This window comes from Kitasatospora sp. GAS204B (genome assembly GCF_029892155.1).
Lineage (GTDB): Bacteria > Actinomycetota > Actinomycetes > Streptomycetales > Streptomycetaceae > Kitasatospora.
The window spans coordinates 115,344-170,891 of sequence record NZ_JARZAG010000005.1 but is presented as its reverse complement, the minus strand read 5'-3'; the positions used below and the strand labels follow the sequence as shown (position 1 = coordinate 170,891).

51 protein-coding genes and 2 pseudogenes (2 of these 53 running past the window's edge) are annotated in these 55,548 nt (G+C 72.5%); 21 read left to right on the top strand and 32 right to left on the bottom strand.

Going from position 1 to position 55,548, the window contains the following annotated elements; translation table 11 throughout:
* Positions 1–736: the 3' portion of an ABC transporter permease gene (locus P3T41_RS09135; RefSeq protein ID WP_280689131.1), read on the top strand. Its footprint begins 134 nt before the window's first position; only the last 736 of its 870 coding nucleotides appear in the window; the start codon falls outside the window, past its left edge; the stop codon is at positions 734–736.
* A gap of 27 nt (positions 737–763) precedes the next feature.
* On the opposite strand, the gene metG is transcribed toward P3T41_RS09135, so the two are convergent.
* From metG to lysA, 3 genes are all read right to left on the bottom strand, one after another.
* On the bottom strand, positions 764–2,473 hold the full coding sequence (metG, locus tag P3T41_RS09130; RefSeq protein ID WP_280689130.1) for a methionine--tRNA ligase: 1,710 nt from the start codon (positions 2,471–2,473) through the stop codon (positions 764–766).
* A 109-nt stretch (positions 2,474–2,582) separates the two neighbouring features.
* Positions 2,583–4,523 carry an LCP family protein gene (locus P3T41_RS09125; protein ID WP_280689129.1) on the bottom strand — a complete coding sequence of 647 codons (1,941 nt, stop codon included), beginning with the start codon at positions 4,521–4,523 and terminating at the stop codon, positions 2,583–2,585.
* A gap of 165 nt (positions 4,524–4,688) precedes the next feature.
* Positions 4,689–5,942, bottom strand: coding sequence for a diaminopimelate decarboxylase (gene lysA, locus P3T41_RS09120; protein WP_280689128.1), 1,254 nt, complete (start codon positions 5,940–5,942; stop codon positions 4,689–4,691).
* Between the two features lie 419 nt (positions 5,943–6,361).
* On the opposite strand from lysA, the gene P3T41_RS09115 reads away from it, so the two are divergent.
* On the top strand, positions 6,362–7,372 hold the full coding sequence (locus tag P3T41_RS09115; RefSeq protein WP_280689127.1) for a glycosyltransferase: 1,011 nt from the start codon (positions 6,362–6,364) through the stop codon (positions 7,370–7,372).
* 58 nt (positions 7,373–7,430) lie between these two features.
* Here P3T41_RS09115 and P3T41_RS09110 read toward each other — a convergent pair whose 3' ends face one another.
* Complete coding sequence (locus P3T41_RS09110) at positions 7,431–7,958, bottom strand: pyridoxamine 5'-phosphate oxidase family protein (protein ID WP_280689126.1); 528 nt, start codon at positions 7,956–7,958, stop codon at positions 7,431–7,433.
* A gap of 11 nt (positions 7,959–7,969) precedes the next feature.
* Positions 7,970–8,440: a VOC family protein gene (locus P3T41_RS09105; RefSeq protein ID WP_280689125.1), complete on the bottom strand. Its 471-nt coding sequence runs from the start codon at positions 8,438–8,440 to the stop codon at positions 7,970–7,972.
* 229 nt (positions 8,441–8,669) lie between these two features.
* Here P3T41_RS09105 and P3T41_RS09100 point away from each other — a divergent pair, with 229 nt between their 5' ends.
* The 7 genes and pseudogenes from P3T41_RS09100 to P3T41_RS09070 all read left to right on the top strand — a co-directional run.
* Positions 8,670–8,894 carry a hypothetical protein gene (locus P3T41_RS09100; RefSeq protein WP_280689124.1) on the top strand — a complete coding sequence of 75 codons (225 nt, stop codon included), beginning with the start codon at positions 8,670–8,672 and terminating at the stop codon, positions 8,892–8,894.
* A 29-nt stretch (positions 8,895–8,923) separates the two neighbouring features.
* Positions 8,924–10,228, top strand: coding sequence for a flotillin family protein (locus P3T41_RS09095; RefSeq protein ID WP_280689123.1), 1,305 nt, complete (start codon positions 8,924–8,926; stop codon positions 10,226–10,228).
* A gap of 104 nt (positions 10,229–10,332) precedes the next feature.
* Positions 10,333–10,611, top strand: coding sequence for a dsRBD fold-containing protein (locus tag P3T41_RS09090; RefSeq protein WP_280689122.1), 279 nt, complete (start codon positions 10,333–10,335; stop codon positions 10,609–10,611).
* 30 nt (positions 10,612–10,641) lie between these two features.
* The gene (gene lnt / locus P3T41_RS09085; RefSeq protein ID WP_280689121.1) at positions 10,642–13,407 is read left to right on the top strand and encodes an apolipoprotein N-acyltransferase; all 2,766 of its coding nucleotides are present in this window, start codon (positions 10,642–10,644) and stop codon (positions 13,405–13,407) included.
* 64 nt (positions 13,408–13,471) lie between these two features.
* On the top strand, positions 13,472–14,416 hold the full coding sequence (locus P3T41_RS09080) for a LysR family transcriptional regulator (RefSeq protein ID WP_280689120.1): 945 nt from the start codon (positions 13,472–13,474) through the stop codon (positions 14,414–14,416).
* A gap of 176 nt (positions 14,417–14,592) precedes the next feature.
* Positions 14,593–17,139, top strand: a complete 2,547-nt coding sequence (locus P3T41_RS09075; protein ID WP_280689119.1) for a collagenase — start codon at positions 14,593–14,595, stop codon at positions 17,137–17,139.
* 427 nt (positions 17,140–17,566) lie between these two features.
* Positions 17,567–17,764, top strand: a pseudogene (locus P3T41_RS09070) (hypothetical protein); the annotation flags it as partial.
* Positions 17,765–18,050: 286 nt separating this feature from the next.
* Here the strand turns inward: P3T41_RS09070 and meaB are convergent.
* The 4 genes from meaB to P3T41_RS09050 form a co-directional block, all read right to left on the bottom strand.
* On the bottom strand, positions 18,051–19,037 hold the full coding sequence (gene meaB, locus P3T41_RS09065) for a methylmalonyl Co-A mutase-associated GTPase MeaB (RefSeq protein ID WP_280689118.1): 987 nt from the start codon (positions 19,035–19,037) through the stop codon (positions 18,051–18,053).
* 12 nt (positions 19,038–19,049) lie between these two features.
* Positions 19,050–21,257, bottom strand: coding sequence for a methylmalonyl-CoA mutase (scpA, locus tag P3T41_RS09060; RefSeq protein WP_280689117.1), 2,208 nt, complete (start codon positions 21,255–21,257; stop codon positions 19,050–19,052).
* Positions 21,254–23,143 (bottom strand): methylmalonyl-CoA mutase subunit beta, encoded by a 1,890-nt coding sequence (locus P3T41_RS09055; protein ID WP_280689116.1) that lies wholly within the window; start codon positions 23,141–23,143, stop codon positions 21,254–21,256. Before P3T41_RS09055 ends, scpA begins: the two co-directional genes overlap by 4 nt.
* A 170-nt stretch (positions 23,144–23,313) precedes the next feature.
* Positions 23,314–23,880: a redoxin family protein gene (locus tag P3T41_RS09050; RefSeq protein WP_280689115.1), complete on the bottom strand. Its 567-nt coding sequence runs from the start codon at positions 23,878–23,880 to the stop codon at positions 23,314–23,316.
* 472 nt (positions 23,881–24,352) lie between these two features.
* Here P3T41_RS09050 and P3T41_RS09045 point away from each other — a divergent pair, with 472 nt between their 5' ends.
* Positions 24,353–25,954 carry a glycosyltransferase 87 family protein gene (locus P3T41_RS09045; RefSeq protein WP_280689114.1) on the top strand — a complete coding sequence of 534 codons (1,602 nt, stop codon included), beginning with the start codon at positions 24,353–24,355 and terminating at the stop codon, positions 25,952–25,954.
* 7 nt (positions 25,955–25,961) lie between these two features.
* Here P3T41_RS09045 and P3T41_RS09040 read toward each other — a convergent pair whose 3' ends face one another.
* From P3T41_RS09040 to P3T41_RS09005, 8 genes are all read right to left on the bottom strand, one after another.
* On the bottom strand, positions 25,962–26,228 hold the full coding sequence (locus P3T41_RS09040; RefSeq protein ID WP_280689113.1) for a DUF6295 family protein: 267 nt from the start codon (positions 26,226–26,228) through the stop codon (positions 25,962–25,964).
* A gap of 2 nt (positions 26,229–26,230) precedes the next feature.
* Entirely contained in the window at positions 26,231–26,974 is a 744-nt protein-coding gene (locus tag P3T41_RS09035; RefSeq protein WP_280689112.1) for a dienelactone hydrolase family protein, read from the bottom strand.
* A gap of 82 nt (positions 26,975–27,056) precedes the next feature.
* A complete protein-coding gene (locus P3T41_RS09030; protein WP_280689111.1) occupies positions 27,057–29,909 on the bottom strand; it encodes an RNA repair domain-containing protein in 2,853 nt (950 codons plus the stop codon).
* Positions 29,909–31,738, bottom strand: a complete 1,830-nt coding sequence (locus P3T41_RS09025) for an RNA ligase family protein (RefSeq protein ID WP_280689110.1) — start codon at positions 31,736–31,738, stop codon at positions 29,909–29,911. Before P3T41_RS09025 ends, P3T41_RS09030 begins: the two co-directional genes overlap by 1 nt.
* A 76-nt stretch (positions 31,739–31,814) precedes the next feature.
* Positions 31,815–33,308: a cytosine permease gene (locus P3T41_RS09020; protein ID WP_280689109.1), complete on the bottom strand. Its 1,494-nt coding sequence runs from the start codon at positions 33,306–33,308 to the stop codon at positions 31,815–31,817.
* A 197-nt stretch (positions 33,309–33,505) separates the two neighbouring features.
* Complete coding sequence (locus P3T41_RS09015) at positions 33,506–33,862, bottom strand: hypothetical protein (RefSeq protein ID WP_280689108.1); 357 nt, start codon at positions 33,860–33,862, stop codon at positions 33,506–33,508.
* 52 nt (positions 33,863–33,914) lie between these two features.
* Positions 33,915–34,427: an NUDIX hydrolase gene (locus P3T41_RS09010; protein WP_280689107.1), complete on the bottom strand. Its 513-nt coding sequence runs from the start codon at positions 34,425–34,427 to the stop codon at positions 33,915–33,917.
* Positions 34,424–35,683, bottom strand: coding sequence for an XRE family transcriptional regulator (locus tag P3T41_RS09005; protein ID WP_280689106.1), 1,260 nt, complete (start codon positions 35,681–35,683; stop codon positions 34,424–34,426). The genes P3T41_RS09010 and P3T41_RS09005 overlap by 4 nt, the downstream gene beginning before the upstream one ends.
* Positions 35,684–35,845: 162 nt before the next feature.
* Between P3T41_RS09005 and P3T41_RS09000 the strand changes: the two genes are divergently transcribed.
* Genes P3T41_RS09000 through P3T41_RS08990 form a run of 3 tightly spaced genes read left to right on the top strand, consistent with a single transcriptional unit; the run spans position 35,846 to position 36,665 of the window.
* On the top strand, positions 35,846–36,097 hold the full coding sequence (locus P3T41_RS09000) for a hypothetical protein (RefSeq protein WP_280689105.1): 252 nt from the start codon (positions 35,846–35,848) through the stop codon (positions 36,095–36,097).
* Positions 36,094–36,510, top strand: a complete 417-nt coding sequence (locus P3T41_RS08995) for an ATP-binding protein (RefSeq protein WP_280689104.1) — start codon at positions 36,094–36,096, stop codon at positions 36,508–36,510. The genes P3T41_RS09000 and P3T41_RS08995 overlap by 4 nt, the downstream gene beginning before the upstream one ends.
* Positions 36,507–36,665 (top strand): hypothetical protein, encoded by a 159-nt coding sequence (locus P3T41_RS08990; RefSeq protein ID WP_280689103.1) that lies wholly within the window; start codon positions 36,507–36,509, stop codon positions 36,663–36,665. Before P3T41_RS08995 ends, P3T41_RS08990 begins: the two co-directional genes overlap by 4 nt.
* Before the next feature lie 6 nt (positions 36,666–36,671).
* Here P3T41_RS08990 and P3T41_RS08985 read toward each other — a convergent pair whose 3' ends face one another.
* A complete protein-coding gene (locus P3T41_RS08985; protein ID WP_280689102.1) occupies positions 36,672–37,142 on the bottom strand; it encodes an anthrone oxygenase family protein in 471 nt (156 codons plus the stop codon).
* Between the two features lie 86 nt (positions 37,143–37,228).
* On the opposite strand from P3T41_RS08985, the gene P3T41_RS08980 reads away from it, so the two are divergent.
* Positions 37,229–37,927: a TetR family transcriptional regulator gene (locus P3T41_RS08980; protein ID WP_280689101.1), complete on the top strand. Its 699-nt coding sequence runs from the start codon at positions 37,229–37,231 to the stop codon at positions 37,925–37,927.
* Between the two features lie 224 nt (positions 37,928–38,151).
* On the opposite strand, the gene P3T41_RS08975 is transcribed toward P3T41_RS08980, so the two are convergent.
* Positions 38,152–38,730: a TetR/AcrR family transcriptional regulator gene (locus P3T41_RS08975; protein WP_280689100.1), complete on the bottom strand. Its 579-nt coding sequence runs from the start codon at positions 38,728–38,730 to the stop codon at positions 38,152–38,154.
* A gap of 90 nt (positions 38,731–38,820) precedes the next feature.
* Here P3T41_RS08975 and P3T41_RS08970 point away from each other — a divergent pair, with 90 nt between their 5' ends.
* Together P3T41_RS08970 and P3T41_RS08965 are read left to right on the top strand one after the other, a co-directional pair.
* Positions 38,821–39,267 carry a DUF1772 domain-containing protein gene (locus P3T41_RS08970; RefSeq protein ID WP_280689099.1) on the top strand — a complete coding sequence of 149 codons (447 nt, stop codon included), beginning with the start codon at positions 38,821–38,823 and terminating at the stop codon, positions 39,265–39,267.
* A 374-nt stretch (positions 39,268–39,641) separates the two neighbouring features.
* A pseudogene (locus P3T41_RS08965) lies at positions 39,642–39,911 on the top strand (GNAT family N-acetyltransferase); the annotation flags it as partial.
* Here the strand turns inward: P3T41_RS08965 and P3T41_RS08960 are convergent.
* The 4 genes from P3T41_RS08960 to P3T41_RS08945 all read right to left on the bottom strand — a co-directional run bounded on the left by P3T41_RS08960 (position 39,850) and on the right by P3T41_RS08945 (position 43,690).
* The gene (locus P3T41_RS08960) at positions 39,850–40,422 is read right to left on the bottom strand and encodes an HAD domain-containing protein (protein ID WP_280689097.1); all 573 of its coding nucleotides are present in this window, start codon (positions 40,420–40,422) and stop codon (positions 39,850–39,852) included. The pseudogene P3T41_RS08965 and the gene P3T41_RS08960 overlap by 62 nt on opposite strands.
* A gap of 109 nt (positions 40,423–40,531) precedes the next feature.
* Positions 40,532–42,277 (bottom strand): DUF6297 family protein, encoded by a 1,746-nt coding sequence (locus P3T41_RS08955; RefSeq protein ID WP_280689096.1) that lies wholly within the window; start codon positions 42,275–42,277, stop codon positions 40,532–40,534.
* On the bottom strand, positions 42,274–43,014 hold the full coding sequence (locus P3T41_RS08950; RefSeq protein ID WP_280689095.1) for an ABC transporter ATP-binding protein: 741 nt from the start codon (positions 43,012–43,014) through the stop codon (positions 42,274–42,276). The genes P3T41_RS08955 and P3T41_RS08950 overlap by 4 nt, the downstream gene beginning before the upstream one ends.
* Before the next feature lie 187 nt (positions 43,015–43,201).
* Entirely contained in the window at positions 43,202–43,690 is a 489-nt protein-coding gene (locus P3T41_RS08945; RefSeq protein ID WP_280689094.1) for a glutathione peroxidase, read from the bottom strand.
* Positions 43,691–43,957: 267 nt separating this feature from the next.
* Here P3T41_RS08945 and P3T41_RS08940 point away from each other — a divergent pair, with 267 nt between their 5' ends.
* Positions 43,958–44,263, top strand: a complete 306-nt coding sequence (locus P3T41_RS08940; protein WP_280689093.1) for a hypothetical protein — start codon at positions 43,958–43,960, stop codon at positions 44,261–44,263.
* Between the two features lie 563 nt (positions 44,264–44,826).
* On the opposite strand, the gene P3T41_RS08935 is transcribed toward P3T41_RS08940, so the two are convergent.
* From P3T41_RS08935 to P3T41_RS08925, 3 genes are all read right to left on the bottom strand, one after another.
* Complete coding sequence (locus tag P3T41_RS08935; protein ID WP_280689092.1) at positions 44,827–45,636, bottom strand: NAD(P)-dependent oxidoreductase; 810 nt, start codon at positions 45,634–45,636, stop codon at positions 44,827–44,829.
* Positions 45,633–46,289 (bottom strand): ScbR family autoregulator-binding transcription factor, encoded by a 657-nt coding sequence (locus tag P3T41_RS08930; RefSeq protein ID WP_280689091.1) that lies wholly within the window; start codon positions 46,287–46,289, stop codon positions 45,633–45,635. The genes P3T41_RS08935 and P3T41_RS08930 overlap by 4 nt, the downstream gene beginning before the upstream one ends.
* 274 nt (positions 46,290–46,563) lie before the next feature.
* Positions 46,564–47,415 (bottom strand): ADP-ribosylglycohydrolase family protein, encoded by an 852-nt coding sequence (locus tag P3T41_RS08925; RefSeq protein WP_280689090.1) that lies wholly within the window; start codon positions 47,413–47,415, stop codon positions 46,564–46,566.
* A gap of 260 nt (positions 47,416–47,675) precedes the next feature.
* Here P3T41_RS08925 and P3T41_RS08920 point away from each other — a divergent pair, with 260 nt between their 5' ends.
* The 3 genes from P3T41_RS08920 (at position 47,676) to P3T41_RS08910 (ending at position 49,345) form a co-directional block, all read left to right on the top strand.
* Positions 47,676–48,278, top strand: a complete 603-nt coding sequence (locus P3T41_RS08920; protein WP_280689263.1) for a superoxide dismutase — start codon at positions 47,676–47,678, stop codon at positions 48,276–48,278.
* Positions 48,279–48,341: 63 nt separating this feature from the next.
* Entirely contained in the window at positions 48,342–48,620 is a 279-nt protein-coding gene (locus P3T41_RS08915) for a hypothetical protein (protein WP_280689089.1), read from the top strand.
* Between the two features lie 44 nt (positions 48,621–48,664).
* A complete protein-coding gene (locus P3T41_RS08910; RefSeq protein WP_280689088.1) occupies positions 48,665–49,345 on the top strand; it encodes a DUF6629 family protein in 681 nt (226 codons plus the stop codon).
* A gap of 305 nt (positions 49,346–49,650) precedes the next feature.
* On the opposite strand, the gene P3T41_RS08905 is transcribed toward P3T41_RS08910, so the two are convergent.
* From P3T41_RS08905 to P3T41_RS08885, 5 genes are all read right to left on the bottom strand, one after another.
* Positions 49,651–49,896: a hypothetical protein gene (locus P3T41_RS08905; protein WP_280689087.1), complete on the bottom strand. Its 246-nt coding sequence runs from the start codon at positions 49,894–49,896 to the stop codon at positions 49,651–49,653.
* A gap of 63 nt (positions 49,897–49,959) precedes the next feature.
* Positions 49,960–51,171: an MFS transporter gene (locus P3T41_RS08900; protein ID WP_280689086.1), complete on the bottom strand. Its 1,212-nt coding sequence runs from the start codon at positions 51,169–51,171 to the stop codon at positions 49,960–49,962.
* Positions 51,172–51,268: 97 nt separating this feature from the next.
* Positions 51,269–51,820, bottom strand: coding sequence for a hypothetical protein (locus P3T41_RS08895; protein ID WP_280689085.1), 552 nt, complete (start codon positions 51,818–51,820; stop codon positions 51,269–51,271).
* Between the two features lie 140 nt (positions 51,821–51,960).
* Positions 51,961–52,353: a transglycosylase family protein gene (locus P3T41_RS08890; RefSeq protein ID WP_280689084.1), complete on the bottom strand. Its 393-nt coding sequence runs from the start codon at positions 52,351–52,353 to the stop codon at positions 51,961–51,963.
* Positions 52,354–52,737: 384 nt separating this feature from the next.
* A complete protein-coding gene (locus P3T41_RS08885; protein WP_280689083.1) occupies positions 52,738–53,718 on the bottom strand; it encodes a magnesium transporter CorA family protein in 981 nt (326 codons plus the stop codon).
* Positions 53,719–53,821: 103 nt separating this feature from the next.
* On the opposite strand from P3T41_RS08885, the gene P3T41_RS08880 reads away from it, so the two are divergent.
* Positions 53,822–54,634 carry an arylamine N-acetyltransferase gene (locus P3T41_RS08880; protein ID WP_280689082.1) on the top strand — a complete coding sequence of 271 codons (813 nt, stop codon included), beginning with the start codon at positions 53,822–53,824 and terminating at the stop codon, positions 54,632–54,634.
* A 44-nt stretch (positions 54,635–54,678) separates the two neighbouring features.
* On the opposite strand, the gene P3T41_RS08875 is transcribed toward P3T41_RS08880, so the two are convergent.
* Positions 54,679–55,548, bottom strand: partial view of a prolyl oligopeptidase family serine peptidase gene (locus P3T41_RS08875; RefSeq protein WP_280689081.1) — the end only. The gene runs 1,242 nt beyond the window's last position; the window shows 870 of its 2,112 coding nt (coding positions 1,243–2,112); its start codon lies beyond the right edge, outside the window; it ends in the stop codon at positions 54,679–54,681.

Here is a 55,548-nt window from a genome sequence, read left to right as displayed (position 1 = left end):
GCGGACCATCATGCAGCCGCTGCTGCTGGTCTTCGTCTTCCTCTACGTCTTCCCGAGCATCGGCCAGGGGGTGGGCTCGGGCGGCGGCACGGCGGGGGAGTCCGAGTTCGCGACGGTGCTGGTGCCCGGGGTGGTCGCGGTGACCATCATGTTCCAGGGCATCCAGTCGGTGGCGATCCAGCTCTCCCAGGAGTTCGGCTACACCCGGGAGATCGAGGACCGGGTGCAGGCGCCCTGCCCGCTCTGGCTGGTGGCGGTCTCCCGGGTGCTCTCGGGGGCCACCCAGGGGATGATCTCGGCGATCATGGTCTTCCCGATCGCCGCCGTGGTGCACGCACCCGGCGTGCACGCGCACCTGTCGGTGCACTGGTGGATCGTGGTCACCCTGATCCCGCTGGCCTGCCTGGCGATGACCTCGCTGGGCCTGGTGCTCGGCACCACCTTCGAGCCGCGCAACATCGGGCTGATGTTCGGCTTCGTGGTGCTGCCGCTGGTCTTCCTCGGCGGGACGTACTACCAGTGGACCAGGCTCGCCGCCGTCAAGGTCGGCGGGTTCCCCTGGTTGCAGACGCTGGTGCTGATCAACCCGCTGATCTACATCGCCGAGGGCATGCGCGCCGGGCTCACCGAGGCCTCGCACATGCACCTGTACATCGTCTACCCGGTGCTGATCGGCTTCTGCGTGCTCTTCCTCAGCCTCGGGCTGCGCAACTTCCGCCGCCGGGTGCTGTCGTAGCATCCGGCGGCGGAAGGCTCGCGGTGCCTACGAGGCGCCGAAGCGCTCGCGCCAGGCCGCCAGGTCCTCGTCGGTGATCTTGGCGAAGAGCACCGGCGGGATGGTGAACTGCGTGCCGGGGGCGACGAACTCCAGCGCGGCGGCCTGCTCGGCGCTGACCCACTGCGGCTCGGCGCCGTCCGCGGAAGCGAAGACCGCGCGCATCGCGGCGCTGGTGCTCGGGATGAACGGCGCCGAGATCACCCCGTAGAGGTGGATCAGGTTCATCGCGGTGCGCAGCGTCAGCGCGGCGCCGGCCTCGTTGGTCTTGATCTCCAGCCAGGGGGCCTTGGTCTCCAGGTAGGAGTTGCCCGCGCTCCACAGCGCCCGCAGCGCCTGGGCGGCCTTGCGGAACTGCAGCGTGTCCAGGTGGCCCTGGTACTCGGCGAGCAGGCCCGCGACCTCGGCGCCCAGCGCCCGCTCGGCCTCGCCCGGCGCGTCGCCGGCCGGGACGGTGTCGCCGAAGCGCTTGAGCGAGAAGGAGAGCACCCGGTTGACGAAGTTGCCCAGGGTGTCGGCCAGGTCCTTGTTGACCGTGGCGGCGAAGATCTCCCAGCTGAAGCTGGTGTCGTCGGACTCCGGCGCGTTGGCCATCAGGAAGTAGCGCCAGTAGTCGGCCGGCAGCAGTTCCAGCGCGGCGTTGGTGAAGATGCCGTGCTGCTGGCTGGTGGAGAACTTGCCGCCGTAGTAGTTCAGCCAGTTGAAGGCCTTGACGTAGTCGACCTTCTTCCACGGCGCCCGGGTGCCGATGATGGTCGCCGGGAACATCACGGTGTGGAACGGGACGTTGTCCTTGGCCATGAACTCGGTGTAGCGCACGTCCTCGGCCTGGTACCACCAGGACTTCCAGTCCCGGTTGGCCGGGTCGGCGTCCGACCACTCCTTGGTCGCGCCGATGTACTCGATCGGGGCGTCGAACCAGACGTAGAAGACCTTGCCCTCGGCCGCCAGCTGCGGCCAGACGTCGGCCGGGACCGGCACGCCCCAGTCCAGGTCGCGGGTGATCGCCCGGTCGTTCAGGCCTTCGGTCAGCCACTTGCGGGCGATCGAGGAGGCCAGCGTCGGCCAGTCCTTGCCGTGGACGTCGATCCACTCCTCGACCTCGTCGGCCAGCTTGGACTGCAGCAGGAAGAGGTGGGTGGTCTCGCGGACCTCCAGCTCGGTCGAACCGCTGACCGCCGAGCGCGGGTTGATCAGGTCGGTCGGGTCCAGCAGCCGGGTGCAGTTCTCGCACTGGTCGCCGCGGGCCTTGTCGTAGCCGCAGTGCGGGCAGGTCCCCTCGATGTAGCGGTCCGGCAGGAACCGGCCGTCGGCGACCGAGTAGACCTGGCGGATCGCCCGCTCCTCGATGAAGCCGTTGGCCTGCAGCTCGCGGGCGAACTCCTGGGTGATCTCGCGGTTCTGCTGCGAGGAACTGCGCCCGAAGTAGTCGAAGGAGAGCTGGAAGCCGTCGTAGATCGCCTTCTGCGCGTCGTGCTGCTCGGCGCAGAAGTCCGCCACCGACTGGCCGGCGGCCTTGGCGGCCAGTTCGGCCGGGGTGCCGTGCTCGTCGGTCGCGCAGATGTAGAGCACGTCGTGGCCGCGCTGGCGCAGGTACCGGGAGTAGACGTCCGCCGGGAGCATGGACCCGACCATGTTCCCCAGGTGCTTGATCCCGTTGATATAGGGAAGCGCGCTGGTGATCAGGTGTCGAGCCATCCTGGGATGCTCCTCGTGTCGTGGTGACGGACTGTGGCGCCAGTCTATCGGCCCGGCGAAAGCCGCCCGAACCGTTATTACGGGCGGCTCGGCCGCGGACGTCGGCGGTTCAGGGCTGCGGCACGTTCGGCGTGTTCGGGCCCGTCCAGCTGTAGATGTAGTGGTTCTGGCCGTCCTTGAACGAGCTGTACGGGGCCGGGTTGACGTCCATGCACTGGTTGGCGTCGTCCTGCGCGTTCTGCGACTGCGCGGTGGTGGGCAGCGCGGTGGGCACCGGAGCGGCAGCCTGGCTCGCCGCGCCGGCGGCGGTGCCGCCCGGGAAGCTGGTGCCGGTGGTCCAGTCGGTGCCCACCACCAGGGTGAGGTGGGTCGCTGAGACGGTGGACTCGCTCAGCGCGCTGTCGGGCAGGCCGAGCGAGGCGGCCACCGCCTTCGCCTGCGCCTGCTGGGCGGCCGGATAGAGCAGCTTGGTCGGGGACTTGGGCGGCAGGGTGGTGTCCCGGGTGGCGTGCGTGTAGCCCTGCGCGGTGAGCGCGTCGGTGACCGCCGTGCTGCGACCGGTGCCGCCGCTGCCGTTCTGCACGTCGATCCGCACGGCGGCCTTGTCCACCGGCGGCGCGGCGGGCGCGCTGCTCGCCGGGGCGCTGCTCGCGGCGGCGGGGTCGCTCGGCGCGGGGCCGGTCGGCGGGGCGTTGCGGTCGAGCGCGACATCGGCCGCGATCATCTGGAACAGCTTGGCCGAGTCGGGCGTCGTCTCCACGAGGTCGGCGCTCGGGTTGCCCGGGTCCTTCTGGTAGGCCCACGGCATGGTCACCGTGGTGATCCGGGCGGTGGGCACCTTGTTGAGTTCCAGTGCCAGCGAGGCCAGCGCGTCCACCGTGCCGAGGCCGGTGTCGACCTGGAGCGCCTTGGTGGCGGCCTGCGCGAGGTCGTTGAGCTTCAGCGGGTCGGCGAGGGTCTTGGCTGACTTGAACGAGCGGATCATCGAGTTGATGTAGAGGTGCTGGGCCTGGGCGCGGCCGATGTCGGTGCCGTCCCCGAAGGCGTGCCGGGTGCGCAGCCACTCCAGCGCCTGCTCGCCCTGGATCGAGTGGGTGCCGGCCGGCAGCACCAGGTGCGAGCCGATCTCGTGGTGCACGCCCTGGGCGTCCGTCGAGGGTTGGAAGTCCATCACGTTCTCTTTGGTGCACACGGACACGCCGCCGATGGCGTCGGCCATGTTCACCACACCCGCGAAGTCGACCATCATGTAGTGGTCGATGTGGATCTTGGTGAGCTGCTCCCAGGTGTCCACCACGCAGCCCGGGTCACCGACGTTGAGGCTGTCGGTGATGATCGAGTGCCGGGCCTTCAGCACGGCCTTGGTGGTCGGGTTGGTGCAGGTGGGGATGGCGGCCTGGGTGTCGCGCGGGATGCTCATGATGGAGGCGTTGCTGCGGTCCGCCGACAGGTGGACCAGCATCTCGACGTCCGCGTGCGGGGCGCTGCCGTCGCAGGAACCGCCGAGTTTGCAGTCCGCGGCGCTGGTCCGGCCGTCGGAGCCGATCATCAGGATGTTGAGCGGGGTCTGGCCCGCCGCGTTCGGCTTGGAGGGCGGGGCGAGCGCGGCGCCGCCGTTGTTCAGATCGCCCTTGCGGATGTTGGAGTTGAGCTGCTGGATGTACAGGTAGCCACCACCGACCGAGGCCACCACCAGGAAACCCACGCCGGCCGCGCCGTACTTGAGGATCCGTTTGCGCTTGGCGGCCTTGCTGAGCTTGCCGGCGCCACGGCCCCGGGCGGCGGCCCGCCCGCCCGGCTGCGCGGCGGCCTCGGCGGCGTCCGCCGGCTGACCGGCCGCCCGGCGCCCGTTGCCCGACCTGGCGGCCTTGCGGGCGGCGGCCCGGCCGCCGGTGGGAGCGGGGCTGTGCTGGCCGGTGGAGCCCGGGGCGGCCGCGGCGCTCTCGGCGGGCTCGACCGGGGTGGCGTGCGCCGGGAAGCCGCCGTAGGGCGAGTAGCCTCCTTGGTCCGGACTGCCGTCCCCCGTAAGGCCGTTGCCGTCGAACGTCATGCGGTGACCACCAAGCTCTGGCTGTGCCAGGTCCTCCCCCTGGGCGCTTGGCGGGAGACTATATCAATTTGAGATCATAGTTTTAATTGAGGCTACTGAGGTTAGGGCAGGCTCAGTTGACTGACACTCACGCGAAGGTCGGTCGACGAACCGGCCGGTGGACCCTCAGACGCTCAGCCCGGTCTCCAGGGCGAGCAGTTCGGCAACGCTCTGGCGGCGGCGGATCAGCCGGGGCGTGCCGTCCTCGACCAGGACCTCGGGGATCAGCGGGCGCGAGTTGTAGGTGGAGGACATGCTGGCGCCGTAGGCCCCGGTGTCGTGGAAGACCACCAGGTCGCCGATCTCCGCGCGCGGCAGCGGCACCGGCTCCACCTCGCCGCCTTCGAGCTGGGTGAAGACGTCGCCCGACTCGCAGAGCGGACCGGCCAGCACAGTGTCCAACACCGGCTCCGGGCGCGGCCGGCCGCTCGGCGCGAGCACCGAGACGCGGTGGCTGCTGCCGTACATCGCGGGCCGCATCAGGTCGTTGAAACCCGCGTCGACCAGCACGAAGTGGTTGCTGCCGACCGGCTTCTGCGCCCGCACCTCGCTGACCAGCACCCCGGCGCCCGCCACCAGGAAGCGGCCGGGCTCGATCTCCAGCCGCACCGGGTGGCCGAGTTCGGCCGCCAGCTCCTGCCGGGCGGCGTCCCAGATCCGGAAGTACCGCTCGGTGTCCACCTCCGGCTGCCCCGGCGCGTACGGCACCGAGAGGCCGCCGCCCGCCGAGATGGCCCGCACGTCCCGCCCCGAGAGCCTGACCTGCTTGACCATCGTCTCGCAGACCGCCTCCAGGTGGCCGTAGTCGACCCCCGAGCCGATGTGCATGTGCAGGCCGATCAGGTCCAGCCCGTGCCGGTCGACCAACTCGAGGCTGTCGGCCAGGTGCTCGTGCCAGATGCCGTGCTTGCTGTGCTCGCCGCCGGTGTTGGTCTTGCGGCTGTGGCCGTGCCCGAAGCCGGGGTTGATCCGGATCCACACCGGGTGCCCGGGGCTGGCGCTGCCCACCTGGTCGAGCATCTGCGGCGAGCCGGCGTTGACCGGCACGCCAAGCTCGACCACCCGGCGCAGCGTGGCGCGGTCCAGCAGGTCGGCGGTGAAGACCACCGGCTCGTTCGGGCCGTCGACCTGGTACCCGGCGGTCAGCGCCCGCTCCAGCTCGCCCTGCGAGACCGCGTCCACCAGCACGCCCTCGGCGCGCATCAGCCGCAGGATGTGCGTGTTGGAGCAGGCCTTCTGCGCGAAGCGGATCACGTCGAAGCTGCGCAGCCGGGCGATCTGGGCGCGGATGTGCGCGGCGTCGTAGACCCAGGCCGGGGTGCCGTACTCCTCGGCGATCCGGGCCAGCCGCGGTCCGTCGAAGGCAGGGGTGGTGGTCACGGGTGAGGTCCTGTTCGGCCGACGGGGTGGGCGGAGGAATTGTCGCGGAAAGGGCGGGGAAATTGCTATGGTGTCCACACAGCGGACGGTGCTGGAATTCCCGTCACTGTACTGCGGGTCGACCCTTGCGGGAAAAGCGGAAAAGGAATTCCCGGGCGATCGGGGTATGCCGATAAATCGGACGGTCCGGTGTGGGCGGCGAAGAAATATTTCAGGGCGGGGCGGGTCCTGGACCTGCCGGCCGATGGTCGCCAGTGCCTGTCACGGAGCGCCGCAGCCGCCTGACGGTCCGTCGACTGTGCCCGTCACCCGGCGGGCGCGTGAGGGTGTGGTGAGCATGTCGACGGAACGTCACATATGCCCGATTCCTCACTCGATGGGCCTTGCTGCGTTCCGGACATCGGCCTACCTTCTGCCGCATGCCCGCACCGCTCATCTCCATCGTCCTGCCCGCCCATGACCAGCGGGAACAGCTCGCGAGCTGCCTGGATTCGATTCTCGACCAGTCCTTCGGCGGCTTCGAGGTCATCGTGGTCACCGACCCGTCGCCGGACGGCGCCGCCGAGCTGCCGTACCCCGCGCGGGACGGGCGGGTGTCGGTGCTGCGGCTGAACGCGGCGGTGGGGGTCGGCCGCGCCCGGAACGCGGGGGCGGAGCGGGCCGAGGGGCGTTACCTGCTCTTCCTGGACAGCGACCATCTGCTGGCCCCCGGGGCGTTGCTGGCGCTGGCCGAGCGGGTCGGCGCGGCAGAGCATCCCGATCTGGTGCTCTTCGGGCACACCCGGCTGCACGCTGGGCGGATCTGGCCGGGGGCGGCGGCCGATCTGCTGGCCGGGATCGGCGACTCGGTGTTCGCGCTGTCCGAACACCCGGAGCTGTTCGGGGCGCCGGCCCACGTCTGGGACCGGCTGATCAGCCGACGGGTCTGGCAGGGCGCGGGCCTGGCGTTTCCCGAGGGCCAGTACGAGGAGGTGCCGGTGGCGCACCAGGCGCTGCTGGCGGCGGAGCGGATCGCCGTGCTGCCGCAGGAACTGGTGCAGTTGCGCCGGCGGCACACGGTGCACCCGGCCGGATCGCCCGGCAGCAGCACCTTCGATCTGTTCGACCAGTACGAGCGGAGTTTCGAGGCGCTGGAGGCGGTGGAAGGCAGCGAATCGCTGAGACCGTACCTGTTCACCAGAATGGTCCGGCACTACCTCTTCGTCTTCGACCTCGCGGGCTGCGTCAGCCGGGCGGCCCGCCCGCGGTTCTTCCACCGGGCCGCCGAGCACTACCAGCGCTACCAGCCGGAGGGCTACCGGCGCCCGGGCGGGCGGGAGGGCCTGAAGTTCTCGTTGCTGGCCGGCGGCGTGTACAGCGCGTTCGAGGTGGCGAAGCTGTCGCAGATCGCGCGCACGGCGGTCGCGGGGCGGGCCGGCCGGGCGAGTTGAGCGTCCGGCAGGGTTGAGCGGGTCAGGGCGGGCCTGAGCGTTCGGGCCGGCCGAGCGTTCAGCGGCTGGCCCGGCCGAAGGTCCAGCGGGTCGGGGAGCCGGTGAAGTCGGCGTCGGTCAGGCCGAAGACGGAGTCGGGCCGGACCCGGAAGGTGGCGTTGACCGCGGGGTCGAGGAAGTCCGGGCCGTAGGCGGTGTCGTACTTCGCGTTGAGGGCGGCCAGGAAGGCGGCGATCTCCGCCTGCCCCGCCAGCACCTCGGCGCGGCCGTCCAGCACGACGGGCTGGTGCGGGTCGTCGGTGCTGATCGCGCAGTCGGGGTGGGCGGCCAGGTTGCGGTACTTGCGGGACTGGCGGCTGCTGCTGAACCAGAGCGCGCCGGTCAGCCAGACGCCCCAGACCGGCATGGTGTGCGGTCGGCCGTCCGGGCGGACCGTGCAGAGCCAGTAGTCGTGCGAGCCGGTCAGCCTGCGCTCGGCCCAGGACCAGGGCAGCAGGCCGGTGCCCTGGTCGGCGGGCCGGATGCCGTAGCCCGGCATGTACGGGCGCGCGGCGCTGGGCTCGGGTGTCCCTGGTTGGGGCGTCATCGCCGCGGGCGTCAGTTGCCGCCCATCACGGCCTTGGCCCGGGCCGCCATCTCGGCCGGCGGGACGTCCTCGACGTGGCTGGCCACGCTCCAGCGGTGGCCGAACGGGTCCTCGAAGGTGCCGGTCCGGTCGCCGTAGAACTGGTTGGCGAGCGGCCGCAGTTCCACCGCGCCGGCCGCGATCGCCTTGGCCCAGACGGCGTCCACATCCGCCACGTAGACACTCAGCAGCACCGGCGAGCCGCCGACCGTCTTCGGGCTGCGCACGCCGATCTCCGGGTTCTCGTCGGCCAGCATGATCACCGAGTCGCCGATGCTCAGTTCGGCGTGGCCGATCCGGCCGTCCGGGCCGAGCATCCGGTCGCCGCGCTGCTCGGCGCCGAGCACCGAGGTGTAGAAGTCGATCGCGGCGGCCGCGCCGCTGATGAAGAGGTAGGGCGACACGCGGGGGTAGTTGTCCGGGATGGGCTTGACGGTACTCATGGGCAGCCTCCATGGGGTGGATGGACGGGCGCGGACTCGTGCGGATTCCCGCCGGCCAGCGTGTCACGGGGCGCCGAACGGCCTCGGCGAGCCGCGCGGTGGGGTCCATCGGGTGGGTCAAGCGCGGCGAGCGGTCCCAACGGTCGCTCCGCTCGTTAGATTGGACAGCAGCGGTGGGCACCGCGGTGGTGCGAATGGCGAGGCCGGGGCCGGAGAGCGGGTGAGGCTGATGGCGGAGCCGGAAGAGGCCGAGGAGAGTCCGGTCGGCGCCGTCGGCTGGGTCACCGTGTCGATCCCGCCGGACGGTGCCGGCGAGGTGCTGTTGCCGGTGCGCGGCGGGAGCGAGGCGTTCGCAGCCTGGGCCGACGCGCCGATCGCACGCAACACCCAGGTCATGGTCGTGGAGCGGATATCGGCCCGTTCCGTGCTGGTCGTTCCGTTCCCCCACACCTAGCTCGCTCGATCGCTCCCAAGGAGGACGCGATGTTGTTCTGGCAGGTTCCCGCGCCGAACGAGGCGCTGCTGATCTCCGGCTCCAAGCGCCAGGCTCAGGCCACCCAGTTCCGGATCGTCACCGGCCACGGCAGTTTCGTGATGCCGGTCAAGCAGAAGGCCAGGAAGCTGTCGCTGGCGCTGCGCGAGGCGGAGATCGCCGAGGACTGCGTCACCCAGCAGGGCATCCGGCTGACCGTGCGCGCGGTCACCGTCTTCAAGGTCGGCGACGACTTCGTCTCGATCGCCAACGCGGCCCGCCGGTTCCTGGCCGAGCAGGAGCGGATGGAGGAGCTGGTCGGCCGGATCTTCGCGGGCCATCTGCGGTCCATCGTCGGTGGGTTGACGGTGGAGCAGATCATCCGCGAGCGCGACCGGGTCGCCCAGGAGGTCAAGGCCGGCAGCCACAACGAGATGGAGAAGCTGGGCATCGTGGTCGACGCCCTGCAGATCCAGGAGATCGAGGACGCCACCGGCTACATCACCAACCTGGCCGCCCCGCATGCCGCCGCCGTCGCCAGCCAGGCCCGGATCGCGCAGGCCAAGGCCGACCAGGAGGCCGCCCAGCGGGAGCAGGAGGCGCTCGCGCTCAAGGCCGAGTACGAGCGCGACACCGCGATCAAGCGGGCCGGTTTCGTCGCCGAGACCGAGCAGGCCAACGCGCATGCCGCGCAGGCCGGACCGCTCGCCCAGGCGAAGGCCACGCAGCAGGTGATCGAGGAGCAGACGGCGCTGGCCCAGCGGCACGTCGAACTCGCGGCCCAGCGCCTGGAGGCCGAGGTCCGCCGCCCCGCCGACGCCGAGGCCTACCGCCAGCGCGCGATCGCCGAGGCCGAGCGCGACATGGCCAAGTTCCAGGCCGAGGGCGAGGCCTACCGGCGCACCACGCTGGCCACCGCCGAGGCGCAGGCCGTGCGGGTGCAGGCCGATGGGGACGCCTATGCCGAGCGGACCCTCGCCGAGGCCCAGGCCGCCGCGAACGCGGCCCGCGCCGAGTCGCTGCGCGGCGGGGCGCAGGAGCTGATCGCGGCCAGCCGGGTGGTGGAGAACCTGCCGGCCCTGGTGGACGCGGCGTCGCAGGGCATCGCCGGGTCGAACCTGACCATCCTCAACGGCAGCGAAGGCGTCAGCCAGGTCACCGCCGGGATCGTGGGGCAGGGGCTGGCGATCCTGGACGTGCTGAGGCGCTCGACCCAGGCGCAGGGTGGCGCGGCGGGGCGGGTCGTGGCACCGCAGCAGGCTCCGGTGCCGCAGGCGGATGGTGCGGATGGTCAGGAGGGCACGGGGCTGAGCTGAGGCTCGCTGCGGTGAACCGGGCCGTGCGTTGGCGAACCGGCCGTGCGTTGCCGTGGCCGGTCGGTCGGCGCAGGCTGGTCGGTGAAGCGGCCTGGAGGTGCGGCATGCGGAACTACCGGCTGGACAACCAGTGGGACGTCGAGCTCAGCTTCGAGGAGGACGGCACGACCACGGCCTGCCAGGCCCGGCTGGTCGGCGATCGGGCCCCCGCTGCGCACGGCTACGGCCAGGCGCAGCGGAACACCGCCGACCGCCCCGTCTACCGGCTCGGCGAGGAGCTGGCGGCCTCCCGCGCGCTGCGGGCGCTGGCGCAGCAGTTGCGTGCCCAGGCGGACGGTGACATCGGGGACGTGAACCGCAGACCCGCCTACCCGGACTACTGAGGGTCGGGGACCCGGGATGACGGGCCGCAGATGAGCGAGCGGACGGACCTCTCCGGCGGCCCGGTGCCGGCAGCGGCGGCCGGGCCGCCGGGGCCGCGCTCCCTGCGGCAGGACCTGCGCGGCCCGCTGCGCGGACTGGTCGGTGGCCAGTGCCTGGGGCAGGGCGCCGACGGGCTGGCGCAGATCGCGTTCGCCCAGTTCGTCCTCTTCGACGTGGGGCGCGGCGCCACGCCGGGCCGGATCGCGGTCGTGCTGGCCGTGACGCTGCTCCCGTTCAGCCTGCTCGGCCCGTTCGCCGGGGTGCTGCTCGACCGCTTCGACCGGCGCCGGGTGCTGGTGCTGGTGTCCTGGCTGCGGGCGGTGCTGGTGGTGGCCGGGGCGGTGATCGTCACCGAGCGGTGGACGGTGCCCGCGTACGTGGCGGTCCTGCTGCTGCTCTCCTCCTCCCGTCTGGTGCTGACCGCCAAGGGCGCCGCGCTGCCACGCACCGTCCCACGGGAGCGGCTGGTGCCGGCCAACGCGTTCTCCGCGCTGGTCGGGTCGGCGGCGGCGTTCCTCGGGGCGGTGGGCGGTTCGCAGTTCGTCGGCTGGTCGACGGCGGCCGGGTTCCTGGCGGCAGGAGTGCTGTACGCCGGGGCGGCGGGCGTCTTCACGCGCCTGCCCTACCTGGGCGGCAGTCCCGGGCACCTCGTCCTGCCCGGGGTGCGGCAGGTCGCCGTCGACCTCGGGGACGGGGCCCGGCTGGTCGCGCGGACCACCGCGATCCGGCGCCCGCTGCTCGCCGTGGCCGTGCACCGGCTGCTGCTCGGCGCCGGGTTCGTGGTGCTGGTGCTGGTCGCGGACTCGCAGTACCGGCTGAAGGCCTCGGGCTACGGCATCGCGATCGCCGCCACCGGCGTGGCCACCTTCGCAGCCAGCGCGGCGGCCACCCCACTCGCCGCCCGCTACGGCGCCCGGGCACTCGTTCCCGCCTCCTTCCTGCCGGCCGCGGCCGCCGCGTACGTGGGCGGTCTGGACCCGTCGATCTGGGTCCTGGTGCCCTGCCTCGGGGTGGCGGCCTTCGCGTTCCAGGTGCTGAAGGTCTGCACGGACGCGTTGCTCGGCGGCGCGACCCCGGACCGCTCGCGGGGGCGGGTCTTCGCGCTCTACGACATGGCCTACAACGTCGCGTTCGTGCTGGCGGGCCTGCTGATGGTGCCCTGGTGGCGGACCGGGCACGAGCGCGCGCTGCTGTGGTGGGTGGCCGCCGCGTTCACCCTCGGGTGGGTGGTGCTGTCGGCGGCGGATCGCGGCTGGCGGCCGCACCGCCACCGGGCCCGGCTGCCCGGCCGGTACAAGGGCCGCTGCCTGGCCTTCGCGGTCGGGGCCGTCCCGGTGCTGGCGTTCCCGGCGCCCGCCTGGTGGTGGCTGGCCTGGTTCGCGCTGGTGCCGCTGATGCTGGTGGTGCGGGCGGGGCCGACCCGGCGCGAGGGCGTGGTGCGGGCCTGGTGGGGGATGGCCGGGTTCGAGGCGGCCACCCAGTACTGGCTGCTGCCGGACGTCGGGCCGGCGCTCGGACTGCTGGCGCTGCTGATGGGCGCGCTCTGGCTGCCCTGGGGGTGGGCGGTGCACCGGTTGCTGGCGCCGCCGGTGGGCGGTCGGCGGCTGGCGGTCGCGCTGGTGGTGGTGCCGAGCGCGTGGGTGTGCGCGGAGGGGGTGCGGTCCTGGCAGAGCCTGGGCGGGCCGTGGGCGTTGCTCGGGGCGACCCAGTGGAACCAGCCGCAGCTGCTGTCGACGGCCTCGCTGGGCGGGGTGTGGCTGACCGGGTTCCTGGTGATGGTGGTGAACACGGCGCTGGTGATGCTTCTGACGGTCCGTCAGTTTCGGTTGCGGGTGGTGGGATTGGTGGCGGTGGGCGGGTGTCTGGCGGTCGGCCCGGTATGGGCGGCGGTACGGCCCGCGCTGCCGGTGACGGGGAGCGTGCGGGTGGGGCTGGTGCAGCCCGGGGTGCTCGGCACGCCGGCCGAGCAGCAGGCGTCCGAGGAGCTCGAGACGGCCCAACTGGCGTCGCAGCATCCGGGGTTGGTGGTGTGGGGGGAGAGCAGCCTGGGCGACGACGTGAACAGCGGCGGATCGTCGAACGCGTCGCTGGCCGCCTTCGCCCGGCAGCTGGGCACCGACCTGCTGGTCAACGGGAACGCGCCGACGGCCGACGGCACCGGGTTCTACAAGCAGTCGCTGCTGATCGGCGGGAGCGGGGTGTTGGGGACGTACGACAAGATCCGGCTGGTCCCGTTCGGCGAGTACATCCCGCTGCGCTCCATGCTCGGCTGGGCGACCAGCGTCAGCAAGGCTGCCCCGACCAACGTGCTGCGTGGCGAGCGGACCACGGTGATGCACAGCGGGCCGGTGGCGATCGGGCCGCTGATCTGCTTCGAGTCGGCGTTCCCCGATATGGCGCGCACCGAAGTCGCTGACGGGGCCCAGCTGTTGGTGTACCAGGCGGCCACCTCGACGTTCCAGGGCAGTTGGGCGCAGCCGCAGCACGCCTCGCTGGCGGCGGTGCGGGCGATGGAGACGGGCCGCCCGGCCGTGCAGGTGTCGTTGACGGGCGACAGCGCGGCGTTCGACGCGCACGGGCGGGTGCTGGCCTGGCACGGGGCCGGGTACCGGGGCGCGTTCGCGGTGGACGTGCCGCTGGTGTCGGGGAGCACGCCGTACCAGCGGGCGGGGGACTGGATGCTGGCGGTGAGCTTCAGCGTGCTGGCGGCGGCTGGGACGATGGCGGGGTTGCCGGGGCGGCGACGGGAGCGGTAATGATGGCCCCGTCGGCGGCAGCGCCAGCACACCAGGCCGGGCGGGGAATCGGGGGGACAGGCGGATGAAACTGGAGCTTCGGCACCTGCGTGCGGTATGCGCGATAGCCGACGCCGGCAGTCTCGGTCGGGCCGCGGCGGTGCTGGGGTGCTCGCAGTCCGCGCTGAGCCGTCAACTGCTGAGGATCGAGCAGCACTTCGGCGTGACGCTGTTCGTCCGGACCCGGTCCGGGACCGAACCGACCGCCAACGGCGCCGAGGTGATCGCCCAGTCCCGTGACGTCCTGGCACGGATGGAGGGGATCGGGCACCGATCGGCCGAGACCGAGTCCCGCCCACCACGCGTCCTGCGGCTGGCCGTCACCAACTCGCCCGTGCTGCCCGGTATGGTGGCCCGGCTGCACAGCCGACTGCCCGGCAGCACCCTCCGGCTGCGCAGCGTCTACGCCTCCTCGGCGATCGTCGAACTGCTGGAGCAGGGCGAGCTGGAGGCCGGAATCGCGGTGGACTACCCGGGGCTGGAGCTTCGGCACTCCGAGGCCGTCGCGGTGCGCGGAATCGCCACGGAGCCGTCCATCCTCGCCCTGTCGGCGCGGCACCGCCTGCGGCACCGCGCCGACATCGCGCTGGGCGAGCTCGCCCAGGACGCCTGGTTCCTGACCCCCGACGACGGTGCGGGCTGGCCCGGTGTCTTCTACGCGGCGTGTGCGGAGGCCGGTTTCACCCCGCCCGCCGTGCACGAGTTCCTCGGGGATCCGCTGCAGTTGCAGCACATGATCGCGGAGGATCTGGGAGTCGCGCTGGTGCAGGCCACCACGCGACCGATCCCCGGCGTCCTGCTGAAACCGCTGACCGGCACGCCACTGTGGTGCCGGTACGTCCTGGTCTGGCGGCGCGGCGCCGTCGACGAGGAGCTCGCGCAGGCCCTGTTCAGCGCCGCGTCCGCCGCCTACCAGGAGCTGTGCGGCCGGAGCGCCGACCCCCGGACCCAGGCCGCCCGAGCCCGGTAGCTCCCGACCGGACCAGCCGGACGGTCAGGGCCCGGGCCACGGCCGATGGTATGACCGTGATCCGACATGTGGTATGTCACATCTCATTGATCTGGCTCACGGCGCGTGCGACGGTGCCTGACACGCCTCCACGCGCTACATCCGAGGCGCATCCACTGGTCCCCCACCAAGGAGTGATGATGCGTCAGCCATTCGGGCTGCCCAGAATCATGGCCGTGCTCGCCGCCGCGAGTACGGCTGTCGCCGGCTTTGCCGCCACCCCGAGCTTCGCCGCCGCGACGGTGAAGCCCGCTCAGCAGGTCAGCCAGGCCGTGAACCCCCACCACGGCCTGGTGTCGCCGACCGGCAGCCTCGCAAGCACCGACGACCAGGACGCCGTGCAGAACGGCCGGCTCGCCCCGGCCCAACTGCCCCCGCGCTCCCCGCGGTCCGCCACCCCCAAGGCACCCGCGCCCAGGCTCGCCGGCACCAACGCGGCCGGCCGGGCGGCCAATGCCGCCACCTCCTGCACCCCGGCCGACTTCTCCGGTCGGACCGGGTCGGCCCTGGTCTCCTACATCCAGGGCTCGACCATCGACTGCATCAGCTCGCTCTTCACCGTCACCGGCGGCAATGCCACCGGGGTGTTCAAGGAGAGCCAGATGACCGCCGTCGCCAACGGGTACCGGAGCGCCGCGGCCTCCTATGCCGGTGACGACTCGACCGGCCTGTGGCAGCTGGGGTACTTCCTCCAGGGCGGGTACTACGTCCAGTACAACGACCCCACCGACGTCGGCAGTTACGACGCCTCGCTGACCAGCGCGGTGCAGGCCGCCCTCGACACCGTCGTCGCCAGCCCGCACCTGAACGACGTCAGTGACGGCAACGGCGAGGTCGCCGGCGAGGCCATGATCCTCTCCGACAGCGCCAACCTGCAGGCCCGGTACCTCAACACGTACAAGCAGGTGCTGAACGGCTACACCAGCGCGTACGACGCGTCCTGGTACATGGTGAACTTCGTCAACTCGGTGTACACCCCGCTCTTCCGCGGCCACCAGAACCCGGCCTACGTCGCCGCGGTCACCGCCGACCCGAGCATCATCACCACGCTCGACAGCTTCGCGCTCAACCACAAGGCCCTGCTGGGCACCACCAACTCCTTCCTGGACTCCAACGCCGGGCTGGAGACGTCCCGGTTCATCGAGCACTCGGCGCTGGCGGCCACGGTCAAGCCACTGATCAAGGGCCTGCTCGACGCCTCGTCGATCACCGGCCCGACCGCCCCGCTCTGGGTCGGCGTGGCCGGCATGGCCAGTTACTACGACCAGTCCAACTGCTCCTACTACGGCGTCTGCAACCTGTCGCAGCAGCTCAGGACAGCGGCGCTGCCGGTCAGTCACACCTGCGACGCCACGCACAGCATCCTGGCGCAGAGCCTGACCGCGGCCGACCTGTCCGCGGTCTGCGCGAGCCTGCAAGGCCAGGACCCGTTCGTCCACAATCTGGTCAAGGACAACGGCCCGATCCCGGGCCAGTACGAGTCCTCGCTGCAGATGGTGGTCTTCGCCAGCCCGCAGGACTACCAGACCTACGCCGGCGGCATCTACGGGGTGAGCACCAACAACGGCGGCATAACCCTGATCGGCGACCCGACCAGCACCACCAACCAGCCGATCTCGCTCACCTACCAGAACGGCAACGACGGCTTCACGGCCGGCATCTGGAACCTCAACCACGAGTACACCCACGCCCTCGACGGCCGCTACGACATGAAGGGCGACTTCACGCAGCAGATCGCCGTCCCGGACGTGTGGTGGATCGAGGGCGTGGCCGAGTACGTCTCGTACACCTACCGGAACGTGACCGACACCGGCGCGGTGGCCGAGGCCCCCAAGCACACCTACGCGCTGAGCACGCTGTTCCAGAACACCTACGAGAACAGTGACTCGACCCGCACCTACCCGTGGGGCTACCTGGCCGTCCGGTACATGGTCGAGAAGCACCCGGACGTCATCGCCAGCATGCTGAGCCACTTCCGCACCGGTGACTACACCGGCGGCTACGCGGTCTACAACTCGATCGGCACCGCGTACGACGCCGACTTCAACACCTGGCTGGACGCCTGCGCCGCCGGCGCCTGCGCGGTGGGCGGCACCCCGACCGCCGCGTTCGACGCCGCCCCCGCCGGCCTGAGCGTGCAGTTCACCGACCACTCGACCGAGTCCGGCGGCAGCATCGCCTCCTGGGCCTGGAACTTCGGCGACGGCTCCACCGCCACCACCGCCAGCCCGTCGCACACCTACGCCGCGGCCGGCACCTACAACGTCAGCCTGACCGTCACCGACGGCAACGGCAAGACCGCGGCCATCACCCAGTCCGTGACCGTCAGCGGCAGTGGCGGTGGCGGCGGCACCACGGCCTGCACCGCGACCGACACCCGCGTGCTGGCGCAGAACTGCTACCGGGCCAACCAGTCCGCGACCGTGGACAACCTGGACTACTACTACATCTACCTGCCCGCCGGCACGACCACGCTGACCGTCAGCAGCACCGGCGGCACCGGGACGGCCTACCTCCTCTACAACCCCAACGCCTGGGCCACGATGAGCGCCTACACCAACGGCTCGCTCAACAGTGGCACCAGCCAGACCCTGACCGTCACCAACTCGACGGCCGGCTACCGCTACATCAGCCTCTATGCCCAGACCGACTTCAGCGGCGTGACCATCAGCACTCAGTACTGATCCCTGCGCAGGTGGTCTCAGCGGCGGCGGTCCGGAGCACGACTCCGGGCCGCCGCTTGCCTCGGGCGGGTGGGAGTTGACCTCTCAGGCTGACCTGACGTGCGGGTGATGTGCCATTCCCGGTGCAGGCGGCTCATCGTTCGGAGGTCGGCCAGGCGTGAGGCGTCGCCGCAGAGGTAGGCTGCCCGGGTCTGCTCGCGCAGTCGGGCGCATTCGGTGCACTCGGCGGCCGGTGACGGGTCGCCATCGGGCGTGGCACAGTTGGCGTTCACTCGCTGGGGTCCCGGTCCGGGCAGATCGCCGCGCCGCAAGTGCAGGGTGGCCACCCGGCGGGCTTGCGGAGCGACACGCGGGAGAACCAGGCAGGGTCGTAGTCCGCCAGCGGATCGTCGGTTCGCTGTGCCATGGCGAGGCGCTCCGCGCCCCAGGCTACTACCACGGGGCGCGGTACCACGGTGCGATCCAGTTCCTGATGGATCCGACCGGGCGGCGAATGGCCGGGAAATGGGTCGGGTTCGGCAAGGAGTTCGACGTGAACACCGGGCCCTGGGAGCTGCGCCTGCTCAGCAAGGCGACGACCCCTGAGGTGCTGGCGCGGTACGGCGCGCCGGTGGACGGGGGCTGAGTTGGGCGCGGTTCCGATAGCGGCTGGCGGAGGCGCCTTCATAAAGGCCGGGCCCTTCTGATCCCAGAAGGGCCCGGCCCGGGGCTACATCAAGTGCACTTCGACACTGAAGCCCTTGGCCAGGACCGAGTTCAGGTGCCCGGCGTGGGCACCCAAGTACTGACGTGCCGCGCTCGATTCGGCGCTTACTTCGAGCAGGACATAGTCCTGCGAATCCTCGGTGTCCTGCCCGCAGACACAGCAGCGGAGCCGCTGGGTGGGCATGCTTCCATCGCCCGTCATCTGGTCACGCGGTGCGGAACTCCGCGAGGATCCGCTGGGCCGCCAGTGTGGCCGTGAGCGTGCCCTCCCGTACCTGCTGTTCCAACTCGGGGGTGAGGCGGCGGACTTCCGGGTGCTCATGCAGCTGGGCGAAGAGCTGGTCGTGCACCATGGCCCAGGTCCAGGCGACCTGCTGGTCGCGTCGCTTGGCGGTCAACGCGCCGGTGGCGTCGAGGAGTTCGCGGTGTTGGGTGAGGCGGTCCCAGAGTTCGTCCAGGCCGGTGCCGTCAAGGCCGCTGCAGGTGAGCACCGGTGGGGTCCAGACGGCGTCCGGGGCTTGCAGCAGGCGTAGGGCGCCGGCCAGTTCGCGGGCGGCGGCCTTGGCGTCGCGGTCGTGGGGGCCGTCGGCCTTGTTGACCGCGATCAGGTCGGCCAGTTCGAGGACGCCCTTCTTGATGCCCTGGAGCTGGTCGCCGGTGCGGGCCAGGGTGAGCAGCAGGAAGGTGTCGACCATGCCCGCGACCGTGGTCTCGGACTGGCCGACGCCGACCGTCTCGACCAGCACCACGTCGTAGCCGGCCGCCTCCATCACCACCATCGACTCGCGGGTGGCCCGGGCCACGCCGCCGAGCGTGCCGGAGGTGGGGGAGGGGCGGACGAAGGCGTTCGGGTCGGCGGAGAGCTTCTCCATCCGGGTCTTGTCGCCCAGGATGGAGCCGCCGGTCCGGCTGGAGGTCGGGTCGACGGCGAGCACCGCCACCCGGTGGCCGCGCCCGGTGAGCCGGGTGCCCAAGCCCTCGATGAAGGTGGACTTGCCGACGCCCGGCACGCCGGTGATCCCGATCCGGATCGCGTTGCCGGAGTGCGGCAGCAGGTCGACCAGCAGGCGTTGGGCGAGCTCGCGGTGGTCGGGGCGGGTGGATTCGACCAGGGTGATGGCCCGCGCGATCCAGGCGCGCGAGCCGTCGAGCACTCCCTGGTGGTACTGGTCGAGATCGATCGTGCGGGCCATCAGTCGGACCGCCTACAGCTCGTGGCCGAGGTCGGCGGCCAGCTTCTGGAGCAGGTCGTACGCCGCGTCCGGGATCACCGTGCCGGGCCCGAAGACCGCCGAGGCGCCGGCCTGGTAGAGGGCCTCGAAGTCCTGCGGCGGGATCACGCCGCCGACCACGATGGTGATGTCCTCGCGTCCGGCTTCGGCCAACTCGGCGCGCAGCGCCGGGACCAGGGTCAGGTGGCCGGCCGCGAGCGAGGAGACGCCGACGATGTGCACGTCGGCCTCCACCGCCTGGCGGGCCACCTCGGCCGGGGTCTGGAAGAGCGGGCCGACGTCGACCGTGAAGCCGAGGTCGGCGAAGGCGGTGGCGATCACCTTCTGGCCGCGGTCGTGGCCGTCCTGGCCCATCTTGGCGACCAGGATGCGCGGGCGGCGGCCCTCGGCGGTCTCGAACTTCTCGACCAGGTCGCGGGTGCGCTGCACGGCGGCGGAGGAGGCTCCTGCTTCGTCACGGTACACACCGGAGATGGTACGGATCTGGCCCGCGTGCCGGCCGTACACCTTCTCCAGGGCGTCCGAGATCTCGCCGACGGTGGCCTTCGCGCGGGCCGCGTTCACGGCGAGCGCCAGCAGGTTGCCGTCGAGCGAGCTGCTGGGGCCCGCCTCGGCGGAACGGGTCAGCGCGCGCAGCGCGTCCTGGCAGGCGGCCTCGTCGCGCTCGGCGCGCAGCCGGCGCAACTTCTCGATCTGCTGGGTGCGCACCGAGGAGTTGTCGACCTTGAGCACGTCGATCTGCTCGTCGGTGGCCACCCGGTACTTGTTGACGCCGATCACGGGCTGGCGGCCGGAGTCGATCCGGGCCTGGGTGCGGGCGGCGGCCTCCTCGACGCGCAGCTTGGGGATGCCGGCGTCGATCGCCTTGGCCATGCCGCCGGCCGCCTCCACCTCCTGGATGTGCTGCCAGGCGCGCTGGGCCAGGTCGTGGGTGAGCTTCTCGACGTAGGCGCTGCCGCCCCAGGGGTCGATCACCCGGCAGGTGCCCGATTCCTGCTGGAGCATCAGCTGGGTGTTGCGGGCGATCCGGGCCGAGAAGTCGGTGGGCAGTGCCAGCGCCTCGTCCAGCGCGTTGGTGTGCAGCGACTGGGTGTGGCCCTGGGTGGCGGCCATCGCCTCGACGCAGGTGCGGGCGACGTTGTTGAAGACGTCCTGGGCGGTCAGCGACCAGCCCGAGGTCTGCGAATGGGTGCGCAGCGAGAGCGACTTGGCGTTCTTCGGGTCGAACTGCCCGACCAGCTTGGCCCAGAGCAGCCGGGCCGCGCGCAGCTTGGCGATCTCCATGAAGTAGTTCATGCCGATCGCCCAGAAGAAGGACAGCCGCGGCGCGAAGGCGTCCACGTCAAGTCCCGCGCCCAGTCCGGCTCGCAGGTACTCCACGCCGTCGGCCAGGGTGTAGGCCAGCTCCAGGTCGGCCGTCGCGCCGGCCTCCTGGATGTGGTAGCCGGAGATGGAGATCGAGTTGTACCGCGGCATCTTCTGCGAGGTGTACGCGAAGATGTCGGAGATGATCCGCATCGAGGGCTGCGGCGGGTAGATGTAGGTGTTGCGGACCATGAACTCCTTGAGGATGTCGTTCTGGATGGTCCCCGCGAGCTTCTCGGGTGCCACCCCCTGCTCCTCGGCCGCCACGATGTAGAGCGCGAGCACCGGCAGCACGGCGCCGTTCATGGTCATCGACACCGACATCTTGTCCAGCGGGATGCCGTCGAAGAGCTGGCGCATGTCGTAGATCGAGTCGATCGCCACGCCCGCCATGCCGACGTCGCCGGTCACCCGGGGGTGGTCGCTGTCGTAGCCGCGGTGGGTGGGCAGGTCGAAGGCGACGGACAGGCCCTTCTGCCCGGCCGCCAGGTTGCGGCGGTAGAAGGCGTTGGACTCCTCGGCGGTGGAGAAGCCCGCGTACTGGCGCACCGTCCACGGCTGGTTGACGTACATGGTCGGGTAGGGGCCGCGCAGGTAGGGCGCGATGCCCGGGTAGGTGCCCAGGAAGTCCAGGCCGGCCAGGTCGTCCGCGGTGTAGAGCGGCTTGACGCCGATGCCCTCCGGGGTCTCCCAGAGCTGCTCGGCGACGTCCGAGGCGGTGGCCTCGCGCCAAGCGGCCCGCCACTGGTCGTCGGTGGTCCGGGGCTCGCCGGCCGGGGACCCGGTGAGCCCGATGGTGGTGAAGTCGGGGATCAACGCGCCACTCCGATCTGGTCGAGGAGCGAGGTGAGGACCGCGACCGCGTCGCCGCCCGCGTAGACGAACTCGTCCACCCCGGCTCGTTGGTAGGCCTCGCGCTGCTCGCCGGGCCGGCCCGCGAGCAGCACCCGGGTGGCGTCGGCCGCCTTCAGCGCGGCGGCGACGGCCTCGGCGTGCTCGACGTACAGCGGGTCGCTGGAGCAGAGGCAGGCCACGGTGGCCCCGCTGGCGGCGAACTCCTTGGCGAGCGCGGCCGGTTCGGTGTCGGCTGCGAGCACCGTCTCGATCCCGCCGGCCTGGAACAGGTTGGCCGCGAAGGTGGCCCGCGCGGTGTGCGCGGCGGCCGGGCCGATCGCGGCGAGGAACAGTTTGGGACGGGCGCCGGTCGCGGCCAGGTGCGCGTCCGAGCGGTCCCGCAGCGCCTCGAAGGCCTCGGCCCTGCGCACCCGGGGCAGGCCGCCGCCGAGCGGGGCCGGGGCCGGGGGCCGGACCAGCGGCTGCTCGCCCAGGTTCGGGAACTCGCTGACGCCGGTGACCGGTTCGCGCCGCTTGGCGAGCTTGGCCGAGCGCTCCGCCCAGCCGGCGGCGATGGTCTCGCCGACCAGCCCGGAGGTGAGCGCGGCGCGCTGGCCGCCGGCCGCCTCCAGCTGCTGGAACCAGTTCCAGGCGGCCTGGGCGAGCTCCTCGGTGAACTGCTCGACGTACCAGGAACCGCCGGCCGGGTCGATCACCTTGCCCAGGTGCGACTCCTCCAGCAGGATCGCCTGGGTGTTGCGGGCGATCCGGCGGGCGAAGGCGTCCGGCAGGCCGAGGGCGGTGTCGAAGGGCAGCACGGTCACCGCGTCGGCGCCGCCGACTCCGGCCGCCAGGGTGGCGACCGTGGTGCGCAGCATGTTCACCCACGGGTCGCGGGCAGTCATCATCACCTCGGAGGTGACGGCGTGCTGGCGCTGGGCACCGGCTGTGGGGCCGGCGCCGCTGACCTCGGTGACGCGGGACCAGAGCCGGCGCGCGGCACGGAACTTGGCGATGGTGAGGAACTGGTCCTCGGTGGCGGCGAAGCGGAACTCCAGCTGCCCGGCTGCCTCGTCCACGCTGAGCCCGGCGGCGGTCAGCGCGCGCAGGTAGGCGACGCCGGTGGCCAGTGCCGCGCCCAACTCCTGAGCGGGGGAGGCGCCGGCCTCGTGGTAGGGCAGGGCGTCGACGCTCAGCGCGCGCAGGCCCGGGTAGTCGCGGGCGCAGCGGGCGGCCAGCTCGGCGGCCTCGGCCAGCAGCGCGTCGGTGGCGCCGTCGTCGCCGGTGCGGGCGAGCAGGCCGAGCGGGTCGGCGCCGAGGTTGCCGGTGGCCGCCTCGTTCGGGACCGCGCGCTCGGAGAGCAGCGCGAAGAGGCGCTCGGCGGCCACCTTCGTCTGCGCTCCCGCATCCAGCACGACGGCCGCGAGGTCCAGGTAGACCCCGGCCAGCACGGTCGGCAGCGCGTCGACGGGCAGACCGGCGTCACCCAGGGTGAGCCAGATCGAACCGCCGCCGTGCTCCAGGTCGGCCAGCACCGCCTCGGCGGTGCGGGCCGGGTCCGGGTCGGCGTGCCGCTGGCGCACGTCCCAACCGGAGACCGCCGAGCCCTGCGGGCGGCCGCCGCGCACGAACGGGGGGAATCCGGGGTAGCCGGTTTCGGACACCGCCGAGGCGTCCTCGGCGGTGTACAGCGGCCGAGCGCGCAGACCGTCCTGCAGCGCGGTGGCCAGTGCGTCCTCCGCCGGCGTACCGGCGGTGCTCTGCGTACCTGACTTGCTCAGGACGCCTTCGACCAGGCGCCGCCACTGCTCACGGCTTGCATCCGGGAACTCGGCGGCCAGGGGGAGCCCTTCGGGCGGGACCGTCATGGTGGGAAGGTTAGTGCCCTGGCCTTGAGCCGTAGCAGAGCTACGGGGTGTGACGTTGCCCTCGCTCGCAGGACAGGGGTCGTGGCGCGCCGCAGCAGGGGTATCTAACGGGTCATATCCCCCCGAAGCGCCATGGACGCGCACGGCCGGGAGAGCTCGAGCCGGTCCGGCTACGGCAGTTCGGCGAGTGCGGTCAGCGCGGCCTGGTAGTCGGGTTCGGCCATTTGGTCGGCGACGTACTCGACGTGGGCCAGGCGGTCGTGCCGGTCGATCACGAAGACCGCGCGTTGCAGGAGCCGCCACTCCTTGACCAGCACCCCGTAGTCGCGGCCGAAGCGCTCGCTGCGGTGGGCGGAGAGCAGCAGGTGGCCGGTGCCGTCCTGCTCGCGGGCGCCGCGGGCGGCCAGGGCGAACGGGAGGTCCATGCTGATGGTGTAGAGCTGCACCTCGCCCTCGGCCGCCTGCTCGGCCAGCCGGTCCTCCCAGGAGCGGGTCTCGATCCGGCAGACCGGCGTGTCGATCGAGTTGATCACGTTGAGCAGCCGTTTCGAGCCGCTGGTGTCGGAGAGCCGCACCTGGCTCGTGGCACCGTCCGGCTGGGCCAGCCAGTCCAGGGTGAAGGCGGGCGCGGCGGCGCCGGCCCGCAACCGCTCGCCGACCACGGTCAGGCGTTCACCCAGCTCGAACGCCTCGCCGGTCCGCTCCGGCGGCTCCTCGGTGTTCGCTGTTCTGCGCATGCCTCTGACGGTACGCCGACTGACGGTGCGTCGGGAGTGGGACGGCGCCCGCCAGTCGGGCGATGACGGCTCGGCGGGGGCGCCTCGGGGGGCGGGGGCGGGGGGTGGGGGGCAGCGGGCAAGAGGGCCGGTCCGGCCGAAGTTTGGCCGAATCACGACAGTTGGAGTCTCACTCGGTGGATTCGAGCAGGCACATGGTGTAGCCATAGCAATGACATGTTCGCGATGAAAGGAGGTCATGATGCTCAAGAAGCTGTTCGCCTGGCTCGTCCCCCCAAGAGGTGAGCGCCTGGTCGACCCCGAGGAACTGCCGGAACACTGGCGCCCGGTCCGCTGACGATCGGCGCCGTCGGCGCACAGGCCCCGATCATCCCCCGAGTGATCGGGGCCTCGCGCTGTCGTTCGAGAGTGCTGTGGGACCCTCTTCCTGGTTCTCCTGCCGGTTGGTCGGACGAAGGATGGGGTCATACGCGTGCCGATATCTGCTCTGCCCCAGCCGACCTGGGCGCGTGGCCCGCGGCCGGAGTCGGCGGGTGGGTCCGCCCGGGGCCGGCACCGCCGTGGTGGTGAGCGGCGCGGGCGGGTGCTCGGTGGTGGGGCGTTGCTGGCGAGCGCGCTGTGCGTGGTGTCGGCGGTCGCGGCGGGGCTGCTCGGGCCGTCCGCCGCGGAGCCGGTGTTCGGGCGGCGGGTCGGCGACCTGCCGCCCTGGTTCGTCCAGGGGAACCCCTCGGACCTGCTGGTCTGGCTGCTGGTGGCCGCCGTGCTGGGGCTCGGCACGGTGGCGGTGGTGGCCGGGCTGCTCGCGGTGCGGCGCGGCTGGGCGCCACGGCCCCGGCTGCTGCTGGCCGGTGGCGCGGTCGCGGTGCTGGCACTGCTCTGCGTGCCGCCGGCCGGCACCACCGATCCGCTCAACTACGCCGCCTACGGCCGGATCGAGACGCTCGGCCTGAACCCCTATCAGCTGACGCCGGCCGGCCTGGCGCAGACCGGTGACCCGGTCGGCAAGCTGGCGCTCGCCGAACCCTGGCTGCACACGCCGTCCGTCTACGGCCCGCTGGCCACCGTCTCCGAGTGGGCGGCCTCGCTGCTCGGCGGGGCCTCGATGCTGCGCACCGTGTGGCTGCTCTCGGTGCTGGGCGGCGCGGCGTTCCTGGCCACCGGTGCGCTGCTGCTGCGGCTGGCCGGGCCCGATCCGGCCCGGCGGGTGCGCTCGCAACTGCTCTGGACGCTGAATCCGGTGCTGTGGTGGAACCTGGTGGTCGGTCCCCATGTCGACACGCTCTGCGCGCTGTGCGTGGTGGTCGGCTTCTGGGCGCTGCGGCGCTCGGGCATCGCGGCCGCGCTGGCGATCGCCGCCGGGGCCGCGATCAAGCTGACGGCCGGGGTCTTCGCGCTCCCGCTCGCCTGGCACCTGCGGCACGACCGGCGCCGCCTGGTCCTGGCCGCGACGGCCGGCGCGGTGGCGCTGGCGGCCGGCTACGCCTTCACCCCGCGCGCCGTGCACAACGCCCAGGCGGTCAGCAACCAGGCGGCCGACGGCACGCCGTGGGAGCTGCTGCAACGGTCCGTGCTGGTCCCCGTGTTCGGTGCCGCGCGGGCCGATCAGGCCACCACCGTGCTGGAGTTGATCGCGGCCGTGGTGCTGGCCGGGCTGCTGCTGGCGGCGCTGGACCCGGCCGAGGGCACCGACCCGGCGCGGCTGGCCGCACGTCCGGCGCTGGCCGTCGTGCTGGCGTACCTGTTGGGCACGGCGTATGTCCGGCCCTGGTACGACGCGCTGGCGTGGGTGCTGGTGGCGATGCTGGCCCGGTCCTGGCTGGACTGGGTGCTGCTCGCGCACACGGTACTGCTGACGCTGGTCTACGACCCGGGGCTGGCGCACATGCTGCACCCGGCGTGGCTGTACCGCCTGGTGCTGCAGATCGCCTACCGGCTGGTGCCGGACGCGCAGTTGCTGCTGGTGGCGGTGGTCGTGGTCGGGTGCGGGTGGCGGATCCTGCGCCGGCGGCGGGCGGCCAAGGCGGCCGGCGGTCGCCAGCCCGCCGCTCCGGGAGCGGCGGGAGCGGCGGGCTAGGACGGCCTCAGACCGTCAGCTCCGGCGGGGCCGCCGCCAGCGCCTCCTGGATGGCGGCCACCAGTCGGCGGGCCGACTCGGCCGTCAGCTCCAGCGCGACTCGCGCGGACGGCCCCTTGGACGGGTCGCTGAGGTCGATGTTGACCGTGTGCTCGGCCATCGCGTGCACCGGGTGGTCGAAGTACACGGCCAGGTCGGAGACGCGCAGCCAACTGCCGCCCGCGCCCTTGGCGCTGCCGTCGATCTCGTCCTTGACGGTCAGGTAGGTGCACATGGTCAGGCCTCCAGGTGCGTGCCGAAGAAGGTGGCGATGCGCTCCCACCCGTCGTTGGCGGCGGCCACGTTGTACGCGGGGCGGTCCACCGCGAAGAAGGCGTGGCCGGCGTCGGGGTAGGTGTGGAACTCGAAGTCCTTGCCGTCGCGGGTGAGGATGCTCTCCAGCTCCGCCACCTGCTCGGGGCCGGGGAACTGGTCGGTGGCGCCGAACAGACCGAGCAGCGGGGTACGTAGTGCGGGGAGCTGGTCGACCAGGTTGGTGACCTTCATCGGGAAGCCCTCCGGCGGGGTGCCGGTGACGAACGCCCCGTAGCAGTCCACCGCCGCGTCGAGGTCCAGGTGGCAGGCCGCCAGCACGGACTGGCGCCCGCCCGAGCAGTGGCCGATCACGCCGACCTTCCCGTTGGCGCCGGGCAGCGAGCGCAGGTACGCGGCCGCGCCGGCGACGTCGCCGACCAGCCGCTCGTCCGGCACGCCGCCGGTCGCGCGCACGGCCGCGGCCGCGTCGTCGGGGGCGGCACCCGGGGCCTCGCGGAAGTACAGGTTGGGGCAGATCGCGTCGTAGCCGAGTTCGGCGAAGCGGCGCACCATCTCCTTGGTGGCCCTGTCGTAGCCGGGCATGTGATGGATGACGACGACGCCGCCGCGCGGCCGCGCCTCGTCCGGGCGGGCGAGGTAGGCCTCGATCTCATCGCCGTCGTGGCCGGGGAACTTGACGGTGGAAGCGGTCATGGAATCACTCATGCGTCAGCTATACCACGTCGAAATCGCCGCCTCGGCGGCGCGTTGTCCGACCAGGTCAGCTGCGCCCTGCTGACGCCGCGAGTCAGCGCAGCGTCGGCACCGCTCCGCACTCCGCCCACTCGACCGTGACCCCCGGCAGGCCCCGGGCCCAGTGCTCGGCGAGGTCTGCGAGGCGGGCGCGGTCCGGCGGGGTGCGGCCCAGGCCGATGGCGTAGCGGGTGACCGGCGGGCCGGACTCGAAGGGGCGAGGCCAGGCGTGCAGGTCCGGGGCGCCCGCTTCGGCGAGGGTGGTGAGCAGCGCGCGCAGCCGGCCGCGGGTGCGGCCGAGGGTCTCGGCGAAGTCCTCGCCAGCAGTCTGACGGATCGTCAGAATCGCCCAAGCCGGATGGCGGCGGTGCAGCGGCGGGGGAGCGAGCAGCTCGGGCCAGGGGTCGGTCGTCGAGGTCTGCAGCAACTCCCAGGCGCGGTAGAGCTCCTGGCTCAGCAGCTCCAGGCCGCCGGCGCCGACCTGCTCGGTGCAGCTGCGCACCGGGCGGGTGGGGGTTGCCACCGACGGCGCGCCGTGCCAGTCGTGGGCGGCCCAGTCGGCGAAGAACTGGGTGCGGAGCACCAGATCTGACGATTCGTCAGTTTCGTGCACGGTCTTGGCCGTCAGGACCGCCCAGGCCAGACCCGGCAGGCCGCCGAACGGCGCCGAGTCGAGCCCGCGCGCCTTCGCCCAGGCCTTCACCTGCCGGGCGAGCCGGGCGAATTGGGCGTGCCGGTCCCCGACGGCGGTGTCCCCGACGGCAGTGTCCCCGACAGCGGCGCGCAGCGCGTCCGCGTCGCTGACCGCGCTCAGCGCGATCGCCGCAGCCTCCCCCAACTCGCCGCGCCGGGCGACCGCTTCGGCGGGGGCGAGGGAGCCGGTGGCGACCACCACCAGGTCCACGTCGAGCGGTTCGACCCGCAGGCGCAGCCCGGGGACCCGGGCGCCGGTCACCGGTCGCAGTCCGGTGGCCTCGGGGAGGGCGGCCGCCACCCGGGCGCGGAGCCCGGCCAGGTCGACGACGCCCGGCAGGGCGGCCACCAGGTCCAGGTCGGCGCCGGGCAGCGCGCACCCCATCCGACGGGAGCCGGCGGTGTGCACGACGCCCTCGGGGAGAGCCGCCGACAGGCGCGCGGCGATCCGCTCGGCGGCGTGGTCGTCCTCGGCGGCCGCAGTGGTCGCCGTGGTCGCCGCCGCGCCGTCCTCCGCTGCCCAGCGCACCGCCCCCGTCCCCAGTTCCACCGTCGCCCGCACCCGCATCGGCTCGGCGCCCCGGCGGGAGAGCAGCACCAGCTCGCCGACCTGCGCGGACAGGTCGCGCAGCGCTGCGGCGCAGGCGGCTGCGACCGGCTGCGGATCCGCGCTCCGCCCCAGCGACAGGTGCGGGGTGAAGCCCGTGGCGCGGCCGTGGCAGCGCGGGAAGCGGGCGGTCAGGGCCTGGTGCAGCGCGTGCCACGGCGCTTCGCCGTTCGCGGCCGGGTCGAGCCAGACGGTGGCGTCCTCGCGATGGCCGAAGGTGTGGACGCCCGCCAGCCGGGCGGTGAAGGGGGCGACCTCGGCGGCCGCCGAGGCCAGCAGCGGGGCCGCGCGCTCGAACTCGGACTCGGGGACGAAGCCGAAGAGCAGGTTGACGTGCGGCGGCCAGCGCCGCAGCTGCGGGTCGTAGCGCTGCCGCAACTGCTGGATCGCGGGCCACAGCTCGGCCGGCGGCAGCCAGGCCAGCGCGGTGCGCGCCGTCGGCGCGAGGTCGAGCACCTCGTGCGGCTCGGCTCCGTCCAGACTCAGTTCCGCCGCCACACCGTAATGGTCCGACACGAAGAGCCCGTCCGCCGTCGGCGTGTCGCCCAGCAGCGCGGCCGCGGTCACGGTGAGCGCACCGCCGGCGCGCAGCAGGACGCGGTCGAGCCGCGCGGCGCGCCCGGTCAGCGAGGAGACGGCGGCCAGCGGGTTGGCGACCGGGTCGAAGGTCGGCGTCCGGTCGGCCGGGCCGTGCACAGCCGTCCAGGCGTCGCGCAGGCCGAGCGCGGTGGCCGGGGCCGCGCCGCCGTCGTTGAAGTCGCCGACCAGCACCAGCTCGCCGTCCACGCCGGCCAACCCCTGGGCCAGCTCGCCCAGTTCGGCTCGGCGTCGGTCCGCACCGCGCGCCGAGTGGTCGCTGCTCAGGTGGGTGGCGGCCAGTACGACCGGGCCGGCGGCGGTGTCGACGGTGATCGCGGTGACCGCCTTGTGCGGGCCGAGCACGTGGTAGCCCGCCTCGCGCACCGGCAGCCGGCTGAGCAGCAGCAGGCCGCTCTGCTCGACGTCCCGGCCGCTCGGGTCGGCGCCCACGGCGTAGTCCGCCCGTACCCAGGGCTCGGCGAGCAGCCGGCCGAGCAGCTCGGCCTCGACCTCCTGGAGCGCGATGACGTCGGCGTCGGCCTGCCGCAGGGCCGCCAGCAGCAGCGGGCGGCGGCGGGCGGTGTCGATCCGGTCGCCGTCGTAGCGGTCCCAGAGGGTGTTCCAGGTCAGCACGCGCAGCGTCGGGCTCGTGGGCGGCGTCGGGCCGGTCGGCGGGGGCGGGGCCGTCGGCGCGGTCGTGCCGGCGTCCGGGCGCCACCCGCCGTCCGGCTGCCAGCGGTGCGGGGTGCGCGCGGCGAAGTACGGGGCCCGCAGACGGCGTGGTTCGCGGGCCCGGCCGGCCGGCGAGGTGTCGATCCGGTCCACGCCCGTGGCGCGGTCCCAGACCAGCTCGCCGTCCGCCTCGATGAAGAGCACCCGGTGCCAGGGGACGTCGCCGCCGGGCACGAAGGCGGGCAGCGGGACCCGCTTGGGCGCGGCCTCGCGGCGGCTGACCCCGAGGACGAACCGGGCCGGGTCGAACTGCGGGTCCCAGCGCACCCGGTGGTAGATCTGCTCGCTGGTGCGCATCAGGGGCGCTCCTCTCCGGTCGCGCTGGGCAAGGGCTTGTACAGCGTCCCGTCGTGCAGCGTTCCGTCGGTGTCCTCGACGGTGCCGCCGGCGCCCAGGTACCAGGTGCGGTGCGCCTGACCGGGGTAGGGCGGCCCGAACCGGTGCAGTTGCCCGGCCAGCACCTCGGCGGGCACCGGGTGGGCCCGGCGCGCGTTGCGCTCGGCCAACTCCGCCTCGTCCACCAGCGCCACCACGTGGGTGACCAGCGCGTCACGGCGCTGCGCGATCGCGTGCACCAGGGAGCGCTGCTGGTGGTTCAGCGACGTGGCGTCCCAGACCACCGTGCCGCCGCCACCGCTCGCGGCGGCCAGCGCGGCGTCCAGGCGGTCCAGGCCCTCGCGCAGCACGTCACTGTTGGCGCGCTGGTCGGCGCGAGAGCCACGGGCCGCGCGCAGGTCGTCCAGCGAGATCCGGGCGTCGATCCCGCGCAGCCCGGCCGCGAAGCTGCTCTTGCCGCTGCCGGACGGCCCGACCAGCTGGATCAGCCGTGGGAACGCCCCGGAGCGCCAGCGCCAGGTGGCCGCCACCGCCTCGGCGACACCGCCCTCCGCGACACCGCCGAGGCGCCCGCGCGCGTAGGCCTCGCGTGCCTGGGCCCAGCAGCGGTCGGCGGCCGCCCCGTCCCGAGCGGTGAGCTCCGGACCGGCGAACTCCTCGCGCAGGCCAGTCCGCAGCGCCTCGAACGGGTCCGGGCCCAGCAGCCCGGCCTCCTCGGCGTGCAGCGCGGACCAGTCGACCTGCTCGCGTGCCTCGGCCGCCTGCGCGTCCGCGCGGCCGGCCAGCACCGCCCGGGACACCGCGTGCAGCACGCCGAGGTCGGCCGCGAGCGCGAGACTGCCGAGGCCGGCGCGCCGGTCCTCGTCCGGGTACGGGCGGTGCAGCGCGGGGTGCAGGCCGACCAGGTCGGCGATCCGGCGGGCCAGCGGTAGGCCGAGCGTGGCCGCCAGTCGGGGCGCCAGCCAGGCTCGGCGGCTGCCGTGCAGCGCGGTGGCGAGGACGCCGGCGAGCCGGGCGTCGCCGGTGCGCCCGAGCAGGTCGAGCTGGTCGAGCGCGGCGGACACCTCGGCGACGGGCTGCTCCTCCGGGTTGGTCGGTGGCAGCCCCAACGCGGCCAGCAGCTTGGGAAGTTCGGGTGCGGTGCCGGAGCGCACCGCCCAGAGCGCGGCGCTCGGGCCCAGGCCGTTCTCGACCACGGCGGCGTGCATCCAGTGCGTGTCGGTCTGAACGTGCCGCGGGCGCACCCACTTGGCCACCCGCCGCCCGAACTCCGCGCGCGCGAAGCCCTCGACGGTGCGGACCACGTACCCCTCCTCGCGCGCCGGGTCCACCCGCAGCGCGCGCATCGCCCGTTCGTCGAAGACCCCGCGCCAGCGCACCCGGGGCGTCGGCACGCCGCTGCGGTGCAGGAAGCGGACCGTCGCGTCCCAGTCCAGGCAGTGGTCCCGCTCGTCCCAGACCGAGAAGCCGTAGAACCAGCTCGCCAACTCCCGGTACCCGATGGAGTGCTGGGCGAAGAGGTTCTCCCCGCAGATCCGCCAGCCCGGCGGGATCGCGCCGCCGATCCGCCCCTGCAGCCCCTTGACCCAGGCACGGGACGGGTGGTGGCCGGAGTCCAGCGAGCGGGCGTGCAGGCCGTCGCGGTAGAGGGTGGTGTTCTCGCCGTCGAGCTTCTCGGTGACCACCACCTCGCGGCCGCGCAGTCCGGACAGCTCACCGACCCGCACGTCGTCCGCCGTCGCTCCGGGCGACCAGGGCAGATGCGGCGTGCGGGGATAGTGCACGCGCATGGTGATCCGCTCCCGGCGACGGTGACAGTGGTGTGGCGCTCACTGTACGGAGCCGTCGGGGAGCGGAGCCATCGAATTACCGGGTGCTTTCCGCCAGTTCCGGAGTGCTCGGCTCCGGGGCGGGCGCGGTCGCGCTTGCGGGCACCGCCGGGGTCGGCGCCGAGCGCTTGGACAGTGCCACGTACAGCGCCCAGGCCACCGCGCCCGAGAGCAGGAAGCTCACGTCGATCCCGCCGGTCCAGTGCAGTACCGGCCCCTGGTAGACGGGGGTGTCGACCGCGCACAGCCCCACCACGCTGCCGACCGCCCAGGCCACGGTGGCCGGCACGTTCCAGCCCGCCCGGTACCAGTAGATCCCGCCCCGGCTGCGCTTGTTGAGCACCTGCAGCGACTCGCGGTCGTACTCGCCCTTGCAGCGCCGGAACCCGGTCAGGGTGATCACCGCCCACGGCGTGCCGATCGCGGTCAGGACCAGGACGAACGAGGTCACCGCGTCCTGTGCGTTCCACACGAAGTGCCCGGCGAAGACCAGCACGGTGGCCACCGCCGCGACCACGTAGGTGGCCTGCAGCCGGGTGGCCCGGGGCAGGATCGCGTCCAGGTCCAGGCCCATGCTGTAGAGCATCAGACCGGTGTTGCCCGCGCTGCCCATCAGGCCGTTGATCAGCAGCGGCACCAGGAACCAGGCGGGCGCGCCGGCCAGCAGCCCCGCCACGTAGTTGTTCCCGGCCCCGGTCGCCACCGCCGTGAAGGTGCCGAACAGCTGCGGGATCAGCATGCCGAGGAACATCCCGGCCGCGTTCGCCCAGTAGATCTTGCGACTGCTGTGCTTGATGGGTGACACGTACCGGGTGTAGTCACCGAGCAGCGTGATGAAGGCGATCGGGCCGCTCAGGCCGGCCGAGACCACGGCCAACAGCCAGGTCTGCCAGAAGCCGCCCAGCAGGTAGTGGCCGTGCGCGGAGCCGTTGAAGTGCGGCAGGTAGGCGAAGAGGCCCAGCAGCAGCAGGATCGACATCGACCACATCAGCAGCTTTTCCATCTTCAGCAGCAGCCGGTAGCCGAAGACGGCCGCCGTCGCGCTGAGCACCGCGAGCACGGTGTAGGTCGCCACGTACGCGGGCCCGTGGGCCGGCAGGCCGACCAGCCGGTTCAGCGCCCCGACCACCACGTCGCCGCCCACCCAGAGCGCCAGCGCCGTGTACCCGAGCGAGAGCAGCAGCCCCACCAGTGACCCGATCAGCCGCCCGCGCACCCCGAAGTGCGCCCCGCTGCTGGTCGACAGGTTGGTCGCGGTGCGCAGCGAGATCAGCGCCAGCGGCGTCACCAGCACGATCCCGAGGACGGTGCCGACCACGAGCGAGGTGCAGCTGTCCCAGAAGGAGAGCCCGAAGGAGACCGGCAGCCAGCCGAAGACCACGACGCCGAAGGCGAGGTTCGACCCGATCAGGATGCTCAGCACGTCACGCGGGGTGCTGGTGCGCTCCGCCTCGGGGATGGTGTCCACACCGTGCTGCTCGACGAGTGCGTGTCCCCCCGGGGAGCTCTGCTGGGCTGAGTCGTTCGTCATGGGCGCCTTCCTGGACAAGCGGACTGCCGGGCACCGTATGAGCAGAAACCCGCCAGGTCACCCATCATTCGGGCGTTAACGGGCTCGCGACCACGCCCGATCGTCCATAGACGGTCCTGGAATGTCTGAATTTTCCGTGTACTCCTCCTAAACGGATGATCCGTCCCGGCTGCTCGCGGGTTTCGCGGATCTGCCCGTCAGACGCTCTGCTCGATCCGCTCGAAGATGTCCGCGTCGGTCTCCCGCTGCCAGGCCGGCAGGTCGTCCCAGTCGGCGACGTAGCCGGGCTTCGGGCTCTCGATGTGCTTGTGGATCTGAGCGATCCAGCAGAGCGCGACGAACCGGCCCTTCTGCTCCCGGCTGAGCTTGGCGGTGTTCCCGGCGCTGACCTGGACGAAGCCGCGCACCTGGCCGTACACGGCGGCGGCGCACTGCCGCTCCCAGTCGGGGGTCTCGTCCCACGGCGTGACGTAGCCGGGCTTGGGCTCGCCCGGGTAGTGCTTGGTGACACCGGCGATCCAGGCTTCGCGGAAGATGCGGCCGTCGTTCGTCATGCGGTCATCCATTTCGTCGGGCGTTGGCGCGTGAGAGCGCCGAGATCTGGTCCTACCAGACGGGTACGCCGTCGCGCAGGTAGACCGGACGTCCGTCGGCCAGTGACCGTACGGCGGCGCCGAGCCGGTTGCGCAGCCGCTCCCGTAGGAGCGTGGCGGCCGTGTCCACGGGGACGAAGCGGGCCTCGGACAGTTCATCGTCGTGCGGACGCAACTGCTCGGCCTGGTCGACATGGAGGATCCCGCCGTCGAAGATGAACGCGATCTGATCGTCCCACGGCCCGTGCGGCGCAACCCAGTCCACCACCAGCACTCCGCGCGGGACGACCTCCAGGCCAAGTTCCTCGCGTAACTCCCGGACCGCCGTCTCCTCCGGGGGCTCGTTGGCCTCGGCCATGCCGCCCGGCAGGTCCCAGCCAGGCTTGTAGGTCGGCTTCACCAGCAGCACCCGGCCGTTGGTATCGCGCAGCAACACGTCGGCTGCGACCCGCTTGCGGGCCTGTCGGGCGTTGCCTTCGGCGAGATAGGCCTGCCACGCTTGTGGATCGGCAGGTGTCGGCTTCATGTGGAGCCGCCTTCCTGGGGAGCGATGATGTCGGCCAGGAGCAGTATTCTCGCCCTTCTCGCATTGTCGAACCGCACCAGGTACTCGCGCACCGGCCGGTACGTGCGGTGCGGTTCCAGTAAGCGCCGGAGGGTGTCGATCTGGCGGACGAAACGCACCGATCCGAGCGCGGGGTTGGTCGCGAGCAACTCATGGCCGACGTTCACGGCGGAGTCCAGGTCACCACGCCGTAGGTGAACGTCCACCAGGGTGACGCGGTTCAGGGCGATGGACCGCGCTCGGCCGATCTCCCTCAGGGTGAGCGCCAGTTGGGCGTGTGTCAGCGCCTGGTCGTAGCACTCCAGGTCCCGCCAGATCAGTGCGGACTCGCTCGCGAGCGCTGCGGCGTCGAAGGGACTGAGCCACGGGTGCGTGACGTCTGCGGTCTGGTCGAGGTGACGGTGGGCGTCATCGAGAGCGCGAAGTGCGGGTGTGCGCTGTGCGGCGCTGGCCAGGGCGCGGGCCCGCATGGTGTGCAGCCTCGCGGTGAGGACGGGGATTCGCGGCCCTTGGCCGGTGAGATCGAGGCCGGTACTTGCCCAGAGCACGGCGCCGGCCGTGTCGCCGGTCTGGAGGGCGAGGTGGCTGCTGCTGGCTGCGATGCTCGCGGCCAGCAGCAGATCGCCCGAGGCCCGGGCCAGCGGCTGGGCATGGGCGAAGTGCCGGGCAGCGAGGCTGTCATGGCCCGAGTCGTGGGCCATCCAGCCGGCCATCTCCGTCAAGGCCGCTGCCGCGCCGAAGACCTGAGGCCCGCTGGCGGTGTCGACCAGACGCGGTGCTACCTGGTCAGTCAGATGGCGCACGACTGCCGCGTACAGGCGACCGCCGCCGCTCTGCCGGTCCGCGTTGCGGAAGGCATCCACGGCGTCCAGGTCGTCTCCGTCGGGCGTTGGCTGCAGCGCCTGGTGGTTCGTGTGGGCGGGTGCTGGTTCCCAGGTACGACGGGCGAGGCCGAGCAGGTGCCCAGGGATATGGAAAGCATCAGCGATCTGTTCGAAGATCGTCAGCTTCTCCACTCGGCTCTTGCCGTTCATGTAGTCGTACAAGCGGCCCTGGGTGATATCCACAGCTGCGGCGATTCGGCGCGTACTGACACCCCGGCTGTTGAGCAGCCGAAAGACAGCGCCCATGTCGCGCTCTGCGCATGCGGTGAGTAGCCGGTCATCACCGAGCAGTCCGGCGATGACCTCGCGCGGCTGCTGTGCCTGATGACTCATCAGGGCCCTTCTGGTCGTGGTGACTCCATCGTGGGGTCACCCTGTGGAGTCTCCTCGCTACCTTCCCACCTCGTTGACTGGGTGAACGCCGTACCTGGGCCGACGTACCGCGCCCCCGATATTGATGGTCGCCGCACCTACCCGATTCATCCGGAGGCTCAGATGAGCAGCGCTAAATCCCCTGACCGCCCCCACCCCTGGACGCTGAGCAGCACCTCCGCCGCACTGGTCGACCCTTGCAGGAGCCTGCTGCCGCACCGGACTTCGGTGCGGCAGCAGGCCGGCACCGGTACGGCGACCGCCGACCGCATGCTGCTGGACGAGCACCGCAGCGCGCATGGCCGGTGCGTTCGCTGCGAGTGCGAGTGGCCGTGCATGGTGACGATCGAGGCCAGGACCGGGAGGTCGACATGACCGACTTCTCCACCATCGAGGCTCTCCACGTCCGGGCCGGGGCCCACGCGGTGGCCCAGGCCCGGCGCTGGATCGCTGCGCTGCTCCAGGAACGGGAACTACCGCTATCGGGGGATGCCGTTGCCGACGTGCTGCTGTGCGCCAGCGAGATCATCACCAACGCCCTGGTCCACGCGGGTGGTGAGTGCTGGGTGCGCGCCGAGTGGACTGGCGTTCACCTCAGGGTCGAGGTGGCTGACCGCTCGCTCCGGCTGCCCGCGGTGCTCACGCCCGAAATCGAGCAGGGCTCGGGGCGAGGCCTCGCCCTGGTCGACGCCCTCGCGTACTCATGGGGGTGGGAGCCGAGGGAGCTGGGCAAGGCGGTGCACTTCGTGGTCGCCGCCGACCTCGCGCTCACGGCGGTCACCGCGTGAGCGAGCAGCAGCCGTTCTGCACCTTCACTGTCAGCAAGTTGGACGAGAACGGCGAGCTGGTCGAGGTGGAGCGTGAGGAGTACTCGGGCGACGACCGCCTGAGCTACGCGCCGCGCTACAAGTCCTGGCCGCTGTGCGAGGACCCTCAGATGTGATGAGCCTCAGGCGAGTTGCAGCCCGACGCTGGTCAGGAAGAGCGCGAAGGCCGCGCTCGCCGCGCAGGTGCGCGCGGTGTCGAGGCGTTCCCAGCGGCGGATGATCGCCGGTGCGTCGGCCGGGGGTGCGTCGAGCTGCCAGTCCAGGATGCCGATGTTGATCGGGACGGTGCCGGCGAACGTCACCACGGTCCAGCCGAGCAGCGCTGCCATGGCGGCGAGTTGGGCGGTGAAGCCGGTGCCGCCGCCGTGTCCGGTGGTGCCGTTCCAGGCCGTTGCGGCGATGCCGGTGAGCATCGTCGGCAGGTAGACGGCGGGCACCGCCACCCGCAGGGTGCGGATCAGGGCCTGGCGCAGCTGGATCGAGGAGCGCGGGTCGAGCACGCCGATGGTCGAGCGGACACCGAAGCGGACCACGAACTCGGCGCCCGCCAGCAGTCCGGCGAAGAACAGGTTGATCAGTTCGAGGGTGTGCATGATCTGCCTCCCGGCTTCGGCCTCATTGCTGCCACTAGAAAATTACAGTAGCAGAAAAAATACCGAGGCCCGACTATCCTTGACGCATGAGCGCACGAACAGTGGACTGGGCCGCCCTGCGTGAGCCGAGGGGCGAGGCCTCGGGTGCGGAGGGGCTGCGCGAGCGCAAGAAGCGCGCCACCCGCCAGCAGTTGACCGACACCGCGACGGAGATGTTCCTGGAGCGGGGGTTCGACGCTGTGCGGGTCTCGGAGATCGCCGAGGCGTGCTCGGTCTCCGAGAAGACGGTGTTCAACTACTTCCCGACCAAGGAGTCACTGGTCCTGGACCAGCCGGAGGCCACGATGGCCGCGCTGCGGACCGACCTGGCCGACCCCGGGACGGCGCCCACGGCGGCGGTGCTGCGCATCCTGGCCGACGAACTGGGCGCGCTGACCGGCTGGTTGGCCGCGCAGGACGATCCGGAGCTGGCCGTCGGACAGGTCCAGCGGTTCGCGGCCCTCATCCAGGGCACGCCGGCCTTGCGCAGCTGCCAGCGGGAGATGACGGACCGTCTGATCGCAACGGCCGCAGAGGCGTTGGCGCGGCGGAGCGGCGGCGCACCGGGCGACCCGGAGCCGCAGATCGCCGCGACGGCGCTGCTCGGGCTGTGGCCCGTCCAGTACCGGGCGCTGCGGAAGTACTTGGGCGGGTCGGTGACCCCGGTGGAGGTCGGGGACGCCGTCACGGCCGACGTCCACCGGGCGGCGCGGCTGCTCGACGCCGGGCTGGGCACCTTCGGGTGACGCTGTGTCGACCGAAGGTGCCCAGCCCGGCGCTGCGCTGGCGCAACGCCGATGCCCGCCCCCGACGTCCTGGCCGCGCAACGCCGCGAACGAGCCCGCATCCGCAGCGAAGGGCGCATTCGCCGGGGCGGACGGCCTGCGGCTGCGCCGCGTGGGCGCGAGTGACCAAGAGGGCGATGCCGCAGGCAGGCAGCCCCCGGCCGCGTGCCCGCCGGGGTGGTGTGTCAGATCACGGCGAGCCGGTCCACCAGCAGTTCCACCCTGGCCTCGGTGTCCTGCGGCGGCAGCCGTCCCGCCCGGGTCAGGGTCGCGAGCCCGTGCAGGGACGCCCAGAACACCTCGGTGAACAGCCCCGGGTGGACGCCGTCCCCGGCGACCTCGCCCAGGCTCTCCAGTAGCGCGGCGAAGCCGTCCTTGAGGGGTTCCGGGGTGTCCTCGCGCGCGAATGCCAGGCCGCCGTCGAGCTGGAACATGGCGTCGTAGACCGCCGGGTTGCGTTCGGCGAAGTCCAGGTAGGCGCGGGCGAGGGCGGCGACCCGCTTGTGCGGGCCGTCCTCGGCTCGGGCTGCGGCCCGCAGCGCCGCGGCCATCTCGGCGGCGCCTTCGAGGGCGACGGCGCCGATGATCTCGCGCTTGCCGCGGAAGTGGCTGTAGAGGACGGGCTGGCTGTACTCGATGCGTTCGGCGAGCCGGCGGGTGGTGACCGCGTCCCAGCCCTGCTGCTCGGCGAGTTCGCGGGCCACTGCCACGATGAGGCGCTCGCGGCCCGCTCGTTCACGCTCCTTGCGTTCCTGTACCGACATGATTCGATCCTAGCATCGCTAGACAAGCAAGCGGCAGCAGTACTAGCGTTGCCTCATCAGCTAGCAGCATTAGATTCCGAGAGGGTCATCATGCTCAACGCACTCGAGGTCCTCACCACCGTGGTAGTCGGCGTGATGGTGGGGGTGGAATTCTCCGTCGCCTTCGTCATCAACCGGATCCTCAACGCACTCCCCGATGACAGTGGCCAACTCGGCCGCGCGCACGGGGGCCGGATGCTCGGCGCCGTGATGCCGGTCTGGTACATCACCTCGCTCGTCCTCGTCGCGGTCTGGGCCATCGCCAGATGGCACCACCACGGCACCGGCCTCCTCGTCACCGCCGCCGCGCTGCTGATCCTCAGCGTGATCATGTCGATCCTGCTGCTCGTCCCGATCAACAACCGGAACAAGACGTGGACCCCCGAGAACCGGCCCGCCGACTGGAAGGAGCAGATGAACCGCTGGGAACGCTTCCACTACGCCCGCGTCGCCGTCATCATCGCCGCCTTCGCCCTGCTGGTCGCCGCCCTCACCTGAGCCCGCGGGCTCGCCCGCCCGGTCGTCAGCCGCAACCGCTCGGCCGTGCGCCCGAAGTGCCGTGAGGGCTCTGTCCGGCGCTTCGGTGCCCGCGGTACCGCTACTGCCACCTACATCTACATCCAGGACCCGGACACCGACACAAATCCGTTGTGGCCGAGCTGGCGCGCCCGGTAGCTTGCCCCGGCCGTCCGACCTGCGCGCGGCGTCGACGAGAAGGAGCTGTGCGGCACGTGTCGATTCGCATCACCGCGTTGACCGACCCCGACGCGGGTTCCACCAGCCGCCGCCTGGCGTGGCTCGGGTCGACGGCCGATGGCGGGCCGGTCGCATCGGCCTTCCTACGGGCGGGCGGGGGTCGGCACGCGGTTGCTGCGATCGTCGGCTTCACCGAGCTGGTCGTCCCGGGTGACGGCCGGGGCGACGCGCAGCACTACGGGACCGGCGTGCTGCCCGAGCACCGTGGGCACGGCCTCGGGCGCTGGATGAAGGCGGCGGCGATCCGGCAGGTGATCGAGCAACACCCGGATCTCGAAGGACTGTTGGCGGACACCGCGGCGAGCAACCGGCCGATGCGGGCGATCAACGAGGAGCTCGGCTATCGGCCGACGCACAACTCGCTGCTGTACCAGCTCGATCTGTAGCGACCGCATCGCGCAGCCAGGCGTCCAGCGTCGCGAAGTCCGGTTCGGTGAGGCCGAGTCCGGGGTCGACGCGGTGCAGCAGGGCTGGGGCCGGGTGGTGTGCGGTGACCCAGTGGCGGTCGGCGTCGGTCATCTCGTCGTCCACCCAGGCGAAGGGGCGGCCGGCGGCGCAGGCGAGCAGGGTGCGGGTCTTCCAGTGCAGCCCGGCCCGCTGGTCCAGGGCGTCCTGCTCGGCCAGCTCGGACCACTCCACCACGGGCAGTTGCGGCAGGCCGAGCAGGGGCCCGAGGCGCTCGTTCGCCTCCTCCTGCCAGGCGGTCGCCCAGACCAGGGTGCACGGCAGGGCGGCCAGTCGCGGGCCGAGCGCGGGGTCGAGGCGCGCGAGCAGCGGGTTCGCATCAGGGCTTGCGGTGGGGGCCGGGCGGTACGGAGGCTGGTACGTCGGCCCGAAGGGCAGGAGCGGGCCGTCGACATCGAGGAAGAGCAACGGGCGCTCGGCGGAAGCGGTCACGCTCGCACGATAGCGCGGCGCGAGACTTCGCTGAACGGTCGACCAACCGCGGCGGCCCAGGGTGAGGCTCTGTCGCCTGCTCACCCCGGACCGCCGCCGCCAGCGTTCGCTAGCCGTCCTGCCGGGCGGCCGGTCGGGAGAGGCCGGTCAGTTCGGTGGCCCGGGTCCGTGCCCACCACAGCAGGGCGGCCGCTGCCAGGACGCCCACTCCGGCCGCCTGGCCGCAGGTCGCGATGGTGTCCGCGCGCAGCGCCTGGGCGAAGGGCAGGGTGAGCGCGAGCACGGCCGCCGCCGGGCCCGCCGCGTACCAGGCGGTGAAGAGGAAGAGGCCCAGGCCGCCGGAGGAGGGGGACTTGTACATCAGGTCGCGCCGCATCACGCCCCGGCAGGTGTTCACCAGGCCGGCGCCCACCAGGGCCGGCACCACGGCGGGTGCCAGCCAGACGGTCGGGCCGGCGCCCGCCACCGTCGCGGCGGCGGCGCCGGCGAGTGCGATCAGCACGCCGGCCAGGGTGGGCACGATCGCGTGGCACAGCATGAGGTCGGCGAACGGGTAGGGCGACCAGGCGGCCCGGCGCACGTCGTCCGTCTCGATCCGGGCCGGCTCCAGCAGTTGGGCGACGGCCAGGTAGCCGAAGGCCAGCGCGACGGCCGTGGTCGGCACCGACGGCTTGCTGCCGATCCCGTGCGCCAGTGCGGCGCAGAGCACGGCCGGCACCGTGAGCAGTGCCGCCCGGCCGAGCCGGGCGGGGGAGCGGAGCAGTGCGGTGGCGTCCCGCCAGGGCACCACCAGCCAGGTGTGGCGCGGCATCGGCAGCCGGACCCGCAGCCGCCGGGTGCTTCCCGAGGCGCCGGAGACCGCCAGCCGGGCGGCTCGCAGCTCGACCGTGCGCAGGGCGGCCAGCACTCCCGCGGCCGTCCTGGCCCGCTCGCGCAGCCGGCCCAGCGGCACCGAACCGGCGGCCCGGTCGGCGAGCAGCAGGCCGGCCGCGGTGCTGCCGAGCAGCAGGGCGGCCGCCACCCAGGCACCCGGCACCGCGCCCCGGGTCGGCGCGAGGGCGGCGATCCCGGCCCAGCCCCACGGCCCGGACCACAGCTCGACCAGTTCCAGCCAGTGCACCCGGTGCCCGGCCACCGCCAGCCCGCTCTGCGCGGCGAGCAGCAGCACCAGCAGCGTGGCGACGGGGGTGAGCCGCCGGACCCAGCGGGCGGCGGTGTCGTTGCGCTCCACCAGCAGCCCGGCGCAGGTGGCCAGCAGCGGCAGGCAGGCCCCGCCGAGCAGGGACCAGCCGAGCGCGGCCGGCAGCCCGACGCGCAGCAGCAGCCCCAGCGCCACCATCGCGCCCACCGCCGTCACCAGGCCCGGGAAGAGCGCCAGGCCGCAGGAGAGCCAGAACCACGGGCGCAGCACCGGGCGCGGGCGCACCGGGTGGGCGAGCAGCCAGTCGGTCGCCGCCCGGGGCGGCACCACCGGACCGCGCCAGAGCCCGTCGCGGACCGCGAGCAGCACGACGGCCAGCCCGACGGCCGCTATGCCGCTGGGCATCGCCGCGAGCAGGTCGCCGCCGTGGCCGGTGTAGTCGGCGCCCATCGAGGCCTGGAGGAAGAGACCGAGACTGGGTACCCCGCCCCAGATGATCAGCATGAGCAGGACGCAGTAGAGCGCGAAGCCGACCTGCTTGGCCCGGTTCAGCCGGTGCGGTGCCCGCAGCGTGCGGAGCAGGGCGAGGGTCTCGTCGGTCCAGTCGTCCTCCTCGCCCCAGCCGTCACCGGCGGGGGCCGGGTCCAGGGCCGCTTCGGTCCCGTCCTCGGCGGGCCGTGCTTCCCGCGCTGCCGTGTCGGACTCGGCGGTCACCGGGTACCCACCGCGTCGCCCTGGCCGGGAACCTGCCCCAGTACCTTGCCCGGCGCGCCCTGGGCGATGATCCGGCCGTCCTCCAGCATCACCACCCGGTCCGCCAACTCCCGTGCCAGGTCCGTGTGATGGGTGACCAGCAGGACCGCCACGCCGTCCGCCAGCTCGGCCCGCAGCAGGTCGGCGAGCCGCCGCCGGGCGTCCGGGTCCAGCCGCTGCTCCGGCTCGTCGAGCAGCAGCAGATCGCGCGGCCGGACCAGCGCGCAGGCCAGCAGCAGCGCCTGCAACTGCCCCGAGGAGAGCGCGGAGGGCAGCGCGTCGGCCCGCTCGGTGAGCATCCGGTCGTCCAGCACCTGCTGCACCCAGTTCCGGGCGTCGGCCACGCCGTGCGCGACGGCGACCAGCAGCAGGTGCTCGCGCACGGTCAGGTCGGGATAGTGCGCGACCGTGTCGCCGACCACCGCGACCCGGGCCCGGATCCGCGGGTCGTTCTCGTCCATCGGGAGTCCGTCGAAGTGGACCGTGCCCTTGGTCGGCAGGTCACGCCCGGCCGCGACCCGCAGCAGGGTCGACTTGCCCGAGCCGTTGTGGCCGAGCAGCGCGACGCACTCACCGGCCGCCAGCGCGAGGTTCACCGGGTGCAGCACCTCACGGTCACCGTAGGAGCGGCTCACCCCGGTCAGTTTCAGCAGGGCCGGGCGCGTCGTGGTGCGCGCTGCGGCGGATTTCTTGGCCATCCGGACGGAGTCCTCTCGAGGTAAGCGTCCGGCCAGCCTAGCGACCTGAGATCGGGGATCGCCGGGGCGGACGGCACGGAGGGCTCGCCGGTCTGTTCTCGTCCCCGGGCTGCTGATCATCGCCTTGGCGGGCTGAGCGGTGGACCTCGGGGCCCGGGCGGTGACCGCGAGGTCCACTACGCACGGCTCAGGCGGGCAGCAGGGCCTCGATCGCGGCCACCAGCTCCGCGTCCGCCGGCTCGGTGCGCGGCCGGAACCGTGCGACCGCGGTGCCGGTGGGCGAGATCAGGAACTTCTCGAAGTTCCACTGCACGTCCCCCGCCTCACCGGCGGCGTCGGCGAGCTCGGTCAGCTCCTGGTACAGCGGGTGCCGGCCCTCGCCGTTCACCTCGATCTTCGCCAGCATGGGGAAGGAGACGCCGTAGTTGACCGCGCAGAAGGTCTGGATCTCCTCAGCGGTGCCCGGCTCCTGCCCCCCGAACTGGTTGCACGGCACGCCCAGCACCGTGAACCCGCGCTCCGCGTACTGCTGCTGCAACTGCTCCAGCCCGGTGTACTGCGGGGTCAGCCCGCACTTGGAGGCCACGTTCACCAGCAGCACCGCCTTGCCCGCGAACTCGGCGAGGGTGGTGGGCTGTCCGGTCAGGGTCTGCAGCGGGATGTCGGCGAGTGACATGGTGGCCTCCGGGTCATGGGTCGAGCGGGCTGAAGGTGCTGGAGGTCCTTTCTATCAGCGGCTCTCGGACGGCCGGGGACCGGCGGTGGACGAGTCCGTCCGGGCGCCGGAACGTCGCTCCGCGTGCGCGCATGTCCGGATAGGGGACGCGTAGGGGACGGATAGGGGGCTGGCGGCCGGTTCCCCGGGTTGGCCCACCGGGAGTCAGGGGGAAGCATGAGCGGCGGTAGGACAAGCCATATCCCGTGAAAGATCAAGGAGTTGACGTTGCGTCACCGCATTCTGGCCACCCTGGCCGCCGGGGCCACCCTCGCGCTCGCGCCGATGGCGACCGCCGCTGCCTCCGCCGCCACCACCCCGACCACCGTCACCGCCGATCAGTGCTTCAACAACCATGGCTTCTACGGTGGTTACAACAGTGCCGGCAAGGCGTTCTGTTCGGGCGGCAGCTACAACGGCATCCCGTTCGACAAGGACCCGGGCCAGGCCTGGTGCCCGGACGGTCAGCACATCGTCTTCCGCTACCTGGAGGGCCTGTTCTGCGTTCCGGACGTGCCGAACAGCGGGGGCTGAGTCAAACCCGCCGGAACTCGGCCGAGTTGGCAGCCGTGCAGTGGGCCGGGACGGCCACTGCACGGCTGTTCCAGTGGCCGGTGGCCGGTGGCCGGCGGTTTCGGGCTCAGCGGTTCAGCGGCTCAGTGGCGCGGCGGCCTGGCAGCGGGCCCGGCCGGGCCCGACCGTTCGGCGTGCTCGGCGATGGTGCGGGCGGCTTCCGCAGGCAGGTCGAGGTACGGGGCGAGCCAGTCGGCGTGGTGGCCCTGGAGCGAGAGCAGGTAGGCGGTCTGGACCCGTGCGTCGTAGGCGACCTCGGGTGAGGTGGTGGTCGCGAAGTCGTTGGGGTCGAGGAGGTACAGCCGGGATGCGCCGACTCTAGACCGCTGGATCGCAGGCGCGAGCTGCCGAGCGCCCTTCCGGACGAGTTCCTGACGTGCTGATCCGAAGGTGGTCCCGGTACCACGCGGCCGCCGAGTCGAGGCGGGCCAGTGGCCCCGGCCCGGGCGGGCAGTCGAGGCTTTGCCAGGCGCGGTCACTGCGGTAGTAGTGGTCGCGGCCCAGCAGGACGAACTGGCGCTCGCTCACCCATCCGTCGGTGGACCGTAGCCGGCGCAGGCAGTCGGGCCACGGCAGGTCGGCTGCCAGGGTGGCAGCAGGTCGTGTTCGGCGAGCGCCGCCAGCAGGTCGCGATTGCGCACCGGCGCCGGGTGGCCCGCGTGGTAGACGCCGGTGACCGGGCGCGGTGCCAGCGCGGCGGCGGTGAGCAGTCGGGCCAGGTCCTCGACCGCGACCACCGACAGCAGGGCCTGCCCGCCGTCCCAGTGGGCCGGCACCCGTCGGACCAGATCCGCGAGTGCCGGCACCACCCAGCGGTCACCCGCGCCGAGGACCAGCCCGGCGCGCAGCACCAGGCCACCTGCGGCCAGCGTCGACGCCTCGCCGGCGAGCCGCGTGCGACTGGCCACCGAGCCCGGAGCGGGGGCCAGTTCGTCCTCGGCGGCGCCCCGGTGCGGGCCGCGGCCGTAGACCGCGACGGTCGAGAGTTGGACGAGCCGTGGCACGCCGGCCGCGCTCGCCCGCGCCATCAGGCTCGCGGTTCCCGCCCGGTTGACGGCGTCGGCCGTCGCCTCGTCCGGGCCCACGTACGAGGCGGCGTGCACCACCGCGTCCGCGCCCTCGAAGAGGCCGTGCAGCGATGCCGGATCGGTGAGATCCGCCGTCACCCACCGCACCCCGGGAGCGCGGTCGGCGTCGCTCGGCGGCGGGGTCCGGACGACCGCCCGCACTCGCACCGGACGGCCGTCGGGCTCGTGCGTCCGCCGCAGCGCGTCGAGCGTGGCCCCGCCGATGAACCCGCCGGCTCCGGTGAGGACGACCGTCCAGGGCCTCACCGGTTCACCCCGACACCGGCGGTGGCCCTCGCAGCCGTGGCGCCGGCATCGAGCGTCGAACGCAGCTGCGGCACCAGCTCCGCGACGGCGATCCCGGGTAGCAGGTAGCGCCAGAGCGCGGTGATCCGCTCGGGCAGATCCGCGCGCCCGGTGGCGATCTGCGAGAGCAGTTGGGTGCCGCTGAACGCCCCGACCAGCAGCCGGGCGAACTCCGGCCCATGCACCTCCGGCAGCAACTCGCCGCGCCGTCGCGCCGCCGCCAACTGCTGCTCGAACTCCGCGATCCACAGCTCGTACGCGGTGCCGTCCCGTAGCCCGAACGCCCCCTGCTCGACGGCCAATCGGACGCCGGCCCGGAACAGCACATTGTGCTGGAGCTGGCGGGCCAGGTCCCTGGTGATGTCGATCAGGCGGGCCAGCCCGTCCACGCCGGGCGGCAGTGCCAGATCGGTCGCCTGTGCGGCCATCACCGCCCTGGCCAGCGCTTCCTTGGACTCGAAGTGGAAGTAGAGCGCTCCCATGGTGGTGCCGGACCGCTGCAGGATCTTGTTGAGGCTGCTGCCGCTGAATCCCAGCTCGTCGAAGACCTCCGCCGCCGCGCGGATGAGCACGGCCCTGGTCCGGATCGCTCTCTCCTGCTTCGGCTCCGCCATCGAAGATCTCCCTCACGCCTCGATAAACAAAACGAGCATTCGTTACGTTATGCACGGCAAGTTCCTCACTGTACGAGAGAAGGGCTTGCCTCGAAGGATGCGAACGGCCTACGGGCCGGTACGGGTGGAGACTTCGTCACCTTGCCCGGCCGCAGCGGCCGGGAGCGCGGCGGACCGGGGCGGCCGGCGGGCATGGTTCGGCGCGCGGCGGCACTGCGGCCACCGCGCCGAACGGGCTCGAACGAGGGTCAGGACCGGGAGGCTACTGGCCCCGCTACTTGCCGTCCCAGAGCGCGCCGAAGGCGAGCAACTCGTCGCGGTACTCGATCCGCCGCACCCACTCCTGCGGCCAGGCGTCCGCCCCGGCGTGGGCGCCGGCGAACGCGCCGGTCAGGCAGGCGATCGAGTCGGAGTCGCCGGAGGAGTAGGCAGCCCGGCGGACCGCCGCCACCGGGTCGTCGGGCAGCAGCAGGAAGCAGAGCAGTCCGGTGGCCAGGGCCTCCTCGGTGATCCAACCCTCGCCGGTGGCCAGGCACGGGTCGGCGTCGAGGTCGGGGGCGGCGAGTGCCGCGTCCAGCCGGTCGAGCGCGTCCAGGCAGTCGTCCCAGCCCCGGGCGATGAACTCGGCGGCCGAGTGATCGTGTGCGCGTGACACCAGGTCGCCGAGCCAGAAGTCGTCGTACCTGGTCCGGTTGGCGAGCGCGTACGCCCGTAGCAGCCCCGGCAGTTCGGCGGGCGCCGCGCCTTCGGCCAGCAGCCAGACGGCGTGCGCGGTAAGGTCGCTGGCCGCCAGCGCGGTGGGGTGGCCGTGGGTCAGCGCGGACTGCAGCTGTGCGGCGCCGGAGCGCTGACGCTCCGTCAGTTCGGGCAGCAGGCCGATCGGGGCGACCCGCATGTTCGCACCGCAGCCCTTGGAGCCGACCTGGCTGGCGTCCTGCCAGGGCCGGTCGGGCGCGCTGAGCAGCCAGCAGGCCTCCAGGCAGGTCCGGCCTGGACCGCGGTTGTTGTCGGGGGACTTCGACCAGTCGACGAACTCCTCGCGGACCGGCGGCGCCAGTCGCAAGGGGGTGAGCGGGCCGCGGTCGAGCGCGGTGCGCAGGCCGCGGGCCAGGGCCAGAAAGACCATCAGCGCACTGTACTACCGGCGCCTTTGGCGACCGAGGGGTGGTCCTGAGGCGAGGCCGGCCCGGATGTCCCGGCGGGCGCCGGTTGGGAAGACGATCGTCAGTCATCAGGAAGGACGCGCGCCCACACGGGGAGTGCTGTCCACGGCTGACGGGGCCGGCCTCGCGCTCGACAATGGTGATGCACAGTGGACGCTATTGCAACCCATGCGCAATAGTGAGCCCAGGCATGATCATCACGATCGAAAGGGGCCGTGTCCCGATGGGCACCTACTCGCTTCCCGACCTCCCGTACGACTACTCGGCGTTGGAGCGCGCGATGAGCGCCGAGATCCTGGAACTGCACCACTCCAAGCACCACGCCGCCTACGTCAAGGGCGCCAACGACACCCTGGAGCAGCTCGCCGAGGCACGCTCCAAGGACCAGTTCGGCAACCTGGTGGGCCTGCAGAAGACCCACGCCTTCCACCTCTCCGGGCACGTGCTGCACTCGCTCTTCTGGCAGAACCTCTCCCCGGACGGCGGCGACCGCCCCGACGGCGCGCTCGGCACCGCGATCGAGGAGCACTTCGGCGGCTTCGAGGCGTTCCGCAAGCAGCTCACGGCCGCCACCGTCGGCGTCCAGGGCTCGGGCTGGGGCCTGCTGGCCTGGGAGCCGCTGAGCCGCAGCCTGGTCGTCGAGCAGGTCTACGACCACCACGGCAACGTCGGCCAGGGCACCACCCCGCTGCTGGCCTTCGACGCCTGGGAGCACGCCTACTACCTGCAGTACCGCAACGTCCGCCCGGACTACGTCGAGAAGCTCTGGGACGTCGTCGACTGGAACGACGTCGCCACCCGGTTCGCCGCCGTCCAGGGCGGCTGACACCGGCCGCCGGATCGCGCCGCCCGGCATGCGGGTGGGGCGGGGAGAGCCGAGACTGGCGGCGTGACAGAGAACGTGTATCGAGGATTGGCAACCCTGATCGACCGGGGTTTCGAGATCGTGGTCCACGCCGACCTGGCCACCCGCCGCTCGCCGGACGGGAGCCAGGGCTGGGGCGGACACCTCCAGGCGGACCGGGAGGAGGACTTCGAGCTGATGGCGGAGGTCGGCGCCGGTCGGCTGCGGCTGCCGGACGGCCGCGAGGCGGATTTCGACGGGGCCGGCAACGAGATCGGCTCCGGCGGCCTGCTCGTCTCCGCCGACGGTCCGGCGCCGTTCTGAGCTGCTGTCAGAGAGTTCCGGGCGGGGAGCCGCGGGAGGCCTGGATGTGCTGGAGCGCCGAGGCCGATCTCGTCACGGGCACGGCTGTCGCCGGGCTCGGGCTGCTCTGCCTGGCGCGGGTCCGGCGGGCACGGGACCTGCCGCTGGCGGCGGTGCCGTTGCTACTGGGCGTCCATCAGCTGACCGAGGCGGCCGTCTGGCTCGGCGTGGACGGCCGGATCAGCGCCGGTCCCGCGCTCTGGGCACGCACCGCCTGGGTGCTCATCGCGCTGCCGGTGCTGCCGGCGCTGGTCCCGGCGGGTGTCTGGTGCGCCCTGGGGCCGCCGAGTGCGGATGCCTCGTCGATCGCCGCGCACCGGCGTCGGGCCGGCTTCGCGCTGCTCGGCGTCACGGTCGCCGCCCTGCTGCTGGCAGCCGTACTGACCCACCCGGTCACCGCCGAGGCCCACCGGCACCTGCTGACCTTCGGTACGGGTATCCCGTACGTCCCGCTGCTGCTGACCGGCTACCTGCTGGCGACCGTGGGCGCGCTGCTGGCGAGCGGAGACCGGTTGTTGCGGCTGCTCGGCTGGTTGGTGGGTGGCGCGGCGGTGGTGTGCGCGCTGCTCTGGCGGCTGGCGTTCATCTCGACCTGGTGTGCGCTGGCCGCGCTGGTCAGCGTGGTGCTGCTGCGCTGGATCGGTTCGGCGGGGCGTGGCGGGGCTCGGGCGGTGGCGGAGCGGTAGGCGAGGCCGGAGGCTCGTCGGGCCACGGCGTGTGGTCGGGCAGTCCAGACACGCCATCACGCCCGTCAACAGTCGAAGACCGACCAGCAGATCTCGTTGCGCAACCGCTGATCATCCAGGACGAGTTCGCGAATCACCTCCGGGAGCTGTTCGCGCTGCCAGCGGCACTCGAGCCTGCCGGCGCTCTCACCCTCCCGTCCGGAGGCTGTCGCACGCACGGCCTTGATCGCGTAGGCCCGCGGGGAGTCGCCAGATAGCACTGCCTGAACCTGTGCGTGGCTGCGACGGACGTGGCCCGGCCGGCGTCAGCCCGCCGCGTCGTGCTCCGCGTGGGCCACCTGGGCCAGGAGCAGCTGGGCCAGGGCGCGGGCCTCGGTGGGGCTCAGGCCGGCCCAGACCTTGGAGCGGCCGCCGCGTTCCGGGCCGACGTTCAGGGTGATGCGGTCGATGGGTCGACCGGGGATGGCCACGCGCAGTGCGCCGACCTCGATCCGGCGGCCGCAGGCGGTCACCAGTGGTAGGGGTCGTGACGGTTCTTCCAGCGACGACATGATCTCCTCAGCCCTTCCCTGATGACCCGGCAGGTGTACAGGTCAACGGGCGTGTGGTGCGCGCTATTCCACCACGTCACGGGCGCGCGGCAGCCTCGCCAGCACCCCCAGCACCAGGGCTGCCACCACCGCGGCGAAGACCGCGCCCGCGGTGCGCAGGCCGGTGGCCGTGATGAGGACGCCCACGCCGATCGCGGGCAGCGCCAGCATCGCGTAGAGCACCGCGAACAGTGCCGAGAACGCCTGGCCGCGAACCGCCGGTGCGACGTGCTCGGTGATCAGCGCGATGCCGGCGCCGACGGCGAGCCCGGTGGCGAGGCCGACGATCACCGCGGCGGCCATCAGCGGGGCGAGTGTGGCGGTCAGCATCGCGGTGGCGATCAGTGCGGCGGCGGCGAGCAGGCCCAGGCAGGCGGTGGGCAGCACCCGGCGGGATGCCAGACCCCGGGCCAGCAGCTGGCCCAGGCCGGTGCAGACGAACGCGATGGCGACCGTCGCCCCGGACAGCGCCGGGGTGCTCAGGCTCAGCACCTGGGCGAAGAAGAGGCCGGTGGTGGCGGTGAGCACGCCGAGCACCGCGAACCCCGACCCCGCCGCGAGCGCGCAGTGCAGGAACGGTGTGCGGAGGTCGGCGGGGATCCGGGGCAGCGAGAGCGCGAACAGCCGGCTGCCGGCGCGGCGGGTGACGGTCTCCGGTACCCCGGCCAGGAGCAGCAGGGCGACCAGGACGAGGGCGGCGTCGACGCGCCAGACCAGCCGCAGCGGGTCAGGTGCCCACTGGGCCAGGAAGCCGGCGAGCAGCGGGCCGCCGGCGAGGCCGCCCATGTTGGCGGCCAGCGCGATCCGGCCGGCTCTGACCTGCCGGTCGGGCGCGGCGAGTTCGGTGAGGTGGGCGGTGGCCGCGCCGGTGACCAGCGCGGCGGCGAGGCCGGAGAGCACCCGGCCGAAGAGGAGCAGCCCCAGACCGTCCGCGGCCAGGAAGACGCCTGCCGCCGCAATGGCCAGCAGCAGCGCGGTGGCGGTCACCGGGCGGCGGCCGAGCCGGTCGGAGAGCGAACCGAAGCAGAGCAGGCCGGCCACCACGCCGAGGGCGTAGACCGCGAAGGCGACCGTGACCATCAGCGAGGAGAAGCCGAAGGCGGCCTCGTAGCGCGGGTAGAGCGGCGTGGGGATGGTGGTGCCCACCATGGTCGCCCAGAACGCGCCGGCGACCACCGCGGTCGCGCCGCGGCGGTGCGGGCGGGTCCGGGCGGTGGCGCTGCCGATCGATGCCATCGGTTCTCCGGAGCGCAGTGCCAGCTGTGCGGAAGGGGGGTGCGGGCGGACGGCGGAGTGCCCAACAACCTTGGCCCGCCGCTGTCCTGACCAGTCGTCAGTATCCGCCGCCGGTGCTCGGCGCGGGGCTCTGCATGCTCGGTGCGGAGGTGATCGCGTCGCCGCTGGGGCTGACCACGTACCAGGCGCCGCCGAAGGCGTTGACGCCCTCGCCGTTGGTCTGGCCGGGCTTGGTGTCCTCGGCGAAGTAGTAGAGCGGGTGGCCCTTGTAGGTCACCTGGGTCGAGTGGTCCATCCTGGTGGTCGTGCCGACCAGGGACGCGTTCACCCCGTTGCTGTTGGGCTGCCCGGTGGTGATGTTGGGGGGCCAGGCCATCGCGCAGGCGCCGTTGCAGTTCGAGGTCGTGCCGGTGTCGGCCTGGAACAGGTACAGGGTGCGCCCGGCGCCGTCGACCAGGACCTGGCCCAGCGGCGAGCTCGCGACCTTCAGCGTGGCGGCTCCGGTCGCGGGTGTGCCGCTCGAGGGCGCGGACGCCGAAGGGGAGGGTGTGGCGGACGGGGTGGCCGTCTTGCTGGTCGAGCTGCCGCAGCCGGCGGCCAGTGCCGCGACGGCGGTCGCGCCGAGCGCGAGGGCGATGCCACGTTTCATGACGGACTTCTTCCGCTGGAACCCCGGCTCCGCGCGGCTGCGGTGCGGCCGGTTCATCGGCCCGCGTCGGCGGGTCCGCATTTCACAGTACGCAGCCGCACCCGGTGGGGTTCAGCGGTGATCGCCCACCCGTGAACGGGTCAGGAGAGGCCGGCCTTGACGGAGCAGATGGGCCAGGCGCCGGGGCCCTGGGCGGCGAGGACCTTTTCGCCGATGGTGATCTGCTGGGCCTTGGTGGCCTGGTTGGCCTGGGGGGCGTACTGGGTGCCGCCGAAGGCGTTCCAGGTGGAGGGGGTGAACTGGAGGCCGCCGTAGAAGCCGTTGCCGGAGTTGATGGCCCAGTTGCCGGTGGCCTCGCACTGGGCGACCTTGTCCCAGGTGGTTTCGGGGGCGGCGGAGGAGGTGGTGGCCGTGACGAGACCGGCGACCGGCAGGACGGCCAGCGCGCCGCCGAGGACGGCGAGGCGTCGACGGTTGTGCTTGCGGGCGGTGGTGGCGGTGGCGGTGGTGGTGGTCTCGTTGCGGTAGGTCATGCGGGTCCTCTCGGGCGTGCCGGTGGGCAGGGGGAACCGGGCCCGTGGGGGCCTGGCTGATCGGGGGGGGTGTGCGGCGCTGTGGTGCTTGCCGCGCTGGTTTCGAAGCTACGGGGGGTGCTGGCGGGGGGACAAGGGTTGGGGGGATAGCCGCAGGTCGGGGGCGGATTACCGGCGGTAGGCGGGGGTCGGGGGGTGCGAGAACTCGCGGTCGTGGGCGGGGTGGGGGTGGTGGATGTGGTGGCCGTCACCGCCGGTGCGGGGTGAGGCCGCCCACATTGTCGACACCCGGTGAGCGGCCCCTGACCCAGCGCCCACGTCGCGAAGATCCGCAACGGCCGCGCGGATGGCCCAGGTCACACCCGAGCCCTCACACCCGAGCCGTCAGACCCAGTCCCGGCGCTTGAAGGCGACGTAGAGCAGCCCGGACAGGGCGATCATGATGATCGTCGAGGCCCAGAAGCCGGTCTGGGTGCCGAAGCCGGGGTAGGGGACGTTCTGGCCGTAGAAGCCGGTGACGGCGGTGGGCACGGCGATGATCGCGGCCCAGCTGGTCACCTTCTTCATGATCATGTTCATCCGGTTGCCCTGCACCGTCAGGTTGGTCTCCATCACCGTGCTGACCAGGTCACGCAGCGACTCGGTCCACTCGGTGGCCCGCAGGACGTGGTCGTAGACGTCCTGGTAGTACGGCATCAGGGCCTCGTCGACCAGCTGCACGTCCCGGCGCAGCAGCGAGTTCACCACCTCGCGCATCGGGAGCACCACGCGGCGCAGCTTCACCAGGCTCTTGCGCAGCTCGTAGGAGGTGCGCTGGACCTGCTGGATCTGCTCCGGGCCGTCCTCGAAGAGCAGGTCCTCCAGGGCTTCGATGCGCTCGTCCAGGAGCTGGACGGCCTGGAAGTGGCTGTCGACCAGGTAGTCGAGCAGCCCGTGCAGCAGGAAGCCCACGCCGTGCTCGGCCAGCTCCGGGGCGTTGTCCCAGCGCTGGACCACCCGTTCCATGTCGCAGTGCGCGCCCTTGCGGATGGTGATCAGGGCGTTGGGCGTGATGAAGGCGGCGACCTCGCCGACGCTGAACGCCGCGCTGTCGGGGTCGGGGTCGGGGCAGACCGCGTAGGCGGAGAGGAAGAGGTGGGTCCGGTAGCGGTCGAGCTTGGGCCGCTGGTGCTCGTTGCGGGCGTCCTCGACGGCGAGCGCGTGCAGGCCGAACTCCTCGACGATCGTCTCGAAGGCGGTGGAGTCCGGGTCGTGCACGTCCAGCCACACCGTCGACTCCGGGTCGCCGATGTACTCGGAGATGTCCTGGACCGGGAAGTTCTCCAGCTTCAAGGTGCCGTTGCGGTACAGCCTGGTGCGCATCATGGCGGACACCCTAAGCCCCGCGTCAAACCCTGCGTCGGCGTCCCCCGGTGGCCCGCTGCCCCTGACTGCTGCCCCCTGACCGCCGCGCCGTACCGTGACGGGTATGACTGTCGATCTTCAACGCTACGCCGCCCGGATCGGCTGGGACGGCGAGCACCGGGCCACCGCCGAGACGCTGCGCTCGCTGCACCGGGCGCACATCTGCGGCATCCCGTTCGAGAACCTGGAAGCGCTGGGCGGCACGGCGCCCTCGCTGGACCTCGACGCCTTGCAGGCCAAGCTCGTCGACGGCCCGCGCGGCGGTTACTGCTACGAGCACAACACGCTCTTCGCCGCCGTCCTGGAGCAGTTGGGCTTCACGGTCACCCGGCTGACGGCCCGGGTCCGGGTCGGGGCGGGGCCCGGTGACATCCGGCCGCGCACGCACATGCTGCTGGCCGTCGAGGTGCCGGGCGAGCCGCACCGTTACCTCGCGGACGTCGGCTTCGGTGCGGCCGGCGCGCTGCTGGAACCGCTGCCGCTGCTGGCGGGTACGGAGTGGAGCGGTGGCCGGCGGCGGCGCCGGCTGTTGGCCGAGCCGTCCGGCGGTCCGCTGCCGGGCCTGGTGCTGCAGGCCTGGCACGACGACGCCTGGCAGGACCAGTACGCGTTCACCGAGGAGCCGTTCCAGGCATCCGACTGTCAGGTCGCCAACTGGTACGTGGCCACCCACCCGCGCTCGCCGTTCCGGCAACGGCTCTACGTGCAACGGGCGTTGGCGGACGGCCAGTTGCTGCTGGTCGGGGACACCCTCACCGTGACCGGCCCGGACGGCACCGTCCAGGAGCGCACGGTGACGGGCGAGCGGGAGGTGGCAGCGGTGTTGGAGGCGGAGTTCGGCATCGTGCCGCCGCCGGGCAGCCTCGTGGTGAGCTGAGGCGTCCGGCCGGTCCGCTCGTGCCGCGTCCGTGCCGGCACCGCTCACCCGGCCAGGTGCCGCTCGATCCAGTCGGCCGCGGTGCGGCGGAACAGCACCCGGTTGCGGGTGCGGACGAAGTCGTGGCCCTCGTCGGGCAGCACCAGCAGCTCGGCGGGGATGCCGCGTTGCCGGGCGGCCCGGACCATCTGCTCGGACTCGCCCGGCGGGACGTTGGTGTCGTGCTCCCCGTGGACGGCCAGCAGCGGTACCCGCAGCGCGTCGATCCGGCTCATCGGGGAGAGCGTGTGCAGCAGGTCCCGGTCGCGTTCGGGGTGGCCGTACTTGGCGGCCGCCGAGCGGGCGATCCACGGCTCGGTGCCGGCGAAGAAGGTCAGGAAGTCCGACATGCCGCACACCGAGACACCGGTGCGGAACAGCTCCGGATGCCAGACCAGCGAGGCCAGCGTGAGGTAGCCGCCGTAGGAGCGGCCCATCACGGCGAGCCGTCGGGGGTCGGCCAGGCCCGCGGTGACCAGGTGCGCCGCGCAGTCCGCGACGTCGTCGATCGCCGCGAGGCGCCCGGCGCCCAGGTCGGCGTCGACGAAGGAGCGGCCCGCGCCCAGCGAGCCGCGCACGTCAGGGGCGAAGACGTCCAGGCCGCGGCCGAGCAACTCGTGGTACAGCGGGTCGAAGACGGGTCGTTCCTGCTGCTCGGGGCCGCCGTGCAGATGCAGGACGCACGGCGCCTGGCGGCCGGGGTCACGGCCCAGCGCGCGGTAGTGCCAGCCGCCCAACTCCAGCCCGTCGCGGGCCCGCAGGCGCAGGTGCTCGGGTCGCACCGGTGGCCGGCCGGGGGCGACGGCGTCCTCGTCACGCGAGGACCACGGCGTGCGGGCGAGTGCCGCGCCGTCGGGCGTGTGCCAGACGCCGGG

Bases quoted from the DNA above. Each gene is read 5' to 3' on its own strand.
- metG (WP_280689130.1), bottom strand. From the start codon at position 2,473: ATGGCTCGACACCTGATCACCAGCGCGCTTCCCTATATCAACGGGATC.
- P3T41_RS09125 (WP_280689129.1), bottom strand. From the start codon at position 4,523: ATGACGTTCGACGGCAACGGCCTTACGGGGGACGGCAGTCCGGACCAA.
- P3T41_RS09115 (WP_280689127.1), top strand. From the start codon at position 6,362: ATGCCCGCACCGCTCATCTCCATCGTCCTGCCCGCCCATGACCAGCGG.
- P3T41_RS09110 (WP_280689126.1), bottom strand. From the start codon at position 7,958: ATGACGCCCCAACCAGGGACACCCGAGCCCAGCGCCGCGCGCCCGTAC.
- P3T41_RS09105 (WP_280689125.1), bottom strand. From the start codon at position 8,440: ATGAGTACCGTCAAGCCCATCCCGGACAACTACCCCCGCGTGTCGCCC.
- P3T41_RS09100 (WP_280689124.1), top strand. From the start codon at position 8,670: ATGGCGGAGCCGGAAGAGGCCGAGGAGAGTCCGGTCGGCGCCGTCGGC.
- P3T41_RS09095 (WP_280689123.1), top strand. From the start codon at position 8,924: ATGTTGTTCTGGCAGGTTCCCGCGCCGAACGAGGCGCTGCTGATCTCC.
- P3T41_RS09090 (WP_280689122.1), top strand. From the start codon at position 10,333: ATGCGGAACTACCGGCTGGACAACCAGTGGGACGTCGAGCTCAGCTTC.
- lnt (WP_280689121.1), top strand. From the start codon at position 10,642: ATGAGCGAGCGGACGGACCTCTCCGGCGGCCCGGTGCCGGCAGCGGCG.
- P3T41_RS09080 (WP_280689120.1), top strand. From the start codon at position 13,472: ATGAAACTGGAGCTTCGGCACCTGCGTGCGGTATGCGCGATAGCCGAC.
- P3T41_RS09075 (WP_280689119.1), top strand. From the start codon at position 14,593: ATGATGCGTCAGCCATTCGGGCTGCCCAGAATCATGGCCGTGCTCGCC.
- meaB (WP_280689118.1), bottom strand. From the start codon at position 19,037: ATGGCCCGCACGATCGATCTCGACCAGTACCACCAGGGAGTGCTCGAC.
- P3T41_RS09055 (WP_280689116.1), bottom strand. From the start codon at position 23,143: ATGACGGTCCCGCCCGAAGGGCTCCCCCTGGCCGCCGAGTTCCCGGAT.
- P3T41_RS09050 (WP_280689115.1), bottom strand. From the start codon at position 23,880: ATGCGCAGAACAGCGAACACCGAGGAGCCGCCGGAGCGGACCGGCGAG.
- P3T41_RS09040 (WP_280689113.1), bottom strand. From the start codon at position 26,228: ATGTGCACCTACCTGACCGTCAAGGACGAGATCGACGGCAGCGCCAAG.
- P3T41_RS09035 (WP_280689112.1), bottom strand. From the start codon at position 26,974: ATGAGTGATTCCATGACCGCTTCCACCGTCAAGTTCCCCGGCCACGAC.
- P3T41_RS09030 (WP_280689111.1), bottom strand. From the start codon at position 29,909: ATGCGCACCAGCGAGCAGATCTACCACCGGGTGCGCTGGGACCCGCAG.
- P3T41_RS09025 (WP_280689110.1), bottom strand. From the start codon at position 31,738: ATGCGCGTGCACTATCCCCGCACGCCGCATCTGCCCTGGTCGCCCGGA.
- P3T41_RS09020 (WP_280689109.1), bottom strand. From the start codon at position 33,308: ATGACGAACGACTCAGCCCAGCAGAGCTCCCCGGGGGGACACGCACTC.
- P3T41_RS09015 (WP_280689108.1), bottom strand. From the start codon at position 33,862: ATGACGAACGACGGCCGCATCTTCCGCGAAGCCTGGATCGCCGGTGTC.
- P3T41_RS09010 (WP_280689107.1), bottom strand. From the start codon at position 34,427: ATGAAGCCGACACCTGCCGATCCACAAGCGTGGCAGGCCTATCTCGCC.
- P3T41_RS09005 (WP_280689106.1), bottom strand. From the start codon at position 35,683: ATGAGTCATCAGGCACAGCAGCCGCGCGAGGTCATCGCCGGACTGCTC.
- P3T41_RS09000 (WP_280689105.1), top strand. From the start codon at position 35,846: ATGAGCAGCGCTAAATCCCCTGACCGCCCCCACCCCTGGACGCTGAGC.
- P3T41_RS08995 (WP_280689104.1), top strand. From the start codon at position 36,094: ATGACCGACTTCTCCACCATCGAGGCTCTCCACGTCCGGGCCGGGGCC.
- P3T41_RS08985 (WP_280689102.1), bottom strand. From the start codon at position 37,142: ATGCACACCCTCGAACTGATCAACCTGTTCTTCGCCGGACTGCTGGCG.
- P3T41_RS08980 (WP_280689101.1), top strand. From the start codon at position 37,229: ATGAGCGCACGAACAGTGGACTGGGCCGCCCTGCGTGAGCCGAGGGGC.
- P3T41_RS08975 (WP_280689100.1), bottom strand. From the start codon at position 38,730: ATGTCGGTACAGGAACGCAAGGAGCGTGAACGAGCGGGCCGCGAGCGC.
- P3T41_RS08970 (WP_280689099.1), top strand. From the start codon at position 38,821: ATGCTCAACGCACTCGAGGTCCTCACCACCGTGGTAGTCGGCGTGATG.
- P3T41_RS08950 (WP_280689095.1), bottom strand. From the start codon at position 43,014: ATGGCCAAGAAATCCGCCGCAGCGCGCACCACGACGCGCCCGGCCCTG.
- P3T41_RS08945 (WP_280689094.1), bottom strand. From the start codon at position 43,690: ATGTCACTCGCCGACATCCCGCTGCAGACCCTGACCGGACAGCCCACC.
- P3T41_RS08930 (WP_280689091.1), bottom strand. From the start codon at position 46,289: ATGGCGGAGCCGAAGCAGGAGAGAGCGATCCGGACCAGGGCCGTGCTC.
- P3T41_RS08925 (WP_280689090.1), bottom strand. From the start codon at position 47,415: ATGGTCTTTCTGGCCCTGGCCCGCGGCCTGCGCACCGCGCTCGACCGC.
- P3T41_RS08920 (WP_280689263.1), top strand. From the start codon at position 47,676: ATGGGCACCTACTCGCTTCCCGACCTCCCGTACGACTACTCGGCGTTG.
- P3T41_RS08910 (WP_280689088.1), top strand. From the start codon at position 48,665: ATGTGCTGGAGCGCCGAGGCCGATCTCGTCACGGGCACGGCTGTCGCC.
- P3T41_RS08905 (WP_280689087.1), bottom strand. From the start codon at position 49,896: ATGTCGTCGCTGGAAGAACCGTCACGACCCCTACCACTGGTGACCGCC.
- P3T41_RS08900 (WP_280689086.1), bottom strand. From the start codon at position 51,171: ATGGCATCGATCGGCAGCGCCACCGCCCGGACCCGCCCGCACCGCCGC.
- P3T41_RS08895 (WP_280689085.1), bottom strand. From the start codon at position 51,820: ATGAAACGTGGCATCGCCCTCGCGCTCGGCGCGACCGCCGTCGCGGCA.
- P3T41_RS08890 (WP_280689084.1), bottom strand. From the start codon at position 52,353: ATGACCTACCGCAACGAGACCACCACCACCGCCACCGCCACCACCGCC.
- P3T41_RS08885 (WP_280689083.1), bottom strand. From the start codon at position 53,718: ATGATGCGCACCAGGCTGTACCGCAACGGCACCTTGAAGCTGGAGAAC.
- P3T41_RS08880 (WP_280689082.1), top strand. From the start codon at position 53,822: ATGACTGTCGATCTTCAACGCTACGCCGCCCGGATCGGCTGGGACGGC.